This is a genomic window from Flavobacterium endophyticum (assembly GCF_003634455.1).
GTDB classification, from domain to species: domain Bacteria; phylum Bacteroidota; class Bacteroidia; order Flavobacteriales; family Flavobacteriaceae; genus Flavobacterium; species Flavobacterium endophyticum.
Genome location: NZ_RBLC01000004.1, coordinates 1 through 57671 on the forward strand (window position 1 = coordinate 1; position 57671 = coordinate 57671).

Sequence of the window (57671 nt, forward strand, 5' to 3'; positions counted from 1 at the left end):
ACTGTCTGGGTATGTACGGCAGTATTGCCGCAAAGGTCGGTAGCCGTCCATTTTCTTGTAAGGGTGTAGCTTCCGGCGCAGGCACCATCGGTCCTGGTCTCGGCGAATGTCACAGTCGCGCTTCCGCAGGCATCGGTTGCAGTCAATACAGCAGCAGCCGGAATGTTTCCGCAAGCAGCAGTTATGCTGGCAGCAGGCAATGTTCCTGCAAATACAGGAGCCTGCGTATCAGCCACGGTCACTGTCTGGGTATGTACGGCAGTATTGCCGCAAAGGTCGGTAGCCGTCCATTTTCTTGTAAGCGTGTAGCTTCCGGCGCATGATCCATTTGTTCTTGTCTCCGCAAATGTTACGGTTGCAGTTCCGCAGGCGTCTGCAGCGGTCAATACTGCCGCTGTCGGGATGTTTCCGCAAGATGCTGTTATGTTCGAAGGAAGGGTTCCATTGAATGTCGGTGCGTTTGTATCGGTTACAGTAATTGTCTGCGTGTGAGTTACGGTGTTACTGCATGTATCAGTAGCTGTCCATTCTCTTGTAAGGATATAATTTCCGGCACAGCTTCCGTTGGTTCTTGTTTCCAGCATTTTTACCATAACAGTTCCGCAATTATCAGTTGCCTTAAGGTCTGCAGCTGCTGGGATATTGTTACAAGATACTGTTACATTAGAAGGAAGAATACCATCGAATGTAGGAGCAGTCGTATCGTTTATTGTAATTGTTTGGGTAAAATTGGCTGATGTACAATCTGTAGCTACAGTAAATACTCGAGTTACAATAGTAGGGCAGCTGCCTGTGCTAGTATCTCTATATGTTATAGTGTGTGCTAACCCAGAGTTTGATGTAGTTCCTCCAGCAGTTAAAAATTGCGCTAACGTAATTGACACAGGTGTCTCGCTATATGCTAAAGGAGAAATACTGGTTCGGCTGCACCCTTCTATAGTACTATTAGATGGTCCTGTCAGATTAACAGATGGTTTTACAGTAACAGTAACTTGTGCACAAGAAGAGTTTCCGCAACTGTTTTCCCAACGTACATAATATGTTGTTGTTTGTGTTGGAGCTGCTATAGATAAGTTGTTTCCTGTACCGATTGATGTACCTCCGCAGCTGTCAGTATACCATTTTAAATTGGTACCCGATCCTCCAGTTGCAGACAGAATGATATTTCCGCCAGCATTAGAACAGAAATTATTGTTATTTACACTTGCAGCTGTAGGAGCGACAGGTTGCGCTCCTACAGTTACCGTTACTTGATCAGTCGATGTACATTGTCCACTAGCATTCGTAACTGTAAGTGTATATGTTGTTGTAGTAGTTGGAGAAGCAATTGGGTTTGCGATATTATTAAAGTTTAACCCAGTAGATGGACTCCAGCTGTATACGACACCGCCGCTTCCGCTTAATTGTGTATTGCCACCAGGACAGATAGTAACATCTGGTCCAGCGTTTGCAACAATAGGAGTAGGGTTACCGATAGTTGCAGTACCGCTAATATTTGGCTTGCAGCTACCTGGGTCTTTTACAACTACCGTATAATTTCCAGGAGCTAAATTCGAAAATGTATTTATGCTTTGCCAGTTAGTGCCATTGTTGATAGAATATAAATAGCTTCCTGAACCTCCAGAAACGTTAACTGTCAACGTTCCGTTATTTTGTCCGTTACATTGTGCGTTAGTAGCGTTAATCGAATTGAGTACAGCAGTTTCGTATATATTCATAGTCTGCGTAACATATACGACATCTGTTGAACAAGGACAGCTTGTAATTGTCCTTACGATAAAAGTTTCGCCATTATCTGAAATGGCATCTGCTATCGTAGTATAAGGAATGTCAACATACGTTGCATTTGCAGGAATTGTTACTTGCGTAGGGAAAGGTTGTCCGCCAGTTGTTTGAACATCGACACCATTTGTGAAGGTTCCTGACAAAAGCAAATTAACAACTAATGGCTGCGAAATATCGCTGCCTGTTCTTTGTACTCTGAATTTATTATTACATCCTTCAAAAAGGTTGTTCTGGTTCTCAATAAGGTTTCCGTAATTCGTAAGGATAATATTTTCAGAATTAAAACTTCTGGCACCCAAGAAAACACCAGAATCCCATTGCTGGTCTCTTGCATCACCGATACTCAGTTTGATTCTATAAGTTGAACAAGGAGTAACAGGATAAGTAGCGGTTAAGATAACAGTGTTCCCGTCAAATTGGGTAGTTGTTGAACCGTTAGCATTATTTGTATAGTATTGACCGTTTTCTGCTGGGAAATTAACGTTATCAACATTAGTTCCAGCTGAATGGATCGTATTGATAGAAATCGGTATATTGCTGCTTGGCAAAAGCGCAAGGTTGATGGCATTGTTTCTGTATGGACCTGAGATTCCAGGACCGCTTAAGAAAAATCCAAAAGCATCATTATAGCTTGTTTCGCAATATTCTAGATATTCTTCAGAGGAAAAAACATATTTAAATTCTAGCGTATTTCCAGCAGGGACAAAATCAAATTCAAGAATAGAAGCATCCTTGATTGTTTGTCCTGAAATAGAAACCAAATCAGGATCGTTAGCAGCGTCTACCATTTCGTCTGATTTTCCGCCAGTATTGTTCGGACCCATTGCAGAAGATGCTTTTCCAGTAGTCAGCAATAATCCTTCCTCGATTGGGAAGGTAGAAGTTGCTTTATTGAAATAAGCCAATTGACGGTCACCCGGAGTTGCAGGCCAGCTATGGTTCTGCCAAGTGTAGGTATTATTGTTTCTTCGATAATATCCGAATCTTACATTGCTGGCAGACAGACATCCCGTTACAAAAAGATTTTTTACTAATTGTTCGGCTGTATAAGCATTGTAAGTAGCGTTTTCGGCCACAGAAATAGATCCTGCAACGGCCAAAGTTTGGTACTCAAGTCCGCCTTTTGCCTTCTTTTCAGGAGTGTATGGAATGTTTGGCTTTGTAACCCTGGTATTAAAAAGTTCTTTTTGCTGAGCAAATGAATTTGCAGACAACAAAAGCAAAAAGGTTACTGTAACCAACTTGCAAGACATTGTTACCAAGGCGTTTAATCGGGCCAGTTTTTTTAAGCAGACATTTTGGTTTTTGGATATAAAAGTATGTGTAGCTTTTATATCCTCATGCAGCGTAAAATTTTTCATGTACGTATTTTTTTGGGTAAAATTTTTAAAGCGAGAACTTATTTTGGATAAAAAATAAGATTAGAAAATCACTTCAACGGGTAAAATTAGCATCTAGTTTTTGAGATAAACAATTTTATCCGTGAATAGCAGAAATAGTCGTTAAAGTATCATTATTGTATAATTTGCTCATAATTCGATTAGTTTTTTTAGTTATTATTAATTTTATGGCTTGTTTATTGTTTTTTATTGAATCTAAAGCATGACGAAAAGGCCCAGATATTTGGACGACTTAGTGTTTTCGTTTTGAGGGAAATTTTGCAATCAGACTCAATAGAAAAACTTCAAGGTGGTATTAAGTTTTGCTATTCAAATTTTGTCGCTTGTGGTGAGCTTCTAAAGTTTTATGATTGACTTTTATAGGACGAATGTATATTAATAAATATTTAACTAATCCAAAACCTCAGTTTTTTCGATAAAAGTGCTTAAAAACTCTGTGAAGTAAACTTTTTTTTGTAATTTGTTCTTATAAATAGAAGTGTTTTTCGAGGTTTAACTAGTTTTAAAATTATCAGTACATGAAAAATTTGATATTAATACGACATGCAAAATCAAGCTGGAATGCCCCACTTCTAGACAAAGACCGTCCATTAGCGACAAGAGGAATGAATGATGCTCATTTAGTATCTATGGAAATTGGCGGACACCTGCCAAAAACATTTATCATACTGAGCAGTACTGCAAAAAGAGCCTCTGAAACGGCTATTATTTTTGCGCAAAATCTTTCCTGCCCAATTGAAAGTATCATTTTTAAGGATGAACTCTATACATTTGACGAAAGGCAGCTCGAAAAAATTATAAAATCGTGTAATAATGATTATGACAATGTTATTCTTTTTGGTCATAATGATGCTATAACAAATTTTGTTAATAAATTTGGGAACGTTTTTATCGATAATGTTCCTACATCAGGATTTGTTTCTATCAATTTTCAGAGCAATGACTGGCAGTCGATCGATAAAGGCAAAACACAAAAAGTGATTTTTCCTAGAGATTTAAGAAAATATGATTCAACCAATTGATTACCGTTATATTGATCGCGAAAAAAGCTGGCTTGCTTTCAATGCTAGAGTACTCCAAGAAGCCGCCGATAAAAATGTACCTTTATTAGACAGACTCCGTTTTTTAGGAATTTTTTCAAATAATCTCGATGAATTTTTCAGGGTGCGATTTGCCGCTATCCGCCGCTTGAGCCATTCTGGTATTTCAGGAGAGAAGCTTTTAGGAGGTATCAGTTCTCAGCAATTGGTTAAGGATATTACAGAAATCGTTATCCAGCAACAGTCCGAAAGCCTTAGGATTTTGAGCAATATTGAAAATGAACTCGAAAACGAAAACATTTTCATCATTAATGAGACCGAAATTTCTAGGGAACAAGAGAATTTTATAAAAGACTTTTTCATTCAAAAAGTAAGCCCGGCTCTAGTAACCATCATCTTGAATGATTTGGCTGAATTTCCGGTGCTGAAAGATACTTCAGGCTATCTTGCCATTAAATTGGTTATGACCAAGCCAAAAGCAATCACCAAGATTGTCGTAAAGGATACAGTGCTGAAAATTAAGAAGCCTAAAAAAGATGTGCGTTATGCCGTAATCGAAATCCCGAAAACGATAAACCGTTTTGTAGTACTTCCGTCGAGCAATAACAAGCAGTATATCATATTGTTAGACGATGTAATTCGATACAATCTCAGCAGCATATTCAATATTTTTGATTACGAAAGCATTTCGGCTCACATGATAAAAATTACCAGAGATGCCCAGTTGGATATCGATAGTGATTTGAGCAAGAGTTTGATGGAGAAGATTTCTTCGAGCGTAAAAGATCGTCGAATCGGAGAACCTGTTCGTTTTGTTTACGACCAATCGATCGAAAAAGATACGCTGAAATTTTTCCTGAATAAGATGGGAATAGACTCGACTGACAGTATCATTCCTGGAGGAAGGTACCATAATCGCCGTGATTATATGGACTTTCCGAATCTTGGAAGATATGATTTATTATACCAATCGAATGTTCCGCTGCCCGTCGATGGACTTAGCTTGGAAGGAAGCATGCTTGAAAAAATTGCCGAAAAAGACTATTTGGTAAATGCTCCTTATCAGTCGTTTTCCTATCTGATTAAATTTTTGAGAGAAGCTGCTCTTGATCCTAAAGTAGTTTCCATAAAAATCACTTTGTATAGGCTGGCAAAGAATTCCCAAATTATCAGTTCCTTGATCAATGCGGCAAAAAATGGCAAAAAAGTAACCGTTCAGATTGAGTTGCAGGCGCGTTTTGATGAAGCCAGCAACATTTCCTATGCAGAACAAATGCAGACTGAAGGTATAGAACTGATTTTCGGAATAAAAGGCCTCAAAGTCCACAGCAAAATATGTGTCATAGAACGCCTTGAAGAAGGAAAAGTAAAACGCTACGGACTGATTTCTACTGGAAACTTTAACGAATCCACAGCTAAAGTTTATACCGATGTAACGTTATTTACAAGCCATTCTAAAATTCTAAAAGACGTTGCCAAAATCTTCGACTTTTTTGATATTAATTATAGAATACATCGCTACAAACACCTGATTGTTTCGCCACATTATACAAGAACGCGCTTTGAAAAGCTAATCGATAGAGAAATTGAGAATGCGTTGGCTGGAAAAGAAGCCTACATTAGCTTAAAAATGAATAGCTTGTCAGATTACGGAATGATTGATAAGTTATACGATGCCAGCAGGGCGGGAGTCAAGATTAGGTTGATAATTCGAGGGATTTGTTCTCTTATTCCTGGTATTCCTGGCATGAGCGATAATATTGAGGCTATCAGTATTGTAGATAATTATCTAGAACATTCTAGAGTATACATATTTGGAAACGAAGGCGATCCCGAAGTTTATATTTCCTCAGCAGATTTTATGACCAGAAATCTAGACGGAAGAGTAGAAGTTACCTGTCCGATTTACGATAAGAACATAAAACAAGAATTGATCGATACGTTCAATATCGGCTGGAAAGGAAATGTAAAAGTGAGGCTTCATTCCGAAAAATTAGACAATCTCTATAAAATGCGAAAAGACGACCGCGTTTTCAGGGCACAATTAGAAACCTACAATTATTACAGAGACAAGTTAGAAGTCATATCATCAGAAGAACTGACTCCGGGAACTGTAATCGAACCTAAAGAATAGCTATCATTTCTCAAGGTTCCATTTAAAAATGCTATAAAAGAATTTATGATTACGATAAAAAAATATGCGGCAATAGATATAGGTTCAAACGCAATGCGATTGCTTGTAGCAAATATTGTCGAGCAAAAAGGAAAAGAAACACAATTTAGCAAAAGTTCCCTTGTCCGAGTTCCGATTCGTCTCGGTCAGGATGCTTTCACGGTAGGAGAAATTACCGATGAAAATATCGAAAGGATGATCGATGCCATGAAAGCCTTCAAGCTTTTGATGAAGGTACATAAAGTCGAAAAATATATGGCCTGTGCGACTTCGGCCATGCGTGAAGCTTATAACGGAAAAGAAGTCGTAGAACTGATCAAGAAAAAAGCGGATATAAAAATTGAGATTATCGACGGAAAAAAAGAAGCCGCAATAATTGCTTCTACAGATTTACATCATTTATTAAAAACCGATCAGACGTATCTTTATGTAGATGTTGGCGGCGGAAGCACGGAATTTTCGCTTTTTGCTGAAGGAAAGATCGTAGCTTCAAAATCATTCAAGATCGGAACGGTTCGCTTGCTGAATAATATGGTCAATGACATCGTATGGCAAGAAATCGAAAAATGGATCAAGCACGTGACAGAAGATTACGAGCAGATAAACATGATTGGTTCTGGCGGAAATATCAATAAAGTCTTTAAGATGTCAGGAAAACTGCAGGAAAAACCATTGTCTTATATGTATCTGAATTCGCAATTTTCTTTTCTTAATGGACTTTCGTACGAACAGCGAATTGCCGAATTAGGTCTTAATGCCGATCGTGCCGACGTCATTATTCCAGCGCTAAAAGTCTATCTGAATGCGATGAAATGGAGCGGTGCCCGTAATATTTATGTTCCAAAAATTGGACTGTCTGACGGTATAGTAAAAGCGATGTATTACAATAAAATTTAGAGAATTTGGTCTAGAAATCTAAATCAAAGGTCTTTCTCAAAAGATCCAAGCTCGGATTGATTTCATTCAATCTGTTGAATTTGTCTTGCGGCGTGAAAGCAAATTTATTTTCTACAGATTCGTTAACGATGACCTCAATTTGGATATCATAATTATGAAGTTTTCCGCGAAGATGTCCTAATAAATCATGTTTCTCAGATTCAAAATCAATCTTAGAACCTTCATTTGGCAGTTCATGATATATAATGTTTCCTTTTAATTTAGGATCACTAATTAGTAAAAGCGATTCCATAATTTTTTGACCTTTATCACCCAAACGCTGTGCATATTTGTTCCATTGCAAAAGCATGTCGGTTTCGGTAAAAGGCTCTTTTGGCAATTCGGCCTCATGTTTTACAATAGCACTATTTGCTTTTTCCAACTCGCGTTTCGCCTTAATACTAGAAAGCGAAAGCGCTGAAACTTTTGGCAAGTTATTCTCAACGGGAGTTTCGATTTTTGGAACAACAATGATTTCTTTTTCTGGCTGTTTTTCTTCTGTAGGAGCAGTTTCTTCAACAACAGGAACGGTCTCTACTTGAATAATTTCTGGAGATTTTACAGGAATTTCGAATACTCTTCCGTAGAAGTAATTTGGAGGAATTATATATCCGTCAACTTTTTTTTTTCTCCATCAAAAGTGATAGAGGCCAATTGCATCAGGCAGAGTTCCACAAGCAAACGCTGGTTTTGGCTCGATTTGAATTTTAAATCACAATCGTTTGCCAAATCAATTCCTTTTAAAAGAAAATCTTGCGAAGCCTTTTGAGCCTGCAGTCCGTACATTTTTTGAGCTTGCTCGCCAGCTTCTAACAAAGCTAAAGTACTTGGTGTCTTTGAAACCAGCAAATCTCTAAAGTGAGAAGCAAGTCCGGCTATAAAATGGTGGCCATCAAAACCTTTAGAAAGAACTTCATTATATGCAATCAGCAATTCTGGAATCTTATTTTCCAAAATCAGATCGGTCATATTGATATACGTTTCGTAATCGAGCACATTTAAATTCTCTGTAACCGCTAGACGCGTAAGATTGTTACCCGAAAAACTTACAACTCTGTCAAAAATTGACAAAGCATCACGCATAGCGCCGTCTGCTTTTTGGGCAATGATATGAAGCGCGTCGTCTTCAAAAGTGATTCCCTCGCTTTGCGCTACATCTGCCAAATGGTTTTTAGCATCTTTTACCGTAATTCTCTTGAAATCAAATATCTGACAGCGCGATAAAATCGTAGGAATGATTTTGTGCTTTTCAGTCGTAGCCAAGATAAAAATGGCATGCTTAGGCGGTTCTTCCAGCGTTTTCAAAAAAGCATTGAAAGCAGCCTGTGACAACATGTGTACCTCGTCAATGATATAGACTTTGTACTGTCCAGTTTGTGGTGGGATTCTAACTTGGTCAATTAGGTTTCTGATATCGTCGACTGAGTTGTTTGATGCCGCATCCAATTCAAAAACATTGAATGCAAAATCTTCTGTAGGATCGTCATAACCTTCTTGGTTTATTTTTCGCGCCAAGATTCTGGCGCAAGTTGTCTTACCGACACCTCTAGGGCCTGTAAAAAGTAAAGCTTGAGCAAGGTGATTATTTTCTATGGCATTCAATAAAGTATTTGTAATAGCCTGCTGACCCACAACATCTTTGAATGTTTGCGGACGGTATTTGCGGGCAGATACAACGAAATGTTCCATAGAAATTTGACTGGAGGACAAATATAGTTTTAAATTTAAAGATTAAAAAGAAATTTTAAAATTAATCTTCGCACCTAAAATCGTTCCATATCGGGATGTAGCGTGATGTATTCTTCGGTTACTTTCTTATTTGTTTCATGGATAATTATACCAATACACGAATCATTTTCAATTTCGAAAGCAATGCCTGAATCCATAGCATCATACAATTGTATTGATTTGCCATCTGCATTATATTTTCCGACCAGTTTTATTTCTGGATAGCTCTTTTGAATGTCGATTAGCGATTTTCCGATCGCAATTCCTTCCGAAGTTTTAAATTCAGGAGAAGTAATACGAATCTGCCGAATTACCTTTTCCTTCATTTCGGAATCTTTATATGTAGTGTAGATATTTAATTCCTTTTTTTGACCATCTTTTGAATACCAAGTCGCCCAAGCCTTGCCCATAGCCGCATCGGAGAAATCGGGTTTTCCTAAAGATGAAAGCGTTTCGGCGTTTTGTCCTAATTGAGTAAGACCAATACTTTTCCCTGGAATGATGAGCTGTTTGCGATCTGTTATTTCTGGCGAAACGTATTTCACGATACTGTCGGAAGTTTTTTCAGTTTCAACAGCGGAAGCTTTTTTATCGGAACAAGATAGAAGACTTATTCCAATCAAAGCTAAAGCGATTTTTTTCATAATTGTATTTTTATTATCCTAAAACTTCAGCTATGGTTTCTTTTTTCAAAAGCCTTACTAATGCTTCTTCTTCAGGATTTAGCTTATTATTTTTGATATTCTTTTTTAGTTTGTAATTCCAAATCGAACCTTTTTCATACGAAGCGATAACAGTAGGATGGACGTAGTATTTTCTGCAAACAGTCCTTGTATTGCCCAATTTTTTGGCCACACAATCTACAACAGCCACGATGTTTCTTTTGCATTCTGTTTCGGTTTCAAACCGACCGATTTCCTGAAAAGCAAACAAGGCATTCACGCTTCCGGCCCAAACTCTGAAATCTTTGGCCGTAAAATCTTCTTGCGTAATTTCTTTAAGATAATTATTGATATCGGCAGAACCAATTGAATGGTGTTTTCCTTCGTCATCATAATATTGGAAGAGTTCCTGTCCTGGAATTTCCTTGCACTTTTTGACGAGATTGGCCATTTTCCGACTCTGCAGGCTTATTTTATGTGTGACGCCTTTTTTTCCTTTAAAGTCAAAATAGATGGTAGAATTAGAAAACTTGACGTGCTTATCTCTTAATGTTGTAAGTCCAAAAGAACCATATAACTTCTTATAAGCATCATTTCCGATACGAATGTTGGTCATTTCTATAAGCTTTACGACCAAAGCCACGACTTTTTCATACGGAAGTCCTTTACGTTCTAAATCCTTGTCAATCTGTTTTCGTATCATAGGAAGGGCATTTGCAAATCGTCTCAATCTGTAAAATTTAGACTGATTCCGGATCTTGTTCCAATTCGGATGATAGCGGTATTGCTTTCTTCCTTTGGCGTCGATTCCGGTGACTTGCAGATGCCCATTTTCATAGGGAGAAATCCAAACTTCTTCCCAAGCCGGCGGTATGACCAGCTTTTTTATTCTTTCGATCGTAAGCTTGTCCTTGACAGTTTTATTGTTTTCATCTTTGTAGATAAAAACATTATTCTTGTCTTTTTGGCGATAATAACCTTTATGTGTAGGAGACGAATACCGCAATCCGACAGCTTTCGCTGTTATCTTAGGGTCACTGCCTATTTTTTGGAGTTTTGCTTCTAATCGGTTCATGCTTTTAGTTGGAAGATTGTCTGCCTTTGATGACTAGCTCGTGTAATGTTTTTGCGGCTTCGTCTTCTGAAAAAGATAAATCCCCAGAAACATAGACTCCTTTTTCTCCTTTGTCTGATTTGATGCCATAAACGGTAGCTTCGTCTCCAGGATCAGAAGCTCCTTCATAGCGATAGATATGTACAATTTCAAAACAATCGCCACATTCTTTGATACGATCTGACTCTAAATTAAAATCTACTGTAAATCCTTTTTCAGCCAATTCTTCTAAGGCTTTAGAAACAGTGGCATAATGATACATTTGATGGTCCATGACTTTTTCTTTTATAGTTGGTTTTTATTATTTCTAATTTACAATTTATATTTTTCGCTACCTGCCAATAGAATGTTAATAGAGTTTACAAGATTATGAGGTGAAATTATAGTTATACTCTTTTTAAAATAGAAGGCGAGCCACAATCTGAAATCTTATATCTCAAATCTTAAATTTATTATCTTACTTTTGCACCGCAGGCCGCCTTATCGCCGTCTTGAATAAAGAGGGAGGAAAGTCCGGGCACCATAGAGCAGCATAGCGGGTAACACCCGTCACCAAAAGCAATTTTGGGAGGACAAGTGCAACAGAAAGTATGTACAGGTAATGCTGTAGTGAAACCAGGTAAACTCTATGCGGTGAAATACCAAGTATATCGGCATTTAAGGATTGCTCGTCCGTTGCCGAAGGGTAGGTAGATTGAGTTTGGCAGTAATGCCAAATCTAGATAAATGATAAGGATTCGCTTTCGCGGATACAGAACCCGGCTTATAGGTCTGCATTTTTTTGTTATAGCTTCAGCTTAAATTCCAATCCGATATTCCGGATGCTTTCAATCGCGATTCTGGAATCTTCATTAAAATACTTTCGAAGTCGGCTGATAAAAACATCCATACTTCTTCCCGAAAAAAAGTCGTCGCTTCCCCAAACCGCTTTTAAGATTTCTTCACGTTTGAGCAGCTGATTTTTATTTTTGTGTAAAAAGGAGATAAGAGCACCTTCTTTTTCCGTCAGTCTTTGAATGGAGCCATTCATTTTTAATTCCAAACGCTGCGGATTAAAGGTATAATCGCCAATATGGATTTCTTCTGAAGAAAATACGTTTGTTTTCTGTTCGCTTCTCTTTAAGATGTTGTTCAAACGAAGAACCAATTCATCGGCTTCAAAAGGTTTTACGATATAATCGTCGGCTCCTAACTTGAGCCCTTTGATTTTGTCGTCTTTCAGTTTTCGGGCTGTCAAGAATACAAAGGGAACTTCAGGATTGATCTTGATGATTTTTTCGGCTAAGGTAAATCCGTCAATTTTTGGCATCATCACGTCGAAAATACAAATCTTGAAATCTTCTTTTTGAAAAATGTCTAAAGCCTCTTCACCATCTTTTGCCCAAAAAACTTCAAAATTATGGATGTCGAGATAGTGCTTTAAAATCATCGCAAAATCAAAATCATCCTCCGCTAAAAGTATTTTTCTTTTTATGTATGACACGTTCCTGTAGTTTCAATAATAACCCTAAATTTAAATCAAAAATCTCAAATCAAAAGTAGCTCCTTTCCCTAAATCACTTACCACATTAATGGTTCCCTGATGTGCTTTTATAATCTGGTCGACATAATAAAGTCCGAGACCAAGGCCTTTGGCGTCATGAAGATCACCTTGTTCCACTCTGTAGAATTTATCAAATAGGAGGGAATGCTTGCTTTTTGAAATACCAATTCCATCGTCTGAAATGCTTATCGAAAACTCATTATTGAGTAACGAAGCTTTGACAGCAATGTTTTTACAACCGTATTTTACGGCATTTTCCAAGACATTGGTTATTGCTGTTGTCAAATGGAATTTATCGAGATTGAGGCTGATTTTTTGCGTATCAAGCTCTTTTGCAATCGAAATATTAGGATAGGCAATTTGGAAATCATTGACGATTGAATTCAAAAAATCGGGCATCGATACTTTTTCTTTGTGAAGTTCGATTTCTTCATAACCCAAAGAATTGGTCATTACTTGGTCAATCAAATTCTGCAATCGGTTATTCTGACGATTGATTGTTCCTAAAACAGTAGAAAAAGTCGCATCATTTTCTCGAATTTCTTTTCGTTCTAGAATTTTCGTCGAGACAGAAAGTGTCGTCAAAGGCGTTTTTAATTCATGGGTAATATTGTTGATAAAATCGGTTTTGATATCACTGATTTTTTTCTGTTTTATAAGTGCTTTTAAGGCAATCACAAATAAAGTAATTAAGGTCAATATTGAGAAAATAGCCAATACCAAAAGTAGCGTCATTCTTTTCAAAACGATAAATTCCCAGTTTTTGATGGAGACATATAAAGTGTCTTCAGTCAAAAGTTTATAATCAGAACTTAATTCTTGCTTTTTCAATGAACCGCTAGTCGTTCCGACATAATTCCGAATCAAGAAAGCATCGTCTAAGGAAGCCAAATCACCATATAACTTATTTTCAATAAAAGGCTTTTCGGCAAAAATAGTATCGGCTTCTTTTGTCGCGTCATAAATGACAAACTTGTCCAAGACAATGGCAAAGTCTATGGTCAAATCTGGAATCTCATTTTGGAATTCTTCTTGTAGTTTTCGAGTCAGTTCGCTTTTGAATTCGTTTTGCAGTAAAGCATTTTTGATGTGAAAACGAGTGCTTTTATCCCGAATATAATTTTCTGCAAGCTGTTTGTATAACAAGTCTTTTTTGTTGAAAATAGTCGTGTCGATGTCGCTGTAATCATTCGTTATCTTGGCAATTTTCGCCTTGATCTCTGAACGGAACTGCTCAACTTTATATTCATAAGTCGTTTTGACCAGATAATATTGTATGGCAGAAAGCACGACCAAAATAACAGCCGAAAATCCTATCAATAAGTTTATCTTTTTCTTCATGTTTAATGAATTACAAGCCAAAAATAAGCGATTTCTTCTTAAAAATAGACATTAACCCAGCATTAACCCAGCATTAACTTTCGCAATCTGTTTTTGAACCAATTTTGCCATAAACAATCGAATGACAATGCCAACTAATATAATAATGCTAGTTATGTTACTATTCTCAAAAATCTATTCGTATTCTCAAAAAGTCCCAGAAGATTTCGGCTACAGGCACATCGCTATGAAGTATCAAGACGAACCCGTCGATATTATTGTTATTTCTAAGAAAGGGGAAGAAAAAATTGCCAAGCCTATTTTCTTTTTCTGCCAAGGAAGCCTGCCACAGCCAGTTGTAAAATACGACGAAAAAGGATTGTTTAGTACGTTGCCTTTTGACGAAAATCCGTTTCTAGAAGACTACCATATTGTTATTGTCGGTAAGCCATTCATTCCTATAATTTCGGATGTAAATAAGTTAGGTCCCAATTATATGTACCTAAAAGACATTGAAAAGGAAATTGCTCCGAAAGGGTATACCGAAAGGAATTATTTAGATTATTATGTATTCCGGAACAATTTCGTATTGAAGCAGCTAGCTAAAGAACGCTGGGTAAAAGGCAAGAAATTAGTCGTGGCAGGACATTCTGAAGGAAGTACGATTGCTTCTAAAATGGCTTCGATTAATAAAAAAATCACGCATTTGATTTATTCTGGTGGCAATCCTTACGGAAGAATTATGAACATTTTGGCGCAAAGCAGAAGTTTCGACAATGATTCTATAAACGAAGGAAACAACACCATCGAATATTGGAAAAAAGTCGTGGCACATTCTAATGAAATCAATGCGACAAATGGAGATTCGTATAAAACAACCTACAGTTTTTCGTTGCCACAAAAGGAAAATCTGATGAACTTGATAATTCCAGTCCTAGTTTCTTACGGAACAAAAGATTGGTCGGCTTCCTTCAATGATTTATTCCAGATCGAGGCCATTCGCGAGAAAAAAGACAATTACACTTTTAAAAGCTATCTGAATCTAGAGCATAATTATTTTCCGATCAACAATGACGGAACAGTTAACCAAGAAATCTACAACTGGGATACGATAGCCGCGGATTGGTTAAAATGGCTTCATACTTTATAAGATGAGATATACTATTCTTTTAGCTGTCCTAGCTTTGGCTAGCAGCAATTCTTTTGCCCAAAATACAACGGAAAACGATACTTTAAACCAGATGGATGAAGTCGTGATTGAAGGGAATACCAAGACTTTTATTTATAAAAACGGAAACATTAAAGTAGATGTGGCAAATTCTATTTATAAGACTGTTCCGAATACTTTAGATCTTCTGTCAAAACTTCCAAAAATCCAGATAAGCCCAGATTTAGAAAAAATCTCGGTCATAGGCAAAGGAACTCCATTGATTTATATCGGCAATCAGAAAGTAGAAATGAACGACCTGAAGGCTTTGTCTGTGGAAGATATTAAAACGATAGAAATCATTGAGAATCCATCGTCTAAATATGAAGCCGAAGGCCGATCGGTTATTCTCATCACCAGAAAATTAAGCAAAAAAGAAGGTTTTCAGCTTGTTTTTTCTGAAACGGTAGCGTTTAAAAAGAAATTCAACAATTATTTAGGAGTAAACTCCAGCTTGAAATTAAGCAAGACCGAATTCAAAGCAAATTTCAATTATAATAAATTAAATCCTTGGGAAAGCAACGGCAGTGATTACAGGATTCCGAGTAGCAATATCGAATCCGATTATCTGGTTGCAGGTTATACAAAACGCGATAAATATGTTTTTGGAGCAGGAATTTACCATCAGATTAATGAGAACGAAGATTTTTCGTTGACGGCAAACGGAAGTTTTAAAAAAGATGATTTTGATTTTTCCACTGCGACGCATAGCAAAATTGATGAAGCTGAAAACAATATTAAGACTTTAGGAAAAACCAAAGGCGATGAAGGATTTATCAATTCCTTTCTCAATTACAATAAAAAGATAACCCAATGGGACGCTTCTTTTTTTGCGGGATTACAGTATTCCAATTACAATTCAGTATCTGCTAATAGTTCATCAAATAATTATAATGAAACCGTTTATAAACCTTTCCAGCAATTGAACGATGATTTTAATGTAAATGTTTTTGCTGGCCGAATTGATTTTGAGAAAAAAATCCATAACGAAATAAAACTAGAATTGGGAACCCAATATTCGTCAGCCGTTGCAAATACGAGTCTTGATATGGAGAATTTTGAACAGAATCTCAATCTAAATTCAAAATACAGGCTCAAAGAGAAGAATACAGCAGCTTATGCTCAATTGTCAGGAACGCTTATGAAGATGTCTTGGACGGCAGGAATTCGAGCAGAGAACACGATAATTTCAGGTCGCTATGCAGATGAATCAGCAACTTCTGTTGATAAAAAATATACCAATCTTTTTCCAAAAGCCCAGATAACGATTCCTATTGACAGTACAAAAACGTTAAGTTTCAATTATGCCAGAAGTATTTCTAGACCTGATTATTCCTCTACAAGCCAAGGTTTTACATATATCAATCCTTATTTTGCTTTTTCTAGCAATATCAACTTGAATCCGGCTATTACTAATGAAATTTCGGCTAACTTTCAATACAAAGACAAATCGGTAAAGTTCGTTTATTTTGAAAATAGGGATGTGATCAACTACGGATTTTTATATGAGGAACCGAAGCATTTATTGTTATACAGGCCTGAAAATTTTGATAAAGAAACAGGACATACTCTTGAAGCGGCACTGCCTTTTAGCAAGGGATTCTGGACTTCAGCAAATACGTTTAGCCTTATACTGAACAAGATTCAAGATGCCTCTGCTGTTGTAGGAAGTGCCAAGCCGTATGCGTACTATTATTCCAATCATGTTTTTAAGTTCCAAAACGGATGGCAGTTTTCGTTGACAGGCTGGGGACTCACAAACCGAAATGAAGGCGTTTTCCAAAGAAATTCTTTTTTCTTAATGGACGTGGCGGTTTCAAAGACTTTTTTCAAGAACCTTTCTTGTACTATAAATTACAATAATGTATTCAAGAATAGGACGTTTACTGAAAATTTTGAAGTCAGTAAAGTGAATTCTAGAGCTATTTTCTTTGTGGACAATTGTGAATTCTCAATTGCAATCCGATACACTTTAGGGAAAGTAAAGGATTCGATTTTTAAAGAAAAAGAAGTAAACGAAAATTCAAGTAGGATAAAGTAATGCCACGGATTCACACATCAATCAATCACAAAACAAACAGTTAACTTAACTAGCGAATTCGTGGGTTGCTCTATCTTAGCCTTCTTCTGTAGCGTCGATTTCATTTTTTACTTCTTCGTCATCATCACCATTCATCTCAAAAAATGAAAAAATGGAACCGCCATAACTTTTCTTAAAAGAAAAATTGATCATGTGGTCCAGCTTTGTGTATTTTGAATGCTCGATAATCATCATTCCGTCTTCTTGCAGAAGTTCGTTTGCAAAAATAAGCTCGACCAATTTTTCAAAAGTAGCTTGGTCTAGGTTATACGGAGGATCAGCAAAAATAATGTCGTATGAACTTTTGTTCTTTTCCACAAATTTAAATACGTCGCTTTTGATGCCGGCAATATTAAAATCAAATTCATCGGCTGTTTGCTTGATGAATTTTACGCAACCGAAATCGCCGTCAACGCAAGTAATATTGTCGCTGCCGCGCGACGCAAATTCATAGCTGATATTTCCAGTACCTGCAAACAGGTCTAAAACTTTTAATCCGTCGAAACTAAAATAATTGTTCAATACATTGAACAACGCTTCCTTGCTCATGTCTGTCGTTGGACGGACTGGCAGGCCTTTGGGTGGAGAAATTCTTCTTCCTTTATATTTCCCGGATATGATTCTCATTTATGAATTGAATAGTATAAAATATTTTAAATTTTCTGCTGTTGAAAAATCGTTGTGCTTTTGGGTATGAAATACATTCATCAGCGACACATTTCTGATATATCTGTAGGCAATTTTAAACAGGTCACTTTCTTCTGAAATTTCTCCCAGAAGTTGTAATTTCAGACTTTCAGGATTCAGCTTTAGCTGTTCGGCTGTAAAAAGTATATAATAAATGAAATCCTCTTTTGTCTGGTATTCGAAAGAATTAAACAGTAACAGTTTTTGGTTTTCTATCACAATAATCTCAAAATGCTCTTTTCCAACATGGACAAATATCTGCGTTTCCGAAATATTTTTTGAGCTCTCTAGCAACTTGGCAACTAAAATACTGTTCACGTGCAAATATTCAAAACTATCAAACTGATCCAGCAGATAATTGTTGAAATTCACATATGGAATGTAGACATTCACCATATCAAAAGGCTCTAAAGTGTCAAAAGCAAAAAAATCAGATTCAAAAACTTTTGTACTGTATTGCAGGTAGCTTCCCAAATAATTTTCATCAAATAGGGCTTTTGGCACAAATGCAGAAAGATTATTTTCGTGAATGACTACCACTTCGTCATAGGTTGTCGTGAGCTCTCGATAGTTGACAAAAGCCTGCCAATAGTGATCTTCAACCTTGATTGATTTTTCAAAATCATTAAAATCAACTTCTTTTACGAACAAAACAACCTGATTCAGAGTGTCAAAACAGCAAAACCGAAATCCATTCAAAGATACTTGAATCGAAAGTTTTCTGTATTTTTTTTCTGTTATGTTTGTGTTAGCCGACATTGAATTTTACTGATGTTCGCAAACTTACAATTTTTTGCGTCATGCTCTCATATTTATAAAGCAAAACTTGTCTTAAAGCTATAACTTTACACCAAATAACAAACCATGAATACGGCACTTTTCTACAAAACTCTAAAATCAAAGTTTCCTTTTAATCCTACGGTTAAACAGGATATTTTTTTCCAGAAAATTGCTGAATTTTTGACCAATACCAAACAAGACGAAATCTTTGTACTGAAAGGATATGCTGGAACCGGAAAAACAACCGTGATTTCAACGTTGGTCAATAACCTTACTGAGATAAATAAAAAATATGTGCTTCTGGCGCCAACGGGTCGTGCGGCGAAAGTTATTGCCAACTATTCTCAAAAGCCAGCGCATACGATTCACAAGAAAATCTATTACCCGAAAACAAAAGCAGGCGGAGTCAGTTTTACGACACAGCAGAACAAGCACAAGAATACTATTTTTATTGTCGATGAATCTTCGATGATTTCAGATTCTAGCAACGAAACGAGTATTTATGAAAATGGTTCGTTGCTCGACGATCTTATTTATTATGTGTATTCTGGAACCAACTGCAAGATGATTCTTTTGGGTGATACCGCGCAGCTGCCGCCTGTAAATCTTGATATTTCTCCAGCGCTTGACATTGACTTGCTCAATAGGAACTATAATATGGAGGTTTCTCATATCGAATTTGACGAAGTGATGCGTCAGGAAGAGAATTCTGGGATTTTATTTAACGCCACAGAACTTCGTGAACAGCTCAACGATGACTTCTTCGAAGATTTTAAATTTGATGTAAAACATTTTAAAGATATAGTACGGCTGACAGACGGCTATGATATCCAAGATGCGATTCATGGAGCATATAGTAATTACGGATTGGAAGACACTGCATTTATCGTACGTTCCAACAAAAGGGCCAATGCTTACAATCAGCAGATCAGGACCAGGATTCTCGATAAGGAAAGTGAACTTTCTACTGGAGATTTCCTGATGGTCGTAAAAAATAATTATTTTTGGCTCAAGGATTCCACTGAAACCGATTTTATTGCCAACGGCGATATCATTGAAGTACTGGAAATTTACAAGATACAAGAATTATACAGTTTTAAATTCGCAACTGTAAAAATAAGAATGGTGGATTATCCGAACCAGATTCCTTTTGAAACGGTACTGATTTTAGATACTTTGACCAGCGAATCGGCTTCATTGACTTATGAGGAATCCAACAGACTGTATCAAGAAGTAATGCTGGATTATGAGGACGAAAGAAGCAATTACAGGAAATTTCAAAAAGTAAAAGAAAACAAGTATTTCAATGCGTTGCAGGTGAAATTTTCATACGCAATTACCTGTCACAAATCGCAAGGTGGCCAATGGAATACGGTGTTTGTCGAACAGCCTTATTTGCCAAACGGAATTGACAGGGATTATATCCGCTGGCTATATACGGCAATTACGAGAGCAAAAGACAAGTTGTATTTGATTGGTTTTAAGGATGAAAATTTTATAGAGAGTTGATAGATTATAGTTGATAGATTATAGTTGATAATTGATAGCCAGAAATCTAAAATCATAAATCAAAAATTTTAAAACGATAATTTCAAGTTAATGACAATAATAGCAGTTATTCCAGCGCGTTACGCTTCAACACGATTTCATGCCAAGCTCATGCAGGATTTGGGAGGAAAGACAGTAATTACAAGAACCTATGAAGCAGCGGTTTCTACTCATCTGTTTGATGATGTTTTTGTAGCAACGGATTCCGATTTAATTTTTAATGAAATTGTTTCCAATGGAGGCAAAGCCATTATGAGCAAGAAGGAACATGAATCCGGAAGTGACAGGATCGCAGAAGCTGTTGAAGATTTGGATGTTGATATTGTCGTAAACGTGCAAGGCGATGAGCCTTTTATCAATAAAGAACCGCTCGAAAAGCTTTTAGATGTTTTTAGAAATGATGCGTCACATCAGATTGATTTGGCTTCTTTGATGCGTGAAATAAAAGATAAGGAAGAAATTGCAAATCCCAACAACGTAAAAGTAATTGTTGACCAAAGCGGATTGGCGTTATACTTTTCGCGTTCCGTAATTCCATATCCAAGAGATGAAAATGCAGGTGTTCGCTATTTTCAGCATATCGGCATCTATGCTTTTAGAAAGCCGGCCTTGTTGGATTTTTACAGCCTTCCGATGAAATCTTTAGAAGCTTCAGAAAAACTAGAGCAGCTTCGTTATCTCGAATACGGCAAGAAAATAAAAATGGTCGAAACCACACATGTCGGAATCGGAATTGATACAGCTGAGGATTTAGAAAAAGCGAGGAAGTTAGTGTAGCTATTTTTTCTCTAAAATAATCAGCTCATTATGCTCTTCGACTCTTGGAATCGTTCGGGCAGTATATAATTCCGTATTTACGTTTTCTAGGTATTTTTTATTTCGGAGATTGTCTTTGTCAGAAAGACACATCGTATTGAAAAGAATGATTCCTTTATCCTTTAAAAGAAAGCAAGTGCGATTTTGGAAAAATTCTTCGAAAAGAAAATTAGGCATCGTCGTATCTTGAAAAATATCAATAATAATCAGATCGTATTTATTTTTGGTTTTCAAGACAAATTCAAAAGCATCATCAATGACGATTTCCAGATTAGAAATTTTGTCGAGATTAAAATAAGAGTTGGCAATTTTTATTATTTCGGGATCAATTTCTACGCCCGTAATTCTTCCTTTAAACTTGATTTCTTCAGTTAAAGTTTTGATTACGCTTCCGCCTGCAACTCCAAGAACAATAATATGTTCCATTTTTAAAATAGTCTTAAAACCGATACTGTCTAATCCTTTACGGAGAATTCTCTGTAGGCTTCCATAGGAGTAATTCGTGTTTTTAGAATCTAATACCAATTCGCCATTAGTCCATGTGATTTCTAGATTTTTACTCACGGATGACTTTTGCTTATGGATATTTATGGGGATGATGTAGCTGAATAATCGTTTTAGCACAAAATTTATTTTGCCCAAAAATAAGGATAAATGTTACATTTACAGAAAATAATACGGCATGAAGCGCTTTATTTATAAAATTATTTTTTTCAATATGATGGGATGGCGCATCAAAGGAAAGATGGATCCCGAAATCAAGAAATGTATAATTATAGTGGTGCCTCATACTAGTTGGCATGATTTTTATATTGGTCTTTTTGCTAGAGGAATAATCGGTCTTGAAATGCATTATGTTGCGAAAAAAGAACTTTTCAAATTTCCATTCGGATTTTATTTCCGATGGATGGGAGGGGCGCCATTGGACAGAAGTTCCAGACAAAATACTGTAGAAGCCATTGCCGAAATTTTCAAAAAAAGAGCAATTTTCCGATTGGCTATTGCTCCAGAAGGAACCCGGAAAAAAGTTTCCGACTGGAAGACAGGTTTTTATTATATCGCACTAAAAGCAGAAGTTCCGATAGTTCCAGTTGCTTTTGATTATTCAAAAAAAGAAGTCATACTTCATGATGCTTTTTATCCTACAGGCGATATACAAAACGACTTCTTATTGTTGAAAAATAACTACAAAGGTGTAGTAGGAAGAATTCCAGAATACGGATTTGAAGTTTAAATAAAACCATACTTTATTTTTTTTCGTAATTAAGGTTATGTCCAACCATTTAATAACCAAAAAATTATGAAAAAGAATTTATTTTTAACTGTATTGTCATTTGGAAGCCTAGGATTTGTTTCGTGTACAAGTGATGACGATTCTAATGGAGGCTCTACTACGCCGCAACTTGAATTATTTGCTTCAAGCAATACCAGCGGAACGATTACTTACACCGATTTATTAGCGTCAATGCCTACAGCCAGAGCTTTTACTACAGGTTCGGTAGATGCTGATGGTATTTATTTTGATGATGATCGCGATGAAGTAATTATTGCTTCAAGAACAAACAACAGGCTAGAGGTTTATGGCAATTTTAGGAATACATTGTTGACACCTGTAACATCTTTAACGATGACGGCAAGCAGTACGACTGGCGATTTTACCAATGCTAGAGAAATTGCTGTAGATGGAAGCAGGGTAGTTGTCGTGCAAGACCAAGCCGAAATCAATGGAAATGTGAACAAGCTTTTTGTGTATCAAAGAACTTCCACAGGATTTACGTTAGAAAAAACATTTACTATCGGCTTTAAGCTTTGGGGAATCGATATCGAAGACGGAAACTTGTACGCTGTAGTTGATCTTACCGGAGATATTGCTGTCTTCAATTCTGTTTTTTCAAAACCAACAGGGGCGCTGTCGCCAGACAAAAGAGTCACTATCGAAGGATTAACTAGAACGCACGGAATTACCTATTCTGATGATGATAACACGATGATTTTAACAGATGTAGGTTTAGCTACTTCAGCTACTGATGGAGGTATTGTCGTAATTGAAAATTTCAATTTTGTTTTTTCTTCAACAGCATCTGGAGGAACTATTTCTTTGTCCAATCAGAAAAGAATTTACGGTCCGAATTCATTATTAGGAAACCCAGTAGATGTTTCTTACGATGATGAAACAAATAAGATTTATGTAGCTGAAAGGCTTAACGGTGGAGGACAAGTATTAAGTTTTGCTTATCCAACAACTGCTCAAGCAGATGCTACACCATTAACAGTAAGATTAGAACCAGGTGTAACCGGAATATACTTAAGAAGGGATTAAACTTTGTGTTTGTTTTATTGGTTTGGAAAGCCTTAGCTCTTGTGGTGAGTTAAGGCTTTCCGTTTTTTATACGTCCTATTGAGGCTGGTATTCTTTAAAAGTCCCGTTTTTATAGAAGATAATAATCCTTTCCACTTTATCATCGTTGGAAAAGTTCACGGGATAAAGCGCATCTTTCTTAAAATCAGATTGATTTTTATGTTCGGTCGGATTTGAAATAGGAGCATGGACTTCTGACTGAGTATTGTTATTTTTTGGAAAATCTCCTTTTCCGTTTAAAATCCAATACAAATCTACTTCGGGAAAAACTTCCAAAATTTTTAATATAAAATCAAGACTAGGCTTGTTTCTTCCTGATAAAAGATGCGACATGCTCGAGCGCTGTACGCCAATTTTATCAGCAAAGGAAGAAGCAGTAAGGCTATAATAGTCAAGTATTTTTTCTAGCCTTTTTATGAAATCTTCAATGTTTACCATTGTGAATTTGTTTTTAAAGAAATAAGAGTTACAAATGTAAACATAATAATGATTCAGAGGTAGTTTACAATTGTAACCGAGATAGAAACGCAACAATACAGCTTTAATTAACTATATGTAAGTAATTGATTAAATGTAATTTAGTTTATTATTTATAAAGTGAAATAACGAATGTTAAAGTTTATACAAAAGTAAACTATCTAGCCATACTTAATTGTTTACATAGTTAAACTATAGTGGTAAAAAATCAATTTACAATTGTAAAAAATAAGATGTTTACTTTTGTAAATCTAAATTTTCAACAATGGATTTCGAAAAACTCTTCAAGGATAGTAAGGAAGAATCATTATATGGTAGATATATAACTCTTGAAAAAATAGAGCCGTTGCTGAAGGCCCTAAACAAAAATAATAACCTACATATAATTGGACAATCTGTCTTAGGAAATCCAATTTATTCCTATACAATTGGAACCGGCAAAACCAAAATACTTTTATGGTCGCAGATGCACGGGAATGAAAGCACGACTACAAAGGCGCTTTTTGACTTATTAAAATTGCTGAATAGTAATTCAGATCTTGCAGTTGAGTTATTGAAAAGTTTTACTTTTTTAGCTATCCCAATGCTTAATCCTGACGGTGCTGCAAGCTATACCCGAATAAATGCCAATGGAATTGATCTGAATCGAGACTTTCAAGAACTGACACAGCCCGAAAGCCAGTTGTTAAGGAAGGTCTATGAAGATTTTAAGCCCGATTTCTGCTATAATCTCCACGATCAGCGTACAATCTTTGCAGCTGGAGATACAAATAAACCAGCAACAGTTTCCTTTTTAGCGCCTTCTTTTAATGAAGCAAGAGGCGTTAATAGTGTGCGTGAAAAAGCAATGGAGGTAATCGTTGCAATGGATGCTGTCTTGCAAGAATTTATTCCAAACCAAGTAGGGCGGTTTGATGATGGATTCAACCTAAATTGTGTCGGTGATACTTTTACCTATTTAGGCGCGCCGACGATTTTGTTTGAAGCTGGACATTATCAAGAAGATTACCAGCGAGAAAATACGCGAAAATTTATTTTTATTGCGCTTGTTTCAGGATTGAAATTCATTTACGAAAACGATATAGTTCGTAACGAAACAAATAAATATTTCAATATTCCTCAAAATAAACCTATTTTTTATGATTTGATTTATAAAAATATCAAAATTCGCTATGATAATAAACAAATTATTACGAATTTTGCAATTCAATTTTCGGAAGTTTTAGATAAAGGCGAGATAAAGTTCGTGGCCGTAATTGCTGAAATCGGAGAATTGCATCACAATTTCGGACATTTTGAATATGATGCTGAAGGTGCTGCATATTCTGATCAGAATGATAATATTCCGAAATTAGGTCAAAAAGCTGATTTTTATTTATCAGAAAAAGTTAAAATTGTTAATGGATTGCCAAATGTTTAACGATTTACTTTTTTTATTGAAAAAAAATTAATTTTTTTGTAGTCGAATTTGAAAACAAATACAAACATAAAATTATATGAATAAGTTTCGTTTAGATGAAGTTGATCATCAGATATTAGATATGCTGATTGACAATACAAGAGTTCCTTTTACAGATATTGCAAAAAAATTATTAATTTCTGCAGGAACAGTTCACGTGAGAGTTAAGAAAATGGAAGAAGCTGGTATTATCATGGGCTCTTCTTTGACGTTGAATTACGAGAAATTAGGATATTCTTTTATTGCATATGTGGGAGTTTTTCTTCATAATACATCACAAACTAAGTTTGTCTTGGAAAGAATCAACGAAATTCCTTTTGTGACAGTAGCTCACGTTACTACAGGAAAATTCAATATTTTCTGCAAAATCCGCGCAATGGATACAAAACATGCTAAAGAAGTCATCTTTATGATTGATGATATCGAAGGTGTTTACAGAACAGAAACAATGATTTCTCTTGATGAGAGCATCAATGATAAAAAACGTCTGATGCACACTATCTTCAAGGATATGTAATCTTTTGATAAAATATTTTTTAAGACCCTCTTGTGAAAACTTGAGGGTTTTTTTATTAATTTAAGGCAAAATTATTGAAATGTATACATCCCCAAAATTAGAAAGATTTGAAGAAAACGTACTTGCTAAGTATCAGATATACAATAGTATTTTAATTACCCTTCCATTCGATAATATTGGCAATACCGGAATCTTGTTGCCGCTTTTTGCCGAAGTCTGTGAGTCTGGCTTCAAAAAGCAATGGAAGCCGCAGCAGATAATCGACTATTTTTCAGAAAAATACCTAGATAATGCTTCTGAAAAAGAAAAAATCGATCTGATGTTCCGGTTTATTCAATATGTAGAAAGGCAGGTTGTTTTGTTTGATGCCATTGAAGACGCTGCTTTTTCAACCGTCAACAATTTAGATGGCGCAAATTCGCTTAGAAATACAAAAGATAAGGCTGAATCCAAAGACAATCTCAAAGAACTAAAAGCTTTTTTTGAAGAATTTAAAATCCGTACGGTACTGACGGCGCATCCTACACAGTTTTATCCAGGGTCAGTTTTGGGTATCATTACAGATCTCGAAGAAGCTATCAAAGGCAATAATCTAAAAAGGATTAAAGAATTGCTGGCTCAATTAGGAAAAACACCTTTTATTAAAAAAGAAAAGCCTACTCCGTTTGATGAGGCTGTGAGCTTGACATGGTACTTGGAAAATGTCTTTTATGAAACAGCCGGAAAAATGATGCATTTCTTTCAGAAAAACATCTTTGAAGGGGAATTACCAAAAAATCAGATATTAAATTTAGGATTCTGGCCAGGAGGCGATCGTGACGGAAATCCTTTTGTGACGACCGACATCACTTTGCAGGTGACAGAAAGGTTACGGACATCTATCTTGAAATGCTATTATAAGGACATCAGAAATTTGAAAAGAAAGCTCACTTTCCATCAGGTTGATAACCTATGGACAGAACTAGAGCACAAGATTTACCGTTCCGTATTTTATTCTGAAGGCGATCTTTATATCACGCTTGATGAGATGAAAACGACATTGCAGGAAGTAAGAAGCAGAATAATCGAAAATCACCAATCGTTATATCTGGACGATCTGGATGAATTCATCAACAAAGTAAATCTTTTCGGTTTTTATTTCGCGACTTTGGATATCCGCCAAAACAGTAAAATCCATGATGCCGTTTTTAAGGATATAGTTAAAGTCACTAATGAGCGAAAACTGTCGCTTTTTCCTGAAAACTATACTTCATTAGCTGAAAAAGAAAAGATTGCCATAATCACTGAAGCAAAAGCAAAGTTGGATTCCGAATGGTTCGAAGACGATATAACAAAAGCAACAGTTGAATCAATCTATGCAATCAAGAAAATACAAGAACAGAATGGCGAACTAGGGGCAAACCGTTATATTATCAGCAATAACCAAAGCGCTTTGAATGTTTTGGAGGCTTATGCCTTGTTTCAATTGTGCGGTTGGGAAGACCCAGCAGTAGATATTGTGCCGCTTTTTGAAACAGTTGATGATTTAGAAAATGCTGAGCAAGTTATGAAGACTCTTTATACAAATCAGTCGTATTCTGCACATCTAAAACGCAGGAACAATAAACAGACAATCATGTTAGGCTTTTCTGACGGAACAAAAGATGGAGGGTATTTGATGGCCAACTGGAGTATTTATAAGGCTAAAGAAGCATTGACTTCAATTTCAAGAGAATATGGAATTGAAGTAGTTTTCTTTGACGGAAGAGGCGGACCGCCAGCGAGAGGAGGAGGTAAGACGCATAAGTTTTATGCCTCACTTGGACCGAATATCGAAAATAATGAAATTCAGATTACCATACAGGGCCAAACGATCAGTTCTAATTTTGGGACTTTGGATTCTTGTCGCTATAATTTGGAGAATCTGTTGAGTGCTGGTGCGGCGAATCAAGTCTTTTATAAAGGAGAAAACGAACTTTCTGAAAAAGAAAAACAGATTTTGGAAGAACTTTCGCAGATCAGCTACAAAGAATACACAGACTTTAAAAATCATCCGAAATTTATTCCTTATCTCGAAAGAAGAAGTGCGCTTAAATATTATGCGATGGCAAATATAGGAAGCCGTCCTTCAAAAAGAAGCCAGTCGGCACAGCTTGATTTTAATGATCTAAGAGCGATTCCTTTCGTTGGAGCTTGGAGTCAGCTAAAGCAAAATGTTCCAGGTTTTTTCGGTGTAGGTTCTGCGCTGAGACATTTTGAAGAAAACGGCAACTGGCAGCAGGTAGAAGATCTGTATGCGCATTCGCTTTTCTTTAAGACGTTGATTGAAAATAGTATGATGTCTTTAGCAAAATCTTTCTTCCCGCTTACGGCTTATATGAAAGAAGATGCTGAATTTGGTGAATTTTGGGAGATCATATTTAACGAATTTGAAGAAACCAAAAGACTGCTTTTAAAGATATCTGGTTTTGAGTCGCTTATGGAAAACTATCCTGACGGAAAAGCGTCTATACAGATGAGAGAGCAGATCGTACTTCCGCTATTGACGATCCAGCAATATGCCTTATCAAAGATTAACGAGATGGGTAATGAAAACCAAGACGAACTGCTCAAAATATACGAAAAGATTGTAATGCGTTCTCTTTTCGGAAATATTAATGCCAGCAGAAATTCCGCTTAAAAAGATATTAAACTATGAAAACAAGCCAACTGTTACAGACAGAATATGCTCCTTATTACGCTACTTATATTTCAAAAGTAGAAGAAGCCGATTTAGTTGAAGAACTTGAAATTTCGGTACACGAATTTATAAAATTTGTACAAAATATCCCTTTAGATAAATATGATTACAGCTACGCTGAAGGAAAATGGACCATAAAAGATATTATCCAACATCTGATGGATTCAGAAAGGATTTTTACTTACAGAGCTTTGAGAATTGCCAGAAATGATAAGACTCCGTTGGCTTCATTCGAAGAAAATGAGTATGCAGCAATAGCAGGTGCCAATCAAAGAAGCATTCGGGATTTATTGACAGAACTGGCAATCGTGAGGCAATCGACTATAGCTTTATTCAAGACTTTTAGTGAAGATGTCTTGAAAAGAATTGGCGTAGCTTCCGGATATGACGTATCAGTCCGTGCTTTAGGAGTTATAATTATAGGACACCAAAAACACCATCAGAGAATATTTATGGAACGCTATTTATAGCTTGGAGAAATAACGTGTTCCTGTTAGGATATCGATTATCTGTACAATTGCAAACAAGATAAATACAAATAAAAACAGAACGATACCTTTTTCTTTGACGTGTTTGTTTCTTGAAAATAGCGATATCACAAATAGGAGGAAAGCTATAGGTACTACAAGTTTGAAACCTCGCGTGATTTCAAACATTCTTAAATAGATTCCTAAAATGGCAAGGCCCCACAATAAGAAGATTATTTTTAGCGCGATTAAAGTCTTAAAGTCAAACCATTCCTGGCAATGTTTCTCTTTTCCGTTGCTTCTAAATAAATGCATGATATGTTTAGATTGGTGGTAGAGTATAAAAATATAAAAATTCTATTTATTTTAAGATAAATGTCGCTATAAGTATAAAAATAAACGATAAATTACATGTATTTATCTTGTAAATTGTTAAAATTAAAGTTTGTAAGATTTGATTTAAAATAGAAAAGGAGCTCTATTGGAGCTCCTTTTCTATTTATAGAGAAAGTGATTAGTCTTCGTCGTCTTCATCTTCATCGTCAGCGATATCAGAAATATCCCTGTCGTCTTCATCTTCGTCGTCTAGTTCTATTTTTTCTTCTTTTTCATCCTCGTCGTCATCGTCAGCATCATCATCTAGATCAAGATCTTTGATAGCGTCCATTGGCACTACTACATCTTCAAGATCATCATCTTCATCAAAGTTTTCAATTCTGCTGGCAAGCTTCGTACTCACTTTTACCAGATAGATAGTGTCTTCTGTTCTAACTTCGACAGCCTCAACCAATTCGTTTTTGGCATTCCTAAAGCGGATGATGTTGGAATCATCATATCCATCAGGAAATTTTTCGACGAGCAAAGTCAGAATTTCGTTGGTTAGTTTAGAATAATCTACAATAATTCTTTTCATAAATTTTTATTATAAGTCTAGTAGGTAAGCAAAAATTAATGGCGCCACAATGGTAGCATCCGACTCAATAACAAATTTTGGAGTGTTGATATCTAATTTACCCCAAGTAATTTTTTCATTTGGAACTGCTCCAGAATACGAACCATAACTGGTCGTTGAATCTGAAATCTGGCAGAAATAGCTCCAGAAAGGAACATCATGCATTTCCATATCCTGATAAAGCATTGGAACAACACAGATAGGGAAGTCACCGGCAATTCCTCCACCAATTTGGAAGAAGCCAACTCCGTTGTTACTGTTCTTAGTATACCAATCAGCAAGGAAAGTCATGTATTCGATTCCTGATTTCATGGTAGATGCTTTTAGTTCTCCTTTGATTACATAAGAAGCAAAAATATTACCCATTGTGCTATCTTCCCATCCTGGTACGATGATAGGCAGGTTTTTTTCAGCAGCAGCATACATCCAGCTGTCTTTTAGGTCAATTTCATAATATTCTTCCAGAACGCCAGAAAGAAGCATCTTGTACATGAATTCATGCGGGAAATAACGTTCTCCAGCATCTTCAGCATCTTTCCAGATTTTATGGATGTGTTTTTGCAATCTTCTGAAAGCTTCATGCTCAGGGATGCAAGTGTCTGTAACACGGTTTAATCCTCTTTCTAATAAATCCCATTCTTGCTGTGGCGTCAAATCACGGTAATTTGGAACTCTTTCGTAGTGAGAATGCGCGACAAGATTCATGATATCCTCTTCAAGGTTGGCTCCTGTACATGAAATAATCTGAACTTTATCTTTTCTGATCATTTCAGCGAAAATCTTTCCAATTTCGGCTGTACTCATAGCTCCAGCAAGAGTTACCATCATTTTTGCACCGTTCTGTAATTGTTGCTCATAAGCTTTTGCTGCATCAACTACAGTTGCAGAATTGAAATGCAGGTAGTACTTTTCAATAAACTGACTGATTGGTCCTTTACTCATTTTGTTTTTTGTTAGTTTCTTTTTCAATGTTTGCTCCGAATCGATTCAAAATTTGGATTTTTGAAAAGTGGTTAATCGGATGGTTTTGATACGAGACAAAATAGTCTCGAATTATTTTTCAAAAATAAATTATTTTTTGGCGTATCCTAATATTTTTAGAACATCTTCTGAACTTTGTTGCTCAGAAAAAACTTCTGTCGCCAAAATTCCATTTTCATCGCGATCAATCAAAATGTGTTTTGGCTGTGGAATCAAGCAGTGATGCAATCCTCCATAACCTCCAATGGTTTCTTGGTAAGCTCCTGTATTGAAAAATCCAATATATAAAGGCTTTTCTTTATTGTATTTTGGCAGATAAATCGCGTTCATGTTCTGCTCAGAGTTGTAATAATCATCGCTATCGCATGTCATTCCTCCTAAAAGGACTCTTTCATATTGGTCGTTCCAGCGGTTTACAGCCAGCATGATAAAACGCTTGTTTATAGCCCAAGTATCAGGAAGCGTGGTGATGAAAGACGAATCAATCATGTTCCATTTCTCTCTATCGTTTTGCTGTTTTTGGTATAACACCTGATAGATTGCCCCGCCGCTTTCGCCAACTGTAAACGAACCAAATTCGGTAAAAATGTTTGGAACGTCAACTTCTGCCTCGTCACAAGCAATTTTAATCTGATTGATAATTTCGTCAATCATGTATTGGTAATCGTACTCAAAAGCTAGAGAATTTTTTATTGGGAATCCTCCTCCGATATTAAGACCGTCAAGAGTAGGGCATTCTTTCTTAAGAGCGATATATACTTTGATACATTTTACAAGCTCATTCCAATAATAGGCATTATCATTAATACCAGTATTGATAAAGAAGTGAAGCATCTTAAGCTCCAGATTTTTATTTTCCTGAATCTGCTTTTTGTAAAAGTTTACGATGTTTTTATACCCTATTCCTAATCTTGAAGTATAAAACTCAAATTTAGGTTCTTCTTCCGCAGCAATCCTGATTCCAATTTTGAATTTTCCTTTTATTTCAGCTTGAAGAAGATCCAATTCTTCATAATTATCGATAATCGGAATAGCATTCTTGTGGCCATTATTGATTAGTCGTGCAATATTGGTAATATATTGGTCTCTTTTGAAACCATTACAGATTACATAAGTACTCTTATTGATCTTACCGTTTTCCAATAAGTTTTCGACAATATTGATGTCAAAAGCCGATGAAGTTTCGATATGGATGTTGTTTTTAAAAGCCTCATTCATCACAAATTCAAAATGAGAACTTTTAGTACAATAGCAATAGTAATATTTTCCTTCGTATTTGTTTTTTTCCATCGCTTTTCTGAACCAACCTTTTGCTCGGTTGATATTGTTGGAAATTTGAGGAAGATATGTAAATTTTAAAGGCGTGCCGTATTGCTCAACAATTTTCATAAGGTCAATGTTGTGGAACAAAAGGTTGTCTTTATTTAGTTTGAACTCGTCTTGAGGGAAATAATAAGTTTGGTTGATTAGATCAAAATATTTTGTATTCATTTATTTGTCAGGATTTTAAATTAAAAATAAGAAAAAATAATTTTTTAATCTAAAGTTCAAACCCTAATATTTGCATAAATGATTGGCAACTTTTCCTGGTATGTATTGGAGTATTGAAAAATATCAAAATTTAAGATGCTTTTTATGCCAAAAGAACCTTTCAGGAAATACTGAAAAGCTGCTTTGTTTTCGCTACCGCAGGCGGAAAAAGGAATCGCGTTTTGACTTTTTTTCATTGGGGCAAATGTAAAAAATATTATAACTGATATGCAACGATTTTTATTAAAAATATATTAAGAATTGTATTCTAAAAACGAATCTACAATAAGTTCATTATCAATGATTTGTCCTGTTTTTATATTTCCGATTCCATCAAGAAGTGCAAATTGGATTGTTCCGTATTCATTTTTCTTGTCATGAACAAGTAATTCCAGTATGGGTTGCAGGTCTTTTTCTTCAAAAACGATGCGTTCAAAAATTGCATCAATCCCTGTCTTTATTTCTTCGTATTCTTCTTCAGAAATTAGATTTCTTTTTAAGGAGATATAGCTTTCAAGTATCATTCCTGCTGCAATCGCTTCGCCATGGAGTAACGTGGTTTTGTTTTCATTTTCAAGGAAATAACCTTCGATTGCATGTCCTAAGGTATGTCCGAAATTTAACGATTTTCGGATACCATTTTCTTTAGGATCTTGCATTACAATCGTGTTTTTTATTTCAACTGACTGATAAATTAAAGTATCTAAATCGTCTGTATTTAAGTTGTTTAAGTCTAAAAATAAAGACCAATATCTTTTATCAAAAATCAGTCCGTGTTTTAGCATTTCGGCTAGTCCTGAACGCATTTCGTTTTGAGGAAGTGTGGCTAAATAATGCGTATCGATCAAAACCATTTGCGGTACGTTTATAACGCCGATCTGATTTTTAAGATTTCCTAAATCGATACCGTTCTTTCCTCCAACGGAAGCATCGACCATTGCTAATAATGTGGTAGGAACATTGATAAAATCGATTCCTCTTTTAAATGTCGAAGCCACAAAACCTCCCATATCGGTCACGACACCGCCACCTACATTAATTATAAGGCTTTTTCTGTCGGCGCCCAGTTCTGTCAACACATTCCAAAGCTCGATACAAGTTTCTATATTCTTATTGCTTTCGCCTGGTTCAAATTCGACAATCTCAATATTTAAGTCCGTTTCAAGATTAGGAAGAAATAGAGGAAGGCAGTGCTCATTGGTATCGCTATCGGCAAAAATAAAAATGGCAGAGTATTTATTTTCTGCAAGATGCTTGTTTAATGCTTCGTAGGCGTTTTCATTAAAATGTATCGGGTAGCCGTTAGCTTGGATTGATTTCATCAAGGTATTTTTTCGTGCCATAAAAATTAAGCAGTATTCGTATGAGAATACCCAGTCATATTAGTAGTTATGGCAAATTGTTTATTTCTAACTTTTAAAAGGCAAAATAAGGCAATTTTTAAGAAAAAATCACTTAGCTCTATTTATATTTGCAGCATTATTAAACAAACGAATGGAAAAGATTTTCAACAATACACAAGTTGCTTTTGCGCTAAAGAGTGATACTGAACTTGATAGGGCTTATTTTCTTTTTAAAATGATTGCATCGGAACCTTTGGTACGAATTGGTACGGCAGTTACAAATTTTGCCTTAAAGGCACATTTACCAGTGGAAGGTCTGATTAGGGCTACAGTTTTTGATCATTTTTGCGGAGGCGTAAACGAAGAAGACTGCCTGTCAGTCGTAGATAAAATGTTTACGAAAGGCGTTTCGTCTGTTTTAGATTATTCTGTTGAAGGAAAAGAAGAAGAAGAGCAGTTTGACCAAGCATTAGAAATGACCCTAAAAACCATCGAATTTGCAAAAGAAAGACTTGCTATTCCTTTTGCTGTTTTTAAGCCGACTGGCTTTGGAAGGTTTGAATTGTACGAAAAGCTAGGAGAAGGAAAAACTTTTTCTGTGGAAGAAGCTGCAGAGTGGAAGCGTGTAGTTGAACGATTTGATTTAGTGTGCAAGACAGCGCATGCGAAAGACGTGGCTTTACTGATTGATGGTGAAGAAAGCTGGATGCAAGATGCAGCAGATGATTTGGTACTGGAAATGATGCGTAAGTATAATAAGGAAAAAGCAATCGTATTTAATACGTTACAGATGTATCGTTGGGATCGATTGGATTATTTGAAAAAGATCCACGAAATAGCAAAAATCGAAAATTTCTATATCGGAATGAAGCTGGTTCGAGGCGCCTATATGGAAAAAGAAAACAAACGCGCTGAAGAAAAAGGCTATATTTCTCCGATTTGTATTTCGAAAGAAGCTACCGATATCAACTATGACGATGCAGTGATGTATATGGTGGAACATTTAGAAAAAATGTCAATTTTTGCAGGGACTCATAATGAGGAAAGCTCCTATAGGCTAATGAAGCTTATGGATGAAAACGGAATTGAAAAAGGCGATCACAGAGTTTGGTTCGGACAATTGTATGGAATGAGCGATAATATCAGCTATAATTTAGCATCTAATGGCTATAATGTTGCCAAATATTTGCCGTTTGGTCCCGTAAGGGATGTGATGCCGTATTTGATTCGTAGAGCTGAAGAAAATACTTCCGTTGCAGGACAGACCAGCAGAGAACTAAATCTTATTAAAACAGAAAGAGATAGGAGGAAAGGGAAATAAACTTTCTTTTAGATTACAAAACAAAGCCGGCTTCTAAGAAACCGGCTTTGTTGTTTTATTTAGCAAAGATTGGACGTGCCTAAACTTACAGCTGTTTATTTTTTTGCTATGATATTTATATTGAATTCGATAGAATCTGATATAGTTTGATCAGCTAAAAGATCATAGAATTTTCTCGATTTATAGCGAATATCCCATGCTGTTCGATCAATGACTAATTTGCCATTCATTTTGACAATACTATCCTTAACTTCGATTTTGGCTGGAAAACTAACTGGGTGTGTAATATTTTTAATGGTCAAGTTTCCAGTAACTCTTTTATTCTCACCATTTATTGGTATGGCTTTGCTAAGTACAATTGTAGAAAAGGGGAATTTTTCAACATCGAAAAAATCAGGATCTTTTAAGTGCTTAATAAGGCCATCATCACTCTTATGGGCTTCGTCTTCAATCGTATTCATGTCGACTTCAGCTGTACCACCTATAAGTTGGCCGTTTTCAATTATCAATTTTCCTTTTGATATAGAAATATACCCTGTGTGAGTGTTTAAGCCATTTAACGTTCCACCTTTCCACATTATAATACTTTCTTTTGGATCTATTGTGAAATATTCTTCATTTCCAACGTGTAGGGATACGGAATTCGCCAAAGTATTGTTTTTATTTTCCTCTTTTACAGTTCCATGGCAACCGAAGAGTAAAGGAGTGATAATTAAAATTAAGTAATTGATTGATAGATTGTTGTTCATACTGCAAAATTTATTGATTAATAATTGATTAAATGATTTTAAAACGAGGTATACATATTATTACTGACTGGTTGCATCTTAAAAACTTGTGAGGGTCTTTCCTTCATAGTGCGAAGCTACTTTGAAATTTTTCAGCTTAAGAGATCTGAATTGTAAATAAAATTGTAAACTTTGTAAATAAAAACTTGACACTATGCATCATAGTCGAAATCACCTCTTTGGAAAACGCAAATACCTATTCGGATTGATATTACTTTTGTTTGTCTCAGTAATCTGCGTGGCTTTCAGTACGGAGGATAGTAACGATTTTGATATAGCCAAAAGAGAAGTTTTGCTCCGTAAAATCGGACATGAGTTACTTTTACAATCGGGAGACAATACTTCAAGAGTACTTCCTGTAAAAAAGATCGCCGAAAATGAGTACCAGATTACGTTTGAGAATGATCTAACTTTTCAACCGGACTCGCTAATGAATACTACTAGGCGTTTTTTAGACAAAGCTCCGCTCGTAGGTGATTATATTGTTAACGTTCTGAACTGTAGTAATGGCAGTGTAGCTTATGGGTATGCTATATCAAAAAATAAGGAAGATGAGATTGTAGCCTGTACGGGAAGAAGTCAACCCAGAGCATGTTATATAATCAATATTAAATTCAAACCAACTGGTATAAATACAGCTAAGAATGGGTACCTTCTGGCCAGCCTGCCATTTTTAGCATTTGTCGGTTTTGTTTTTTTTAAATCGGTTAAACCACGAAGAGTTTTGCGTGACAATCATCACACGAATAAGTTCACTTTAGGCTCGGTGCTGTTTGATGCGGAAAATAAGAAACTCTTCATAAATGAAAAGACAATAGATCTGACTGGAACTGAAACTCGTGTATTGCTCATTTTTGCGTTGTCTCCCAATGAAACCATAGAGAGAAGCCGACTGCAAAAAGAAATCTGGGAAGATGATGGTGTTATTGTGGGGCGTAGTCTGGATATGTTCATATCAAAGCTTAGAAAAAAATTGGAAATTGATCCAAATATAAAAATTGTTGTTATACGCGGTAAAGGATATAGGCTTGAAATTAGCTCTTAAAAAAAGTTTGTTTAGTAGTTTTACAAAATGAAAAAAGCCGAAACTTTCGTTTCGGCTTTTTTGTGGGCGATGAGGGATTCGAACCCCCGACCCTCTGGGTGTAAACCAGATGCTCTGAACCAACTGAGCTAATCGCCCTGATTGCGAGTGCAAATATACACGAACTATTTGTATTTGCAAGGTTTTCTGTCGCTTTTTTTAATCTTTTTTTATCTCCTTTAAAATAACTTTGTCAGAGTAATTGACCATTGAAACCGTAATAGGTTCACCTTTAGTGTTTTTTCCTTTGATAAAATAAATTTTTCCGTGCTCAAAGGGCTTATTGCTAATTGAAAAATCTACATCGCCATATTGCATGCAATTCTTCACGTCTTGTAAGGTTACCCAATTTTCTTTTAATATTGCTTCAGATTCTGGAGAATAATGCATCGGCTTGCTTCTCAAATCCTGTAAAACACGGCAGTTTGGGAAATAGCAGAAATTTACATTTCTTGATTCGGCTTTTGCTTGAAGGAAATAAACGACGATTATGGTTCCTAATAATAATCCTCCTAAATAATAGGCAAGGCGCTGTGAAAACTTCATTATATCTTAATTTTGGCGCAAAGATAAGATTAAAAAACAATTAAATTGATGTCGCTTCCTGGCAAATCAAACCAATCTCCGATAGCTTTGTTGGTTAAAATGCCATGATATAAATATACGCCGTTTTTTAATCCTTTATTGCAGCGAATGGCACTTTCTATACCACCATCTTCGGCAATTTGTAATAAATAAGGCGTAATGATATTGCTAATAGAAAGCGAAGCAGTTTTTGAGTACCTTGAAGGAATATTTGGTACACAGTAGTGGATTACATTATTTTTGATAAAAGTAGGCTTTTCATGCGTAGTAACTTCAGAAGTTTCGAAACATCCGCCCGTATCGATACTGACGTCGACAATTACGGCTCCTTTTTTCATGTGTTCTACCATGGTTTCTGTTACAACGACTGGGCATCGGTCTTTTCCTCTCATGGCTCCGATGGCGACATCACATCTACGTAGCGCTTTTAGTAGTGACTTGGGCTGTATGGTGGAAGTGAAGATTCTTTGATTCAAGTTGTTTTGTAATCTTCGCAATTTTGTGATGGAATTGTCAAAAACCTTTACGTTGGCACCTAATCCGATGGCGGTTCGCGTTGCAAATTCTGCTACGGTTCCAGCGCCAATAATTACGACTTCGGTGGGAGGTACTCCTGTAATATTGCCAAACAACAAGCCTTTTCCGAATTGATTGTTAATCATCAATTCTGCTGCAATCAAGATAGAACCTGTCCCTGCTATTTCACTTAGCGATTTTACAGCAGGATAGGAGCCATCGTCATCTTTTATAAATTCAAAAGCAAGGGCTGTGATTTTCTTTTTGGCCAGGGCTTCAAAGTATTCTTTTTTTCGGGTTTTTATCTGTAGGGCCGAAATGACAAGTGAATTGCTATTCATCATTTCGATTTCTGCAATCGTCAAAGGCTCGACTTTTAACACCATCGGGCATTTGAATACTTTTTTTGTGTCTTGAGTAATTTCAGCACCAGCATCGCTATATTCTTGGTCGGTATAGCTTGAGCTTTCGCCTGCGCCAGCTTCGATTAAGATGCGATGTCCATGGGAAGTTAAGGAATTCACAGCATCCGGTGTCAGGCAAATTCGACGTTCCTGATAGGAAGATTCTTTAGGTATTCCAATAAACAGGTCGCTTTTTTTGCGTGCAACTTCCAGTTTTTCCTCTTGAGGCATCAACTGTTGTTTTGTAAAGGGTGTGAATGACATATTTCCTGCTGTGAATTAAAGGTCTAAGTTAAGAAAAAGTTGTGAAGTTGCAAGAACTCAATGCTATAAAAATTAATAACCCTGCTAAGGCACGAAACGCAAGCAGGGCTAGCAATAATTCTATTTTAAGGTAAGCTTTCTCTTTCCGTCTTTTCCGACTTTTATAGTAACGGTCGAATGTTCTGATGGAATAAGACTCGGAATCTTTTCAGCCCATTCAATAAAGCACCATTCGCCAGAATAGAGATATTCGTCAATCCCCATGTCATAAGCTTCGCTTTCGTTATTAAGTCGGTATACGTCAAAATGATAGACAATTTCACCTTTATCAGTTTCGTATTCGTTTACTAATGAAAAAGTAGGGCTGGAAGTCGCATTCGAAACTCCCAATGCTTTAGAAAGCGCCTTAATCATAGTTGTTTTTCCGGCGCCCATATCGCCGTGAAACAATACAACTTTATGTAATTTTTGAGACAGTATTTTTTGAGCTGCTTGATGGATTTCTTCAAGCGTGAATTGTATTTCCATTTATTTAAAATCTATTTTGGGTTGAACACCAAAAACGGAATAATCATTTCTTCGAGGGAAATTCCGCCATGCTGGTAGGTGTTTCGGTAATAGCTGACATAATGATTGTAATTGTTGACGTAGGCCAAAAAGTAATCATTTTTTGCAAAAATATAAGAACTGCTCATATTTATAGCAGGCAGCTGGATACTTTTCGGATCTTTTACAGCGTATACGTCCTTGTCTTCATAGGTCAAGCTTCTTCCTGTCTTGTAGCGAAGGTTTAGGCTGGTATTTCTGTCGCCAATAACTTTTGACGGATTTTTTACGTTAATTGTTCCGTGATCGGTTGTCAAGATGAGACGAAAGCCCATCTGTTGTGCTTGCTGGATGATTTCTAAAAGCGGTGAATTTTTAAACCAGCTCAAGGTAAGAGAACGGTACGCTTTATCATTGGAAGCCAATTCTTTAACTACATCCATTTCTGTTTTGGCATGGGAAAGCATGTCAACGAAATTATAAACAACTGTTACCAAGTCGTTATTTTTTAAAGTCTTGAAATTATCAACAAGTTTTTTGCCGCCAGCAAAATTCGTAATCTTAAAGTAATCCTGCTTGATATTCATTCCAAGGCGACGCAATTGTTCTGTCAGGAATTCGGCTTCGTATAAATTTTTTCCGCCGTCTTCTACATCATTTTTCCAATATTGTGGGTATTTCTTCTCCATTTCCAATGGCGTCAATCCAGAAAAGATAGCATTTCTAGCATACTGTGTTGCTGTAGGAAGTATGGAGAAAAACGGCGTTTCTTTTTCTAATTTGTAATGATTGCTAACCACGCTTTCAAAAGCCTTCCATTGATCGTATCGCAAATTGTCGATTACGACGAATAGGATAGGGCGGTCCTTTTTCTTCAATTCAGGAAGGACGAGTTCTTTGAAAAGCGTATGCGACTGCACAGGTTTATCAGCTTTTGGCAAGAACCAATCTTCGTAGTTGCGCTCGATGAATTTTCCAAATTGTGAATTTGCTTCGACTTTTTGGGATTCTAAAATCTCAAACATGCTTTGGTCGTCAATATTTTCAAGCTCCAATTCCCAATAAAGTAATTTTTGGTAGAGTTCTATCCAGTCTTCATAAGAATTAACCATCGATAATTCCATAGAAATTTTTCGGAATTCTTTTTGGTAATCGAGCGTAGTTTTTTCAGAAACCAACCTAGTATTGTCTAGGTTCTTTTTAAGGCTCAAAAGAATTTGGTTAGGATTTACGGGCTTGATCAAATAATCTGCAATTTTTGATCCGATGGCCTCTTCCATGATATATTCTTCCTCACTTTTCGTAATCATGATTACAGGAGTAGCAGATTTTTTTTCTTTCATTTCCGAAAGCGTTTCCAAACCGCTCATTCCAGGCATGTTTTCATCTAGGAAAACGATGTCAAAATTGCCTTCTTCAAAGATATCGATGGCATCGCGTCCGTTATTGCATGTGGTTACATCGTAGTTTTTTTTCTCAAGAAATAATATGTGTGGCTTGAGCAGATCAATTTCGTCATCAACCCAGAGTATCTTTATTTTGTCCATATTTTAGGGTGTAGTTATCTTAGCTATTATGTCGCAATTTAACACTTTTGTCATTCGAATATCTTAAAATTTATGTAAAATAAACGTGCTAAATGGACAACGATATTTTCAAAGAATTATTGAGGATAAAACAAAAAATATTGCTGTATTTTCAACTTTTAAAACAGTAAAGCGCTAGATTGATATTTTCTAGCATGTAAAAATGATTATAATTCATTTAAATCTAGTATTTTAATTTGTAGTTATTGGTTTTTTTTGTAAATTTGAGAGGATAATTTACTTTATTAACTTAAATCTCAGCAATCATGGACACGAACAGCAAAAAAACAATTGAGGAATGGGATGTAGAATGGTTTGGTGGAAATTCTACCGTTGCCTTCAACAATATGCAAAATCTGAAGTATCTTGAATCTGAAGAATTCAATCAAAAAGCAAAGGTAATGTTTGAAAAATCCCTAGAAGAAGATCATGTAGATTATAGGCCCCATTCTTTTACCAGATCCTCTTTGAGAACACCGGAAGCTAGAGTAATTACTGAAAATACTCCAGATAGATAAGCCAAAGCGAATCTAAGAATGTAAGATATGCTAAGTATCAGATCTGATAGTATTATTTCTTGTGCTATAATTGAAACTATAAAAAAGAGGCTCACTATTTATGTGAGCCTTCTCTTTTTACTTGACGTAAGTGCTATCACTTACGACATTATTTTTTTGTTGGTTGCTGTCACTTGCACTGCCATCGTCACAATTGCTGCAGCTTGCTATAAATGCCCATGACAATAATAGCAAGGAAGAAATGAGTTTCATTGAATTTTTCATAAGATTTTGTTTTTGTTTCTTCCAAGTTATAAAATCATAAAGCTTGTTATTTTATATTTAAATAAAATTTTTTTATACAATTTTTAGCATTAAAAAAGGTCTCCTGAACTACTAGGAGACCTTTTTCTTCAATACTCTAAATAGAAAGCTATTTATTTCTTGGTTTTTTAACAGGTTGTACGCCAGTAGTGCTGTCTTTTCTCACAGGCGACAATTTGTCGGGATTCACTTTCGTGTAATTTTTTGACTGTCCTTTATCTTTCGATTTCTTTTCAGCTTCTATGGCATCATCATTTTTCTTCTTTTCAGCATCAATCCGAGCAGCTCTTTCTACTTCCGACTGAGTATTTCTTGGTGGTTGTTGCTGTATTTGGTCCTGATCTGGCTGTTGGTCATCGACTTTGTCAACTTGTGCTGAAGCAAATCCAATGCTTGCAAAAAAGGCAGCGGTTATTAATAACTTTTTCATGATTTCTTTTTTTTAGCTTTTTTGTATATTTAAAGTTACGTCATAAAAATGTATTCTTAACTCTTTTGCATTTCAATTAACTGCAATTTAACTGCCTATCCTAAATAGTGTTAATTATAGGATTTTAGTTGAAAACTGCCTAACTTGCTTATATTTGTACTCCAATTTTAACAACAGTGAGCCATACCAATAAATTAAAGATATTTAATGATCCTATTTATGGATTTATAACTATCCCGGATACGCTTTTATATGATTTGATTCAGCATCCTTATTTTCAAAGGTTGCGTAGAATCTCGCAGATGGGATTGTCCTATTTGGTATATCCAGGTGCGCACCATACTCGTTTTCACCATGCTTTGGGTTGCATGCACATTATGCAAAAGGCAGTGGAAGTGCTTCGATATAAAGGGGTCCTTATTTCCAATGAAGAAGAAAGAGCTTTGTACGTTGCCATCTTGTTGCATGATATTGGACATGGGCCTTTTTCTCATGCTATGGAGCATAGTATCGTAGAAAATGTTAACCATGAGGCCATATCCATGCTCTTTATGAACAAGCTAAATGAAGAATTTGGTGGACAGCTTACTTTGGCCATACAAGTTTTTAAAGGCGAATATCATAGGAAATTCATGCTGCAACTGATTTCAAGCCAATTGGACATGGATAGGATGGATTATTTGAAAAGAGATAGCTTTTATTCAGGCGTTGCTGAAGGAAATATCAATTCCGATCGTCTGATTCAGATGATGAACGTGGTTGACGATGTTTTGGTAATTGAAGAAAAAGGAATCTACTCGGTCGAAAAATTCCTTATGGCAAGAAGGCTAATGTATTGGCAGGCCTATTTGCATAAGACAAGCCTTGTTGCCGAAAATATGCTCGTTAGGGTGCTAAAGAGAGCAAAAGAACTAGCTCAGAAAGGAACAATTTTGTCAGGCAGTGAACCATTGTTGTATTTTATGCAACATAAGGTTGAATTAGATGATTTTGACGATGCTGTTTTAGAAAAATTCTCGCAATTAGACGATTCAGATATTATTTCAGCATTAAAAGCATGGCAGCACCACAACGATTTTATATTGAGTGCTCTAAGTAAAATGATTATCAACCGTGACTTGCTAAAAATCAAGCTCAACAGCGAAAAATATACGCCAGAAGATGTAGAAGAATTAAAGTCAAAATTGGCTAACTTTTATCGAATTTCACAGCAAGAAGCTTCTTATTTTATATTCAAAGGAAAAATCAAGAACCAAGCCTATAACAAAGATGTAGAGCCTATCAAAATATTAAAGAAAGACAAGACGATTGAAGATGTCGTAGAAGCTTCAGACCAGCTAAATTTAAAGGCGCTCTCGAAGCCTGTAACCAAATATTTTATTTGTTTTCCAAAAGTACTTGCGGAAAATTCATAAATAAAATCAAATTTTTATATTTTTGTCAAGATGAAATTCACAGCAGAACAAATAGCAGGCATTTTAGAGGGTGAAGTAGTGGGGAATCCCAATGCGGAGGTTTACAAGCTGTCAAAAATCGAAGAAGGTTCAGAAGGTTCCTTGACATTTTTGGCCAACCCTAAATACCTTAATTATATTTATACGACTCAAGCAACGATTACGATTGTAAACACTACATTTATTCCTGAGTCAGAAATTACAACTACACTTATCAAGGTAGAAGATGCCTATAAATCATTTTCCAAACTATTAGAATACTATAATCAGGTAAAGCTGATGAAGTCAGGTATTGAACAGCCTTCTGTAGTTTCCGAAAATGTAACCTACGGTGAAAACCTTTATTTGGGAAGTTTTTGTTACCTTGGAAAAAATGTGACTATTGGCGAAAACGTAAAGATTTATCCTAATAGTTTTATCGGCGATAATGTATCTATAGGTGACAATACTATTATTTTTGCAGGAGCAAGAATATATTCCGAAACTGTAATCGGTAAGAATTGTACGATTCATTCAGGTTCTATCATCGGTTCTGACGGATTTGGCTTTGTTCCGAATGAAGAAGGAATATATAGCAAAGTGCCTCAAATCGGGAATGTTGTCATCGAAGACAATGTCGATATTGGATCATGCACAACCATAGACAGAGCGACTTTAGGATCTACCGTAATCCGAAAAGGCGTAAAGCTGGATAACCAGATACAAATTGCTCATAATGTCGAAATTGGTGAAAATACGGTTATTGCCGCCCAAACAGGTGTTGCCGGTTCAACTAAAATAGGAAAAGGCTGCCAAATAGGCGGACAGGTTGGTATTGCAGGGCATTTGGTAATAGGGGATGGTGTAAGAATCCAAGCGCAATCTGGAATTGGAAAAAACATCAAAGAAGGAGAAGTAATCCAAGGAAGCCCGAGCTTCGGATATTCCGATTTTAATAAATCGTATGTCCATTTCAAAAACTTGCCAAAAATTGTATCCGATATAGAAGCATTAAAAAAACAAATAACAAACGAAAATAGCATAAACAATGGTTAAACAGAAAACCATCAAGAATGAAATCTCGCTAACAGGTGTGGGATTGCATACTGGGAAAGATGTAAAAATGACTTTTAAGCCTGCTCCAATTAACAATGGTTTTACATTCGTAAGAGTAGATTTAGAAGGACAGCCTATTATTGAAGCAGATGCCAATTACGTAGTAAATACACAGCGAGGCACTAATTTAGAAAAAAAAGGAGTAAAAATTCAAACTTCTGAGCATGTCTTGGCAGCGTTCATTGGCTGTGATATTGATAACGTTATCATTGAATTGGATGCTTCTGAACCGCCGATTATGGACGGTTCTTCTAAGTTTTTTGTTGAAGCTATCGAAAAAGCAGGAATCGAAGAACAAGACGCAGAACGTAACGTATATGTCGTAAAAGAAGTTATTTCTTATACTGACGAAGCTACCGGAAGTGAAATTTTGGTAATGCCTTCAGACGATTATCAAGTCACTGCAATGGTAGATTTCGGCACCAAAGTTTTAGGTACGCAAAATGCTACTATGAAAAGCATTGCCGATTTCAAGACAGAAATTGCGGATGCTAGAACGTTCAGTTTCTTGCACGAACTTGAAGCTTTATTAGAAAACGGACTGATTAAAGGCGGCGATTTAAACAATGCCATCGTTTATGTCGATAAAGAAATTTCTGAAAGCACTATGGAAAACCTAAAAGTGGCTTTTGGAAAAGAAAAGATATCTGTAAAACCAAACGGAATTTTAGACAACCTGACTTTGCATTATCCTAATGAAGCTGCCCGTCACAAATTGCTTGACGTTGTTGGTGATTTGGCTTTAATCGGAACGCGCATTAAAGGGAAAATTATTGCAAACAAGCCTGGACATTTTGTAAACACGCAATTCGCTAAAAAAATGTCTAAAATTATCAAGATAGAACAAAGAAATCAAGTTCCTGTTTTCGACTTGAACCAAGAGCCTCTGATGGACATTCATAAAATCATGAGTATTTTGCCTCACAGGCCGCCATTCTTGTTCATCGACAGGATTATCGAAATGTCTGACACGCACGTTGTAGGACTTAAAAACGTGACAATGAACGAAAGCTTCTTCGTAGGGCATTTCCCTGGAGCGCCTGTAATGCCAGGTGTTATCATAGTTGAAGCTATGGCTCAATCAGGAGGAATCTTGATATTGAGTTCTGTTCCAGATCCTGAAAACTACCTAACTTATTTTATGAAAATCGACAACGTAAAATTCAAGCACAAAGTATTGCCTGGAGATACCCTGATTTTCAAATGCGATTTGATTTCTCCGATCAGAAGAGGAATCTGCCACATGCAAGCCAATGCTTATTCTAACGGAAAGTTAGTAGCAGAAGCCGAGCTAATGGCGCAAATCGCAAAAATTAACTAAAAAGAAATTTATGAATCAACCATTAGCATACGTTCACCCTGGCGCAAAAATCGCTAAAAATGTTGTAATAGAGCCGTTCACTACAATCCATAATAATGTAGTAATTGGCGACGGAACCTGGATTGGTTCTAATGTTACAATCATGGAAGGCGCTAGAATAGGGAAGAACTGTAATATATTTCCAGGTGCCGTAATTTCTGCAGTACCGCAAGACTTAAAATTTGGAGGTGAAGATTCACTAGCTATTATCGGCGACAATTCAACAATAAGAGAATGCGTTACCATTAATAGAGGCACAATTGCTTCTGGACAGACTGTGATTGGCAAAAATTGTTTGGTCATGGCCACTGCACATATTGCTCACGACTGTCATATCGGCGACAATGCAATTATCGTTAACGGTGTAGCATTGGCAGGTCACGTCACCGTTGGTAATTATGCAATTATTGGAGGTCTGGCGGCGGTGCACCAATTCATCAATATTGGAGACCATGCTATGATTTCTGGCGGATCTTTGGTTAGAAAAGACGTACCTCCTTATACTAAAGCCGCAAAAGAACCGCTTTCTTATGTAGGAATCAATTCAGTAGGTCTGAGAAGAAGAGGCTTTTCAACAGAAAAAATCAGAGAAATTCAAGAGATTTACAGAATTTTATACCAGAAAAATTACAATACAACCCAAGCTTTGGGAATTATTGAGGCTGAAATGGAAGCAACTCCAGAAAGAGATGAAATTATTCTGTTTATCAGAAATTCATCAAGAGGAGTAATGAAAGGATATACAGGGATTTATTAGTTCCCAAGAATAAAAATTTTACAAAAAACGAAATAACAAACAAACAAAATGGCAAGTACTGCAGACATCAGAAACGGATTGTGTATCAAATTCAACCACGATATTTATAAAATTATTGAATTCCTTCACGTAAAGCCTGGAAAAGGACCAGCTTTCGTCAGAACAAAATTAAAAAGCTTGACTTCAGGTAAAGTTTTGGATAATACTTTTTCTGCGGGACATAAAATTGATACTATTCGTGTTGAAACTCATACGTTCCAATTTTTATATGCTGAAGGAGATGAATTTCACTTTATGAATGCTGAATCTTTCGAACAAATTTCTTTGAATAAAAATGTCTTGGACGCTCCAGACTTATTAAAAGAAGGTACTAACGTAATGATTCAGATTAATACTGAAACTGACTTGCCGCTTTCTGTAGATATGCCGGCTTCAATCATTTTGGAAGTGACCTATGCGGAGCCAGGCGTTAAAGGAAATACGGCTACTAATGCAACAAAACCTGCAACTGTAGAAACTGGAGCATCTGTAAACGTTCCTTTGTTTATCAACGAAGGTGACAAAATTAAAATAGATACGGCTACAGGAGCCTATATGGAGCGCGTAAAAGAATAATTAATTGGTATATTTGGAAATGAGATAGCTTGATAGTTATCTCATTTTCTTATTGCTATAATTTCTAATGAGACGACCAATATGAAATTCCCTAAAATACAAACGTTACAAGAAGTTGCCGAAATTATCGACAGCAAATATATTGGCGATCCAAATTTTGAGGTTCATGGGATGAACGAAATTCATGTCGTGGAACCTGGAGATATTGTCTTTGTCGATCATCCAAAATATTACGACAAAGCATTACAATCTGCGGCTACTATTATCTTGATCAATAAAGAAGTAGAATGTCCAGAAGGAAAAGCATTGTTGATTTCCGATGATCCGTTCAGGGATTTTAATACACTTACAAGGCATTTTAGGCCGTTTAGAGCTATAAATACTTCCATCTCTTTGAGTGCTACTATTGGCGAAGGAACCTATATTCAACCTAATTGTTTTATTGGAAACCATGTCAAGATTGGCAAAAATTGCATCATCCATTCCAATGTTTCTATTTACGACCATACAGTAATAGGCGATAACGTGATTATTCATGCTGGAACTACTTTGGGAGCCGATGCATTCTATTATAAAAAACGCCCAGAAGGATTTGATCAATTGCTTTCTGGCGGAAGAGTTGTTATCGAAGATAATGTCGGAATTGGAGCACTTTGTACAATTGACAAAGGAGTTACTGGCGATACCACTATCGGAGAAGGAACAAAAATAGACAATCAGGTACATGTAGGGCACGATACGGTAATAGGAAAAAGATGTCTTATCGCAGCACAGACAGGAATAGCGGGTTGTGTAAAGATTATGGATGAAGTAACTTTATGGGGACAAGTAGGCGTAATAAGCAGCATTACCATTGGAGAAAAAGCTGTTGTCATGGCCCAAAGCGGAGTTACAAAATCAATAGAAGGAGATAAGGTCTATTTCGGAACTCCTATCGATGAAGCTCGTGAAAAACTGAAGCAGTTCGCCAACGTCAAGAAAATACCAGAAATTCTCAATAAATTGAAACAATAATGACAGCAAAGGAAATCGTACAGAATTTTTATAAGTCAGATGCACTTTTAGATGAAAATATCATGGAATCTTCATTGCATCCTGAAGTTATTTTAGATTGGAATAGTTCGAAAGGCTTCTTGCAGATGAACCGATCTGAAATTCTGGCTTTGTCAGCAGAACTTCGCGTCGCTTACATAAGATCAAAAATTAGGATCAGCCATATCTTAGAAGAAGGAAACCTCGTTTCTGTCCGATATTCTCACTATGTAAAGACATTTGAAAATCCAAGAGAAGAAATGCTTTTAGCCCATTTTATGGTAATCTGGGAAATAAAAGACAACAAACTCTACAGAGGATTCCAGATGAGCCAATTGTCTTGATTTCATTAAATATTTTCAGCCTAAAAACTTTCCCATTAGGCTTCAAAACCTTACTTTTGCATCACCATTTCAAAAAATAAATTTAAAAAATATATTATGAGCGTTTTAGTCAATAAAGATTCTAAAATAATTGTTCAAGGTTTTACAGGAAGCGAAGGAACTTTTCACGCTTCTCAAATGATTGAATACGGAACAAACGTTGTAGGTGGAGTAACTCCAGGAAAAGGAGGAACGACACATTTAGATCGTCCGGTTTTCAACACAGTTAAAGATGCTGTTGACCAAGCTGGAGCTGACACAACAATTATTTTCGTACCGCCAGCCTTTGCTGCTGACGCAATTATGGAAGCTGCTGATGCAGGAATCAAAGTTATCATCACGATTACAGAAGGAATTCCTGTTGCAGATATGATCAAGGCTTACGCTTATATTCAAAATAAAGAATGTCGTCTAATCGGACCAAACTGCCCAGGTGTAATCACTCCAGGTGAAGCTAAAGTAGGTATCATGCCAGGCTTCGTCTTCAAAAAAGGTAACGTTGGTATCGTTTCTAAATCAGGAACTTTAACATATGAAGCAGCTGACCAAGTAGTAAAACAAGGTTTGGGAATTACTACAGCAATCGGTATCGGAGGAGATCCAATCATCGGAACTACTACAAAAGAAGCTGTTGAATTATTGATGAACGATCCAGAAACAGAATGTATCATCATGATTGGTGAAATCGGAGGGCAATTAGAAGCGGATGCTGCTAAATGGGTAAAAGCTGACGGTAACAGAAAACCAGTTGTTGGTTTTATCGCTGGTGAAACTGCTCCGAAAGGAAGAACAATGGGCCATGCTGGTGCTATTGTTGGTGGTGCTGACGATACAGCGGAAGCTAAAAAACGCATCATGAGAGAAAACGGAATCCACGTTGTTGACTCTCCGGCAGAAATTGGTAAAAAAGTAAAAGAAATTATGGGATAATTTTCCGTAAAACGATATAAAAAGCCTTGCAAAAACTGCAGGGCTTTTTTATTTATTGGAATTTTGTTTCTCTTTTTTAATATTTTACAATGTTTGATTTTTTTCATAAATTTAAAAGATGAAAAAAGCCTTTCCGCCATTAGTAAATCAAAATTCTAAAATCTTAATTCTCGGAACAATGCCAGGCGAAAAATCTTTGGAATTGCAAGAATATTATGGAAATAAAGGAAACAGTTTTTGGAAATTACTTTTTACATTATTTGACCAACCTTTGCCAGCAACGTATACTGAAAAGAAACAATTATTAGAAGAAAACGACATTGCGCTTTGGGATGTTTTGGCCTACTGCGAAAGAACCGGAAGCCTTGATAGTAACATCAAGAACGAAAAAGCGAACGATTTTGAAAGCTTCTATAAAAAATATCCAAGTATCAAACATGTCTTTTTCTCCAGCAAAAATGCTTCTAACTTCTATGATAAATATGTAGGAAGAAGAAAAGACATACAATACACAATTCTTCCTTCGCCAAGCGGTGCTAATGCTTCTAAAAGCTTTCTGCAGAAATTAGAAGAGTGGGAAGAAATCATGGAAGCCTTGAATTAGCTCATTTTCCGAAAAAAATCTTTTTTAATTAAATTTGTAATCTATTAGAAGTTTAAAAATTAATTTGTGACTGACAAAATTAACACCTTTGCAACCGAAAGACTGAGTTTCTACCAGCGCTTTTCACTTACTTTACAATTGGTAAGTTTTAGTATTATTGTTTGTGTTGTTATAATGTTTTTTTCTAAGTATGACATGATAAAATTATTTTTAGCTTTAGGAATAATCTATCTTTTTATCACCCTATTGGTATCAATTCACAGATCAGTAACCTATATTTATGAAATTCAGATTGATGCTAACAAAATTAGTGTTTTAGGACAGCAATACAATAAAAATTGGATTACAGAAATTGAAATTAAAAATTTAGATATATTTATAAGAAAAAAATATACTAGAGTTAGTTGCTATTATTATTTAGTCATTAAATCGCATGATAATAAAAAGTTTGTAGTGAATAAATTATTTAACTGGAATTATTTTATACTCTATAAATTATATGAGGAATTCAAGAAAGCTAAATCTGAAAAAATAAATTTTGAAGAAAAATACTTGCTAGAGGGTATTGAGAAAAAGGCGAAAGATGAATTCCAATGGAGAAATTAAATTTCTAGAAACTATAACCCATAATAATAAAAAAAATGTCAAACATAGATTTAATTATAGAAGAAAGACCACGCGATATCGGAGATTTTTTAGTCGGAAGATTATTGCCTTTTCGTAAAAAAAGAATGGTAGGGCCGTTTATTTTCATTGACCATATGGGGCCTACAAAAATGGGACCCGAGCATTATATGGATGTCGGACAGCATCCGCACATTGGTTTGGCAACTCTAACTTTTTTGCTAGAAGGAGAAGTCATGCACAAAGACAGTATTGGAACAGAACAAAAAATCGCTCCAGGCTCTGTCAACTGGATGATTGCAGGAAATGGAGTGACACATACAGAAAGAACTCCAGAAGAACTACGACATGGTTCCGAATATATGATGCATGGTTATCAGATCTGGGTGGCGCTGCCAAAAGATAAAGAAGATATGGAGCCTGAGTTCCATCATTTTGACAGAAATGATTTGCCGCGCTGGAAAGACGAAACAGCCGAATTTACTTTAGTAGCTGGAAAAGGCTATGGAAAAGAATCGCCAGTTCCGGTACATTCTGAATTGTTTATGGTTGAAATAAAAACTCAAGATGAATACTTGCTACATACTGAAGGTCAATTGTTTGGTGAAATCGGTATTTGTGTTGTTGAAGGTGCCATTCAAGCCTGTGAACATCATGTAGAAAAAGGTAATATGCTCGTGTCAAAATTAGATGATGCTTGTTCAATGACGCTACTGCCAAATACACATATTATTCTATTTGGTGGCCAACAGCTTCCAGAAGAGCGTTTTATTTACTGGAATTTTGTTTCTTCCAGCAACGAAAAATTAGAAGAAGCAAAAGAACGATGGAGGAAAAAGAGCTTTCCAAAAGTTAAAGGAGATGATAGTTATGTCATGATGCCTGAAGCTCAATAAATAAATTTACAATAATTTAAAAGCCTCTTGATTGATAATTCAATCAAGAGGCTTTATTTTTATAAGACCTTCATTTTTAATATGTTTCTTGCTTTAAATTGATAAAAATAAATATCTTCTTGAATATAATTTATTTTAAGCTTTATCTTTGCCTCCGTTATCACGAATCTCATAAAGAGATAGCAACCTGCAACAACAAGCAAGGTGCTAAAACGATAAGCCAAATCCTTTGGAAAAAATGTTGTCATCACACTTTCTTTTCGGTTTGCTTATCGTCGTGAGCTTTATTAATTTTTAAGCTATCGATGATGAAACATCTCAAAATTCAAGGTTCTGCCTTTGCCTTATTACCTTTTTTTGTATTTATTTTTACTTTCCTCGGAGCAGGAATTGTCCTAAATGATTTTTATGCTTTGCCTTCGCCAGTGGCTGTCACACTTGGAATTATTGTTGCATTTATAATTTTCAAACATTCCACAGAACAAAAAATAGATACTTTAATTCAGGGTTGTGGCAATAGCCAAATCATTACAATGTGTCTCATTTATCTGTTTTCTGGAGCTTTTGCTGCAGTCACGCAAGCCATGGGAGCCGTAGATGCAGTCGTGAATTTAGGAATCAATAATATCGATACAGAATATTTCCCCCTAGGGATATTTCTCATCGCTTCCTTTCTATCAACTGCGACAGGGACATCTGTTGGTTCAATCGTTGCTTTAGGACCCATCGCAATCAGTTTGGCAGATAAAAGCGGTGCCTCGATGCCATTAATTGCAGGATCTTTATTAGGAGGTTCTATGCTTGGCGACAATCTTTCTATTATTTCTGATACGACAATCGCAGCTACACAGTCGTTAGGCTGCGAAATGCGGGACAAGTTTAAAGTCAATCTCTTTATTGCTTTACCCGCTTCAATTATCACTATTGTTTTGCTGTTTTATTTGGGATTGAATACTGAGGTAAATTCAGTTGCTATGCAAAAAGAAAACTACGAATTGATTGCCATTCTGCCTTACATTCTTGTGATTGTCCTCTCAGTCACTGGTGTAAACGTCTTCACTACATTGCTGATTGGAATCTTAGTTGCTGGAGTTATAGGCTTTGCAGGAAACGATTTTACTCTTTTGGACTTTACGCAAAAAATCTACGAAGGTTTTCTCAGCATGACAGACATTTTTCTCTTCTCAATGTTAACAGGAGGTCTTGCGGCTCTGGTCGAAAAAGCGGGCGGTATCGATTACGTATTACGAAAAATCAAATCTAAGATTAAAAGCAAGAAATCAGCCCAAATGGGAATCGGAGCTTTAGTTAGCATTACTAATTTAGCTATAGCAAACAACACCGTTTCTATAGTAATTACGGGAGCTGTAGCCAAAGAAATTAATGACGAATATAAATTAAGTCCAAAAAAGACTGCCGCAATCCTAGATATTTTCTGTTGTATTGTCCAAGGAATCCTTCCCTATGGAGCACAAGTCTTGCTTATTTTAAACTTTGCAAAAGGAAAATTAAATGTAATCGAACTAATTTCAAATGCATGGTACATTTACATTTTGCTGCTATTTACGATAATCGCAATTTATAGCACTACTTGGGATAAAAGGATTAATAAATTCCTGAAAGTTTAAAGAGATACCTTACGTCATTGCAATTGAATTCTTATATTTGTCAACCTAACAAGAGCAAACTAAATTAAAATAGAATGAAATTATTAGAAGGAAAAACAGCGATTATTACAGGCGCTAGCCGAGGAATTGGTAGAGGAATTGCCGAAGTTTTTGCAAAACACGGAGCAAACGTAGCATTTACATACAGTTCATCTGCAGAAGCTGCAAAAGTTCTTGAAGACGAATTGATTGCACTTGGCGTGAAAGCAAAAGGCTACCAGTCAAATGCTGCTGATTTCAACGAAGCGCAAAAATTAGTTGACGATGTTATCGCAACTTTTGGAAACATCGATATCTTGATCAACAATGCCGGAATTACAAAAGACAACCTTTTGATGCGTATTTCTGAAGAAGATTTCGACAAAGTAATCGAAGTAAACCTGAAATCTGTTTTCAACATGACGAAAGCAGTTCAAAAAACAATGCTAAAAAACCGTGCTGGTTCCATCATAAACATGAGTTCTGTTGTTGGAGTTAAAGGAAACGCAGGACAAACAAACTATGCCGCATCAAAAGCTGGAGTTATCGGATTCACGAAATCTGTAGCTTTAGAATTGGGTTCCAGAAATATCCGTTGCAATGCTATCGCACCAGGATTCATTGAAACAGAAATGACAGGAAAACTGAATGAAGATGTTGTTCAAGGATGGAGAGATGCTATTCCGTTGAAACGTGGCGGAACAACTGAAGACGTTGCAAATGCTTGCCTTTTCTTAGCTTCTGACATGAGTGCTTATGTGACAGGACAAGTGATGAACGTTGACGGAGGAATGCTGACATAGTCAATTATGAATTTTAAATTAGGAATTACGAATTTTGATATGCGTAATTCCTAATTTTTTTAAGGGATGTCTCTTCGTTAATTTCAAAATAGAGCATTTCAATTTTTTCTAAACCTTGTAATCTAAAAAATGACAACAAACACAATCCTATTAATCTTACTTTCAGTACTAATAGCAGGAGGTCTGTCGTTTTTTCAATACTATTTCAGGGCCAAAAACAAATCAAGAACAAATCTGTTGTTGGCTTTTTTGCGCTTCTTTTCCATCTTTGGAATTTTATTACTTCTGATAAATCCAAAAATTACAACCAATACTTTTGAGATAGCAAAAACACCTTTGCCAATTGTTGTCGATAATTCAAGTTCTATTGCAGAGCTGAAAGCTAACGAAACTGCCTTGGAAGTTTATAAAAAGCTAATTTCAAGTAAGGAGCTACAAGATAAATTCGAAGTCCAGTCGTATCAATTTTCTAACGAATTTGAGCTTTCAGATAATTTCAGTTTTAAAGGAACGCAGACCAATCTGGATGAAGTTGCAAAGAATCTCAAAAGCATCAACAAAAACACTGCTTTTCCAACCATAATCTTAACAGACGGAAACCAAACCTCGGGTAACGATTACGTTTACAGCTTCAATCCTAACAACAAAGTATTCCCAGTAGTTCTTGGAGATACGACTACTTTTTTAGATTTAAAAATCAATCAGCTGAATGTCAATAAATATGCATTCCATAAAAATAAATTCCCAGTAGAAGTATTTCTTCAATATTCTGGAAACAAAAATATTACTGCTGATTTTAGCATATCTCAAGGAAATTCTGTCCTGAGCAAGCAAAGTGTTTCTTTTTCTTCTTCTAAAAAAGCAACCGTGCTCAATCTTTTACTTCCGGCCGATAAAGTAGGAGTACAAGTTTTTAAAGCTTCTCTGACATCTAAAGAAGCTGAAAAAAATACATATAATAATATCAAAAATTTTGCAGTTGAAGTTATTGATCAAAAGTCAGAAGTTGCAATCGTTTCCACAATTAATCACCCAGATATTGGTGCGTTAAAAAGAGCCATAGAAACTAATCTTCAACGTAAAGTAACTATAGTCAATCCGAATAAAATCAATTCATTACAAGATTATAATGTTTTGATTTTATACCAGCCTACCGGAGAATTTAAATCTGTTTTTGAAGCCAATAAAACAGCCAATATGAATACTTGGATTGTTACCGGAACCAATACCGATTTTAATTTTTTAAATCAGCAACAAGATATAATACAGTTCAAGATGAGTAATCAAAAAGAAGATTATTTATCAGATTTTAGTTCTCAGTTTAATCTATTTGCGATTGATAATATCGGTTTTGAAAATCTTCCTCCGCTGCAAAATGCTTTCGGTAATCTAGCGGTAAAAGGAAATATAGATGTATTGCTTTCTTCCCGAATCCGAAATGTTAATACCAATATGCCTTTGCTAGCTTATTCTGAAAATCAAGGGAAGAGAAATGCTTTTCTTCTTGGAGAAAATATCTGGAAATGGAGACTGCAAAGCCATATTGACAACCAATCGTATGAAAAATTTGATGTGTTTATCGACAAGACGATTCAATTTTTAGCATCTAACAATGCGAGAAAATCACTTGTTGTCAACCATGAAAGCTTTTATAACTCTGGCGAAGCAATTGAGATTACCGCACAATATTTCAACAAAAACTATGAGTTTGATGAAAACGCAAGACTCACGATTTCGCTTACGAATAAAAAAACAAAACAAACGAAGAATTACGACCTACTTAAAAGTAATAATTCCTATAAAGTCAATCTCGACGGGCTATCTGCAGGAGAGTATAGCTTTAAAGTTGTAGAGGCCAAGTCAAAAAATACTTATAATGGCTTCTTTGAAGTTCTTGATTTTGATATTGAGAAGCAATTCGTAAATCCCGACTTGAGCAAGCTGACACAATTAGCTTCGCAGACACAGGGCAAAGTGTTTCATCCCAATCAAGTTGATGAGCTCATAAAATCGCTAGTCCAAAACGAAGATTACAAAGCTGTGCAAAAGGCAATTGTCAAAAAAACACCTTTAGTGGATTGGATATGGCTACTGATTTTTATAGCAATTACTTTAGCTGCTGAATGGTTTATCAGGAAATACCACGGACTACTGTAATAATTTGCTCTTTAATTATTACAAAATCTTCTCAATTTCATATGTTTTTTTGGCTGAAATGACTAAATTTATGCTTCAACCAAATAAAAACAAATTATGAAAACTAAGTTTTTAAATGTAATCTGTGCTATAATTTTAGTGGGATTACAATCTTGTAGCTGTAAAAAAGGAGCGGAAGCCGTTGCCGAACTTTCTACCGGTGGCTGGGAATTGGAACAAATGAACGGAGAATCAATTGATCCTGGAGAATTCGCTAAAATTCCGGCACTCAACTTTGATAAGGCAGAAAGCCGTATCTCAGGAAATTCAGGATGTAATTCTATGTCAGGAAGCTATACTATTAATGAAGATAAAATTACTTTTGGACCTATTGCACAGACAAAAATGGCTTGTCAAGGAGCTGGAGAAGGTAAGTTTATGACATTGTTCAATTCTGTACAAAAGTTTAAATTGCAAGGAGATAAGCTTAATTTATATGACGGGAACGGTAGTAAAGTACTTTGTTTCAAGAAAAAATAGTTAGATGAAAAAACAGTTTATAATTGCGTTAACGGCTTTGTATTTTCTATGTATCAACTGCAAGCCGAAATCAGCTGAAAAAGAGGTTTCTGGCGTAGATTCTCTTTCCACAGTGAAGGATACAGCAGTTTCGATTAAAAAAACAGGCGGTATTTTTTTCAAAGCCACAGGAACGGAACCTTTCTGGGGAATCGAAATTTCAGATGATTCTATTCGTTTTACAACTCCGGAAACGGAAAAGAATTTTACGCTAGCTTACGGCAAGCCTAATAAGGCGATGGATGCTAATGTTATTTCTTATGAAGCAAAATCCGACAGTATTCATTTAAAATTCACGATCCAGCACGGTGCTTGTTCTGATGGCATGTCTAATAATCAATATGCTTACAAAGTAAAAGCGTCTTTAAAAAGAGGAAGCGATAAAGATTTCAAGCTTTTAGAAGGCTGCGGCAATTATGTTGTTGATCAAAAATTGCAGGGCACTTGGGTTTTAGAAGAATTAGAGGGCAAAACAATTGATGCTAAAGATTTTGAGAAAGAGCTTCCCAATGTAGAAATAAATACAAGCGAGGCTAAATTTACAGGTTTTGCCGGCTGTAATAGGATGGGAGGGAAGTTGTTTTATGAAAAAGAAATATTACGCTTTTCTGATATTTTTACAACTGAAATGATGTGTCCCAACTATGATAAAGAAAAACTGCTTGTGAAAGCTTTGCAGAGCACGACGCGTTACGAGATTAAAGACAACAAGCTTTATCTTTTCAATCCGGAAGGAACAAAGGCTATATTTCGAAAAAAAGAATAATATTCTATACAAACAAAAAGAGG

The 57671-nt window shown here is 35.9% G+C and carries 55 protein-coding genes, 1 tRNA gene, 1 other RNA gene and 1 riboswitch; of the genes, 33 read left to right on the forward strand and 24 right to left on the reverse strand.

All coding sequences use genetic code 11. From position 1 onward, the window contains the following. The coding region (locus CLV94_RS13085) for a choice-of-anchor L domain-containing protein (protein WP_211331197.1) at positions 1 to 3146 on the reverse strand (3146 nt) is incomplete at its 3' end. Positions 3147 to 3703: 557 nt separating this feature from the next. On the opposite strand from CLV94_RS13085, the gene CLV94_RS13090 reads away from it, so the two are divergent. From CLV94_RS13090 to CLV94_RS13100, 3 genes are read left to right on the forward strand one after another with little or no spacing between them, the layout of a single operon-like run. Beyond that, on the forward strand, positions 3704 to 4207 hold the full coding sequence (locus CLV94_RS13090; RefSeq protein ID WP_121376955.1) for a SixA phosphatase family protein: 504 nt from the start codon (positions 3704 to 3706) through the stop codon (positions 4205 to 4207). Next, positions 4191 to 6359 carry a polyphosphate kinase 1 gene (gene ppk1 / locus CLV94_RS13095; RefSeq protein ID WP_121376956.1) on the forward strand — a complete coding sequence of 723 codons (2169 nt, stop codon included), beginning with the start codon at positions 4191 to 4193 and terminating at the stop codon, positions 6357 to 6359. The genes CLV94_RS13090 and ppk1 overlap by 17 nt, the downstream gene beginning before the upstream one ends. Positions 6360 to 6404: 45 nt before the next feature. Continuing rightward, on the forward strand, positions 6405 to 7295 hold the full coding sequence (locus CLV94_RS13100) for a Ppx/GppA phosphatase family protein (protein ID WP_121376957.1): 891 nt from the start codon (positions 6405 to 6407) through the stop codon (positions 7293 to 7295). A gap of 10 nt (positions 7296 to 7305) precedes the next feature. Here CLV94_RS13100 and CLV94_RS13105 read toward each other — a convergent pair whose 3' ends face one another. From CLV94_RS13105 to CLV94_RS13125, 5 genes are all read right to left on the reverse strand, one after another. Then, positions 7306 to 7767, reverse strand: a complete 462-nt coding sequence (locus CLV94_RS13105; protein WP_245982575.1) for a DNA polymerase III — start codon at positions 7765 to 7767, stop codon at positions 7306 to 7308. A 170-nt stretch (positions 7768 to 7937) separates the two neighbouring features. Next, positions 7938 to 9023 carry a DNA polymerase III subunit gamma/tau gene (gene dnaX / locus CLV94_RS13110; protein ID WP_121376958.1) on the reverse strand — a complete coding sequence of 362 codons (1086 nt, stop codon included), beginning with the start codon at positions 9021 to 9023 and terminating at the stop codon, positions 7938 to 7940. Between the two features lie 74 nt (positions 9024 to 9097). After that, positions 9098 to 9706 (reverse strand): hypothetical protein, encoded by a 609-nt coding sequence (locus CLV94_RS13115; protein ID WP_121376959.1) that lies wholly within the window; start codon positions 9704 to 9706, stop codon positions 9098 to 9100. Positions 9707 to 9719: 13 nt separating this feature from the next. After that, positions 9720 to 10799: a DNA topoisomerase IB gene (locus CLV94_RS13120; RefSeq protein ID WP_121376960.1), complete on the reverse strand. Its 1080-nt coding sequence runs from the start codon at positions 10797 to 10799 to the stop codon at positions 9720 to 9722. Positions 10800 to 10803: 4 nt separating this feature from the next. Next, positions 10804 to 11112 (reverse strand): hypothetical protein, encoded by a 309-nt coding sequence (locus CLV94_RS13125; protein ID WP_121376961.1) that lies wholly within the window; start codon positions 11110 to 11112, stop codon positions 10804 to 10806. Positions 11113 to 11305: 193 nt separating this feature from the next. On the opposite strand from CLV94_RS13125, the gene rnpB reads away from it, so the two are divergent. Beyond that, positions 11306 to 11620, forward strand: an RNA gene (gene rnpB, locus CLV94_RS13130) — RNase P RNA component class A. 2 nt (positions 11621 to 11622) lie between these two features. Here the strand turns inward: rnpB and CLV94_RS13135 are convergent. Continuing rightward, complete coding sequence (locus CLV94_RS13135) at positions 11623 to 12321, reverse strand: response regulator transcription factor (protein ID WP_262672420.1); 699 nt, start codon at positions 12319 to 12321, stop codon at positions 11623 to 11625. Positions 12322 to 12351: 30 nt separating this feature from the next. Continuing rightward, positions 12352 to 13722, reverse strand: a complete 1371-nt coding sequence (locus CLV94_RS13140) for a sensor histidine kinase (protein WP_121376963.1) — start codon at positions 13720 to 13722, stop codon at positions 12352 to 12354. A 154-nt stretch (positions 13723 to 13876) separates the two neighbouring features. Here CLV94_RS13140 and CLV94_RS13145 point away from each other — a divergent pair, with 154 nt between their 5' ends. After that, on the forward strand, positions 13877 to 14851 hold the full coding sequence (locus CLV94_RS13145) for an alpha/beta hydrolase (protein WP_170148805.1): 975 nt from the start codon (positions 13877 to 13879) through the stop codon (positions 14849 to 14851). A 1-nt stretch (position 14852) separates the two neighbouring features. Further along, a complete protein-coding gene (locus CLV94_RS13150; protein ID WP_121376965.1) occupies positions 14853 to 16949 on the forward strand; it encodes an outer membrane beta-barrel family protein in 2097 nt (698 codons plus the stop codon). Between the two features lie 75 nt (positions 16950 to 17024). On the opposite strand, the gene CLV94_RS13155 is transcribed toward CLV94_RS13150, so the two are convergent. Then, on the reverse strand, positions 17025 to 17615 hold the full coding sequence (locus CLV94_RS13155; protein WP_121376966.1) for an RsmD family RNA methyltransferase: 591 nt from the start codon (positions 17613 to 17615) through the stop codon (positions 17025 to 17027). Continuing rightward, positions 17616 to 18434 carry a DUF3822 family protein gene (locus CLV94_RS13160; RefSeq protein ID WP_121376967.1) on the reverse strand — a complete coding sequence of 273 codons (819 nt, stop codon included), beginning with the start codon at positions 18432 to 18434 and terminating at the stop codon, positions 17616 to 17618. It abuts the gene before it with no gap. Positions 18435 to 18539: 105 nt separating this feature from the next. On the opposite strand from CLV94_RS13160, the gene CLV94_RS13165 reads away from it, so the two are divergent. Both CLV94_RS13165 and kdsB read left to right on the forward strand, forming a co-directional pair. Beyond that, positions 18540 to 19964 (forward strand): ATP-dependent DNA helicase, encoded by a 1425-nt coding sequence (locus CLV94_RS13165; RefSeq protein WP_121376968.1) that lies wholly within the window; start codon positions 18540 to 18542, stop codon positions 19962 to 19964. A 90-nt stretch (positions 19965 to 20054) separates the two neighbouring features. Then, positions 20055 to 20780 (forward strand): 3-deoxy-manno-octulosonate cytidylyltransferase, encoded by a 726-nt coding sequence (gene kdsB / locus CLV94_RS13170; RefSeq protein WP_121376969.1) that lies wholly within the window; start codon positions 20055 to 20057, stop codon positions 20778 to 20780. On the opposite strand, the gene CLV94_RS13175 is transcribed toward kdsB, so the two are convergent. Beyond that, entirely contained in the window at positions 20781 to 21443 is a 663-nt protein-coding gene (locus CLV94_RS13175) for a spermidine synthase (RefSeq protein WP_121377228.1), read from the reverse strand. A gap of 58 nt (positions 21444 to 21501) precedes the next feature. Here CLV94_RS13175 and CLV94_RS13180 point away from each other — a divergent pair, with 58 nt between their 5' ends. Further along, positions 21502 to 22053, forward strand: coding sequence for a 1-acyl-sn-glycerol-3-phosphate acyltransferase (locus CLV94_RS13180; RefSeq protein WP_121376970.1), 552 nt, complete (start codon positions 21502 to 21504; stop codon positions 22051 to 22053). Positions 22054 to 22119: 66 nt separating this feature from the next. Next, a complete protein-coding gene (locus CLV94_RS13185; RefSeq protein ID WP_121376971.1) occupies positions 22120 to 23139 on the forward strand; it encodes a YncE family protein in 1020 nt (339 codons plus the stop codon). Positions 23140 to 23214: 75 nt separating this feature from the next. Here the strand turns inward: CLV94_RS13185 and CLV94_RS13190 are convergent, their stop codons facing one another. After that, on the reverse strand, positions 23215 to 23616 hold the full coding sequence (locus CLV94_RS13190; RefSeq protein WP_121376972.1) for a helix-turn-helix domain-containing protein: 402 nt from the start codon (positions 23614 to 23616) through the stop codon (positions 23215 to 23217). 304 nt (positions 23617 to 23920) lie between these two features. Between CLV94_RS13190 and CLV94_RS13195 the strand changes: the two genes are divergently transcribed. The 4 genes from CLV94_RS13195 (at position 23921) to CLV94_RS13210 (ending at position 28820) form a co-directional block, all read left to right on the forward strand. Continuing rightward, on the forward strand, positions 23921 to 25075 hold the full coding sequence (locus CLV94_RS13195; RefSeq protein WP_121376973.1) for a M14 family metallopeptidase: 1155 nt from the start codon (positions 23921 to 23923) through the stop codon (positions 25073 to 25075). A gap of 76 nt (positions 25076 to 25151) precedes the next feature. Continuing rightward, on the forward strand, positions 25152 to 25631 hold the full coding sequence (locus tag CLV94_RS13200; RefSeq protein ID WP_056067456.1) for an Lrp/AsnC family transcriptional regulator: 480 nt from the start codon (positions 25152 to 25154) through the stop codon (positions 25629 to 25631). Between the two features lie 79 nt (positions 25632 to 25710). Further along, positions 25711 to 28290, forward strand: a complete 2580-nt coding sequence (locus tag CLV94_RS13205) for a phosphoenolpyruvate carboxylase (protein WP_121376974.1) — start codon at positions 25711 to 25713, stop codon at positions 28288 to 28290. Between the two features lie 14 nt (positions 28291 to 28304). Beyond that, complete coding sequence (locus CLV94_RS13210; RefSeq protein ID WP_121376975.1) at positions 28305 to 28820, forward strand: DinB family protein; 516 nt, start codon at positions 28305 to 28307, stop codon at positions 28818 to 28820. On the opposite strand, the gene CLV94_RS13215 is transcribed toward CLV94_RS13210, so the two are convergent. From CLV94_RS13215 to aroB, 5 genes are all read right to left on the reverse strand, one after another. Beyond that, positions 28815 to 29132 (reverse strand): hypothetical protein, encoded by a 318-nt coding sequence (locus CLV94_RS13215; RefSeq protein ID WP_121376976.1) that lies wholly within the window; start codon positions 29130 to 29132, stop codon positions 28815 to 28817. The genes CLV94_RS13210 and CLV94_RS13215 overlap by 6 nt on opposite strands. 199 nt (positions 29133 to 29331) lie before the next feature. Further along, positions 29332 to 29730 carry a DNA primase gene (locus CLV94_RS13220; protein WP_121376977.1) on the reverse strand — a complete coding sequence of 133 codons (399 nt, stop codon included), beginning with the start codon at positions 29728 to 29730 and terminating at the stop codon, positions 29332 to 29334. A 9-nt stretch (positions 29731 to 29739) separates the two neighbouring features. Then, a complete protein-coding gene (locus tag CLV94_RS13225) occupies positions 29740 to 30711 on the reverse strand; it encodes a deoxyhypusine synthase family protein (protein ID WP_121377229.1) in 972 nt (323 codons plus the stop codon). A gap of 129 nt (positions 30712 to 30840) precedes the next feature. Then, positions 30841 to 32241 (reverse strand): type III PLP-dependent enzyme domain-containing protein, encoded by a 1401-nt coding sequence (locus CLV94_RS13230; RefSeq protein WP_121376978.1) that lies wholly within the window; start codon positions 32239 to 32241, stop codon positions 30841 to 30843. Positions 32242 to 32534: 293 nt separating this feature from the next. After that, entirely contained in the window at positions 32535 to 33602 is a 1068-nt protein-coding gene (gene aroB / locus CLV94_RS13240; RefSeq protein ID WP_121376980.1) for a 3-dehydroquinate synthase, read from the reverse strand. Between the two features lie 172 nt (positions 33603 to 33774). On the opposite strand from aroB, the gene CLV94_RS13245 reads away from it, so the two are divergent. Continuing rightward, positions 33775 to 34944 carry a proline dehydrogenase family protein gene (locus tag CLV94_RS13245; protein WP_121376981.1) on the forward strand — a complete coding sequence of 390 codons (1170 nt, stop codon included), beginning with the start codon at positions 33775 to 33777 and terminating at the stop codon, positions 34942 to 34944. A 95-nt stretch (positions 34945 to 35039) separates the two neighbouring features. Here CLV94_RS13245 and CLV94_RS13250 read toward each other — a convergent pair whose 3' ends face one another. After that, positions 35040 to 35693 (reverse strand): YceI family protein, encoded by a 654-nt coding sequence (locus tag CLV94_RS13250; RefSeq protein WP_121376982.1) that lies wholly within the window; start codon positions 35691 to 35693, stop codon positions 35040 to 35042. Between the two features lie 193 nt (positions 35694 to 35886). Between CLV94_RS13250 and CLV94_RS13255 the strand changes: the two genes are divergently transcribed. Then, positions 35887 to 36777, forward strand: a complete 891-nt coding sequence (locus tag CLV94_RS13255; RefSeq protein ID WP_121376983.1) for a winged helix-turn-helix domain-containing protein — start codon at positions 35887 to 35889, stop codon at positions 36775 to 36777. 63 nt (positions 36778 to 36840) lie between these two features. On the opposite strand, the gene CLV94_RS13260 is transcribed toward CLV94_RS13255, so the two are convergent. From CLV94_RS13260 to porX, 5 genes are all read right to left on the reverse strand, one after another. Continuing rightward, positions 36841 to 36915 (reverse strand) — tRNA-Val (locus CLV94_RS13260). Between the two features lie 60 nt (positions 36916 to 36975). Further along, positions 36976 to 37362: a DUF4258 domain-containing protein gene (locus CLV94_RS13265; RefSeq protein WP_121376984.1), complete on the reverse strand. Its 387-nt coding sequence runs from the start codon at positions 37360 to 37362 to the stop codon at positions 36976 to 36978. A 29-nt stretch (positions 37363 to 37391) separates the two neighbouring features. Then, positions 37392 to 38585 carry an alanine dehydrogenase gene (locus CLV94_RS13270; protein ID WP_121376985.1) on the reverse strand — a complete coding sequence of 398 codons (1194 nt, stop codon included), beginning with the start codon at positions 38583 to 38585 and terminating at the stop codon, positions 37392 to 37394. A 120-nt stretch (positions 38586 to 38705) separates the two neighbouring features. Then, on the reverse strand, positions 38706 to 39113 hold the full coding sequence (gene tsaE, locus CLV94_RS13275; RefSeq protein WP_121376986.1) for a tRNA (adenosine(37)-N6)-threonylcarbamoyltransferase complex ATPase subunit type 1 TsaE: 408 nt from the start codon (positions 39111 to 39113) through the stop codon (positions 38706 to 38708). Positions 39114 to 39124: 11 nt separating this feature from the next. Further along, complete coding sequence (gene porX / locus CLV94_RS13280; RefSeq protein WP_121376987.1) at positions 39125 to 40678, reverse strand: T9SS response regulator signal transducer PorX; 1554 nt, start codon at positions 40676 to 40678, stop codon at positions 39125 to 39127. Positions 40679 to 40983: 305 nt separating this feature from the next. Here porX and CLV94_RS13285 point away from each other — a divergent pair, with 305 nt between their 5' ends. Then, positions 40984 to 41235 carry a hypothetical protein gene (locus CLV94_RS13285; RefSeq protein WP_121376988.1) on the forward strand — a complete coding sequence of 84 codons (252 nt, stop codon included), beginning with the start codon at positions 40984 to 40986 and terminating at the stop codon, positions 41233 to 41235. 412 nt (positions 41236 to 41647) lie between these two features. Here CLV94_RS13285 and CLV94_RS13290 read toward each other — a convergent pair whose 3' ends face one another. Next, a complete protein-coding gene (locus CLV94_RS13290; protein ID WP_121376989.1) occupies positions 41648 to 41968 on the reverse strand; it encodes a hypothetical protein in 321 nt (106 codons plus the stop codon). A 176-nt stretch (positions 41969 to 42144) separates the two neighbouring features. On the opposite strand from CLV94_RS13290, the gene CLV94_RS13295 reads away from it, so the two are divergent. From CLV94_RS13295 to CLV94_RS13370, 16 genes are all read left to right on the forward strand, one after another. Then, positions 42145 to 43383, forward strand: coding sequence for an HD domain-containing protein (locus tag CLV94_RS13295; RefSeq protein ID WP_121376990.1), 1239 nt, complete (start codon positions 42145 to 42147; stop codon positions 43381 to 43383). Between the two features lie 30 nt (positions 43384 to 43413). Beyond that, positions 43414 to 44457, forward strand: a complete 1044-nt coding sequence (gene lpxD / locus CLV94_RS13300) for a UDP-3-O-(3-hydroxymyristoyl)glucosamine N-acyltransferase (protein ID WP_121376991.1) — start codon at positions 43414 to 43416, stop codon at positions 44455 to 44457. Then, positions 44450 to 45838: a bifunctional UDP-3-O-[3-hydroxymyristoyl] N-acetylglucosamine deacetylase/3-hydroxyacyl-ACP dehydratase gene (locus tag CLV94_RS13305; protein WP_121376992.1), complete on the forward strand. Its 1389-nt coding sequence runs from the start codon at positions 44450 to 44452 to the stop codon at positions 45836 to 45838. The genes lpxD and CLV94_RS13305 overlap by 8 nt, the downstream gene beginning before the upstream one ends. Before the next feature lie 10 nt (positions 45839 to 45848). Continuing rightward, positions 45849 to 46634: an acyl-ACP--UDP-N-acetylglucosamine O-acyltransferase gene (gene lpxA, locus CLV94_RS13310; RefSeq protein ID WP_121376993.1), complete on the forward strand. Its 786-nt coding sequence runs from the start codon at positions 45849 to 45851 to the stop codon at positions 46632 to 46634. 48 nt (positions 46635 to 46682) lie between these two features. Next, positions 46683 to 47249, forward strand: a complete 567-nt coding sequence (gene efp / locus CLV94_RS13315; protein WP_121376994.1) for an elongation factor P — start codon at positions 46683 to 46685, stop codon at positions 47247 to 47249. Between the two features lie 81 nt (positions 47250 to 47330). After that, positions 47331 to 48263 carry a UDP-3-O-(3-hydroxymyristoyl)glucosamine N-acyltransferase gene (locus CLV94_RS13320; protein ID WP_121376995.1) on the forward strand — a complete coding sequence of 311 codons (933 nt, stop codon included), beginning with the start codon at positions 47331 to 47333 and terminating at the stop codon, positions 48261 to 48263. Beyond that, positions 48263 to 48625 carry a nuclear transport factor 2 family protein gene (locus tag CLV94_RS13325; protein ID WP_121376996.1) on the forward strand — a complete coding sequence of 121 codons (363 nt, stop codon included), beginning with the start codon at positions 48263 to 48265 and terminating at the stop codon, positions 48623 to 48625. The genes CLV94_RS13320 and CLV94_RS13325 overlap by 1 nt, the downstream gene beginning before the upstream one ends. 96 nt (positions 48626 to 48721) lie before the next feature. After that, a complete protein-coding gene (gene sucD / locus CLV94_RS13330) occupies positions 48722 to 49594 on the forward strand; it encodes a succinate--CoA ligase subunit alpha (RefSeq protein ID WP_121376997.1) in 873 nt (290 codons plus the stop codon). Between the two features lie 118 nt (positions 49595 to 49712). Beyond that, positions 49713 to 50198 carry a DNA-deoxyinosine glycosylase gene (locus tag CLV94_RS13335; protein ID WP_121376998.1) on the forward strand — a complete coding sequence of 162 codons (486 nt, stop codon included), beginning with the start codon at positions 49713 to 49715 and terminating at the stop codon, positions 50196 to 50198. Positions 50199 to 50264: 66 nt separating this feature from the next. Further along, complete coding sequence (locus CLV94_RS13340) at positions 50265 to 50804, forward strand: hypothetical protein (protein WP_147406630.1); 540 nt, start codon at positions 50265 to 50267, stop codon at positions 50802 to 50804. Positions 50805 to 50839: 35 nt separating this feature from the next. Continuing rightward, positions 50840 to 51718 (forward strand): pirin family protein, encoded by an 879-nt coding sequence (locus tag CLV94_RS13345; protein WP_121377000.1) that lies wholly within the window; start codon positions 50840 to 50842, stop codon positions 51716 to 51718. Positions 51719 to 51870: 152 nt separating this feature from the next. After that, a riboswitch (SAM-I-IV-variant riboswitch) is annotated at positions 51871 to 51967 on the forward strand. A gap of 59 nt (positions 51968 to 52026) precedes the next feature. After that, entirely contained in the window at positions 52027 to 53346 is a 1320-nt protein-coding gene (locus CLV94_RS13350) for a Na+/H+ antiporter NhaC family protein (RefSeq protein WP_317125122.1), read from the forward strand. Between the two features lie 74 nt (positions 53347 to 53420). Next, positions 53421 to 54167, forward strand: coding sequence for a 3-oxoacyl-[acyl-carrier-protein] reductase (gene fabG, locus CLV94_RS13355; RefSeq protein WP_121377002.1), 747 nt, complete (start codon positions 53421 to 53423; stop codon positions 54165 to 54167). A gap of 129 nt (positions 54168 to 54296) precedes the next feature. Further along, a complete protein-coding gene (locus tag CLV94_RS13360) occupies positions 54297 to 56324 on the forward strand; it encodes a hypothetical protein (protein WP_121377003.1) in 2028 nt (675 codons plus the stop codon). Positions 56325 to 56420: 96 nt separating this feature from the next. Beyond that, on the forward strand, positions 56421 to 56843 hold the full coding sequence (locus CLV94_RS13365) for an META domain-containing protein (protein ID WP_121377004.1): 423 nt from the start codon (positions 56421 to 56423) through the stop codon (positions 56841 to 56843). A gap of 4 nt (positions 56844 to 56847) precedes the next feature. After that, on the forward strand, positions 56848 to 57648 hold the full coding sequence (locus CLV94_RS13370) for an META domain-containing protein (RefSeq protein ID WP_121377005.1): 801 nt from the start codon (positions 56848 to 56850) through the stop codon (positions 57646 to 57648). Positions 57649 to 57671 lie beyond the last annotated feature (23 nt).

Coding starts and splice junctions, on each gene's coding strand:
- CLV94_RS13090 (WP_121376955.1), top strand. CDS start 3,704: ATGAAAAATTTGATATTAATACGACATGCAAAATCAAGCTGGAATGCC.
- ppk1 (WP_121376956.1), top strand. CDS start 4,191: ATGATTCAACCAATTGATTACCGTTATATTGATCGCGAAAAAAGCTGG.
- CLV94_RS13100 (WP_121376957.1), top strand. CDS start 6,405: ATGATTACGATAAAAAAATATGCGGCAATAGATATAGGTTCAAACGCA.
- dnaX (WP_121376958.1), bottom strand. CDS start 9,023: ATGGAACATTTCGTTGTATCTGCCCGCAAATACCGTCCGCAAACATTC.
- CLV94_RS13115 (WP_121376959.1), bottom strand. CDS start 9,706: ATGAAAAAAATCGCTTTAGCTTTGATTGGAATAAGTCTTCTATCTTGT.
- CLV94_RS13120 (WP_121376960.1), bottom strand. CDS start 10,799: ATGAACCGATTAGAAGCAAAACTCCAAAAAATAGGCAGTGACCCTAAG.
- CLV94_RS13125 (WP_121376961.1), bottom strand. CDS start 11,112: ATGGACCATCAAATGTATCATTATGCCACTGTTTCTAAAGCCTTAGAA.
- CLV94_RS13140 (WP_121376963.1), bottom strand. CDS start 13,722: ATGAAGAAAAAGATAAACTTATTGATAGGATTTTCGGCTGTTATTTTG.
- CLV94_RS13145 (WP_170148805.1), top strand. CDS start 13,877: ATGTTACTATTCTCAAAAATCTATTCGTATTCTCAAAAAGTCCCAGAA.
- CLV94_RS13150 (WP_121376965.1), top strand. CDS start 14,853: ATGAGATATACTATTCTTTTAGCTGTCCTAGCTTTGGCTAGCAGCAAT.
- CLV94_RS13155 (WP_121376966.1), bottom strand. CDS start 17,615: ATGAGAATCATATCCGGGAAATATAAAGGAAGAAGAATTTCTCCACCC.
- CLV94_RS13160 (WP_121376967.1), bottom strand. CDS start 18,434: ATGTCGGCTAACACAAACATAACAGAAAAAAAATACAGAAAACTTTCG.
- CLV94_RS13165 (WP_121376968.1), top strand. CDS start 18,540: ATGAATACGGCACTTTTCTACAAAACTCTAAAATCAAAGTTTCCTTTT.
- kdsB (WP_121376969.1), top strand. CDS start 20,055: ATGACAATAATAGCAGTTATTCCAGCGCGTTACGCTTCAACACGATTT.
- CLV94_RS13180 (WP_121376970.1), top strand. CDS start 21,502: ATGAAGCGCTTTATTTATAAAATTATTTTTTTCAATATGATGGGATGG.
- CLV94_RS13185 (WP_121376971.1), top strand. CDS start 22,120: ATGAAAAAGAATTTATTTTTAACTGTATTGTCATTTGGAAGCCTAGGA.
- CLV94_RS13190 (WP_121376972.1), bottom strand. CDS start 23,616: ATGGTAAACATTGAAGATTTCATAAAAAGGCTAGAAAAAATACTTGAC.
- CLV94_RS13195 (WP_121376973.1), top strand. CDS start 23,921: ATGGATTTCGAAAAACTCTTCAAGGATAGTAAGGAAGAATCATTATAT.
- CLV94_RS13200 (WP_056067456.1), top strand. CDS start 25,152: ATGAATAAGTTTCGTTTAGATGAAGTTGATCATCAGATATTAGATATG.
- CLV94_RS13205 (WP_121376974.1), top strand. CDS start 25,711: ATGTATACATCCCCAAAATTAGAAAGATTTGAAGAAAACGTACTTGCT.
- CLV94_RS13210 (WP_121376975.1), top strand. CDS start 28,305: ATGAAAACAAGCCAACTGTTACAGACAGAATATGCTCCTTATTACGCT.
- CLV94_RS13215 (WP_121376976.1), bottom strand. CDS start 29,132: ATGCATTTATTTAGAAGCAACGGAAAAGAGAAACATTGCCAGGAATGG.
- CLV94_RS13220 (WP_121376977.1), bottom strand. CDS start 29,730: ATGAAAAGAATTATTGTAGATTATTCTAAACTAACCAACGAAATTCTG.
- CLV94_RS13225 (WP_121377229.1), bottom strand. CDS start 30,711: ATGAGTAAAGGACCAATCAGTCAGTTTATTGAAAAGTACTACCTGCAT.
- CLV94_RS13230 (WP_121376978.1), bottom strand. CDS start 32,241: ATGAATACAAAATATTTTGATCTAATCAACCAAACTTATTATTTCCCT.
- aroB (WP_121376980.1), bottom strand. CDS start 33,602: ATGAAATCAATCCAAGCTAACGGCTACCCGATACATTTTAATGAAAAC.
- CLV94_RS13245 (WP_121376981.1), top strand. CDS start 33,775: ATGGAAAAGATTTTCAACAATACACAAGTTGCTTTTGCGCTAAAGAGT.
- CLV94_RS13250 (WP_121376982.1), bottom strand. CDS start 35,693: ATGAACAACAATCTATCAATCAATTACTTAATTTTAATTATCACTCCT.
- CLV94_RS13255 (WP_121376983.1), top strand. CDS start 35,887: ATGCATCATAGTCGAAATCACCTCTTTGGAAAACGCAAATACCTATTC.
- CLV94_RS13265 (WP_121376984.1), bottom strand. CDS start 37,362: ATGAAGTTTTCACAGCGCCTTGCCTATTATTTAGGAGGATTATTATTA.
- CLV94_RS13270 (WP_121376985.1), bottom strand. CDS start 38,585: ATGTCATTCACACCCTTTACAAAACAACAGTTGATGCCTCAAGAGGAA.
- tsaE (WP_121376986.1), bottom strand. CDS start 39,113: ATGGAAATACAATTCACGCTTGAAGAAATCCATCAAGCAGCTCAAAAA.
- porX (WP_121376987.1), bottom strand. CDS start 40,678: ATGGACAAAATAAAGATACTCTGGGTTGATGACGAAATTGATCTGCTC.
- CLV94_RS13285 (WP_121376988.1), top strand. CDS start 40,984: ATGGACACGAACAGCAAAAAAACAATTGAGGAATGGGATGTAGAATGG.
- CLV94_RS13290 (WP_121376989.1), bottom strand. CDS start 41,968: ATGAAAAAGTTATTAATAACCGCTGCCTTTTTTGCAAGCATTGGATTT.
- lpxD (WP_121376991.1), top strand. CDS start 43,414: ATGAAATTCACAGCAGAACAAATAGCAGGCATTTTAGAGGGTGAAGTA.
- CLV94_RS13305 (WP_121376992.1), top strand. CDS start 44,450: ATGGTTAAACAGAAAACCATCAAGAATGAAATCTCGCTAACAGGTGTG.
- lpxA (WP_121376993.1), top strand. CDS start 45,849: ATGAATCAACCATTAGCATACGTTCACCCTGGCGCAAAAATCGCTAAA.
- efp (WP_121376994.1), top strand. CDS start 46,683: ATGGCAAGTACTGCAGACATCAGAAACGGATTGTGTATCAAATTCAAC.
- CLV94_RS13320 (WP_121376995.1), top strand. CDS start 47,331: ATGAAATTCCCTAAAATACAAACGTTACAAGAAGTTGCCGAAATTATC.
- CLV94_RS13325 (WP_121376996.1), top strand. CDS start 48,263: ATGACAGCAAAGGAAATCGTACAGAATTTTTATAAGTCAGATGCACTT.
- sucD (WP_121376997.1), top strand. CDS start 48,722: ATGAGCGTTTTAGTCAATAAAGATTCTAAAATAATTGTTCAAGGTTTT.
- CLV94_RS13335 (WP_121376998.1), top strand. CDS start 49,713: ATGAAAAAAGCCTTTCCGCCATTAGTAAATCAAAATTCTAAAATCTTA.
- CLV94_RS13345 (WP_121377000.1), top strand. CDS start 50,840: ATGTCAAACATAGATTTAATTATAGAAGAAAGACCACGCGATATCGGA.
- CLV94_RS13350 (WP_317125122.1), top strand. CDS start 52,027: ATGAAACATCTCAAAATTCAAGGTTCTGCCTTTGCCTTATTACCTTTT.
- fabG (WP_121377002.1), top strand. CDS start 53,421: ATGAAATTATTAGAAGGAAAAACAGCGATTATTACAGGCGCTAGCCGA.
- CLV94_RS13360 (WP_121377003.1), top strand. CDS start 54,297: ATGACAACAAACACAATCCTATTAATCTTACTTTCAGTACTAATAGCA.
- CLV94_RS13365 (WP_121377004.1), top strand. CDS start 56,421: ATGAAAACTAAGTTTTTAAATGTAATCTGTGCTATAATTTTAGTGGGA.
- CLV94_RS13370 (WP_121377005.1), top strand. CDS start 56,848: ATGAAAAAACAGTTTATAATTGCGTTAACGGCTTTGTATTTTCTATGT.